The organism is Ruegeria sp. CF5, from assembly GCF_056537325.1.
The window spans coordinates 114,407-172,077 of record NZ_JBQFRI010000009.1; the positions used below are offsets into that span (position 1 = coordinate 114,407).

Consider the following 57,671-nt stretch of genomic DNA (forward strand, 5'->3'; position numbering starts at 1 on the left):
CTGTTGCCAAGGTGAACGACGTGACCCACCCCTCGGGCAGAGTGATCTGCCCAGACATGTCCGTCTTCGCCATAGCCCGCTCCGAATTCCAGTGCGTGGATCTGGAAACCGGCATCGGTGTCCCATTGCAGGGCGATCCGTTCGTATGCATCCAGATCACCCACATGCGTGCTGGCCACCGTTCCTTTCCCATTTTCGAATGAAACCAGGAAAACCGCATTCTCGGTAATGGCGGGCACCATCAGTTCCAGATCCCCGTCAGCATCGGTCATTTCAGTGAACACGAGCCCGCTGTGATGGATCGACACGCGTTCATTCGCGTTACATGGCGCTGTTACGCTTAACTTTGCGCTGGCCATCGGTCCTGCAACTGCCACGGCACTCAAATTGCAGGTCTTCTGAAACTTGGGTTCAGGTGTGTTTTCGATACTTGCCCGATGGTCCGATGCGCCAGGTGCCTGTTCCTGTGACGGAGACGAGGCAGTGAGGACGATATCCTCCAGCCCGGCGATAACGGCACCTTCGGGCAAATTGTCGGCATTTGAGGCCAGCTGTTGTCCGGGTGAATCCGCGGGGGACATCCATGACAGGCCATGCTGCATGAAAAATCCGACACCAAGCGCGCACCCGACCGTGCCGCCCACGGTCAAGAAATTTCGAATATAACTCAAGACACCCTCCCCAGTTGAAGGAGCGATGGTCAACTTCGTTAAGAAACGCGGCCAATCTGTGGCCGCGTTGGGGAGTCATTGTGTCGCGATTCTGTCCGGGTCAGGACAAACGCCCATGGCAATGCTTGAACTTCTTGCCGGACCCGCAGGGGCATTTGTCGTTCCGAGAGGGGTTACCCCAGGTAGAGGGGTCGTCTTCGACGAAACCCGGACGCGCGTCGCCCGAGGCATCTGCTTCGGCGATTGCTTCGGCTTGCTGGCCTGCCTTTTGCATCTGCGCCTGTTGCGCCGCCATCTGCGCCAGCATCTGACGCTGTTCCTCTTCGGTCAGGGGGCGGACACGGGCCAGTTGCTGCGTGACAGTTTCGCGAAGGGTATCCAGCAGCGTTTCGAACAGCTGAAAGCTTTCGTTCTTGTATTCGTTCAGCGGATCGCGCTGGGCGTAGCCGCGGAAACCCACGACCGAGCGCAGATGTTCCAGCGTCACAAGATGTTCGCGCCATTTGCTGTCGATGGTCTGCAACAGAACCTGCTTTTCGATATTGCGCATGTTCTCGGGGCCGAAATCGACGGCTTTCTTCGCCATCATGTCATCCGCAGCTCTGGTCAGACGTTCGCGGATTTCGTCATCGTCCACGCCTTCCTCGGCCGCCCAATCCTGCACGGGCACGTCGATATTCAGCCCTTCGACAACAGCTGCATGAAGGCCATCCGTATCCCATTGGTCGGCATAGGTTTTCGGCGGCATATACTGGTCGATCAGGTCGTCGATCACCTGTTCGCGCATGTCTGACACGATCTCGGACAGGTCATCGGCAGACATGATTTCGCGCCGCTGGTTAAAGATCACCTTGCGCTGATCGTTCATCACGTCGTCGAACTTCAGGATGTTCTTGCGCATGTCAAAGTTGCGGCCTTCGACCTTGGCCTGGGCGCGCTCAAGAGACTTGTTCACCCAAGGGTGCACGATCGCTTCGCCTTCTTGCATACCAAGCGTCTTCAGGACCTTGTCCAGACGTTCGGACCCGAAAATGCGCATCAAGTCGTCTTCGAGGCTCAGGTAAAACGCCGTGCGACCGGGATCGCCCTGACGACCTGAACGGCCGCGTAGCTGGTTGTCGATGCGGCGGCTTTCGTGCCGCTCGGAGGCGATTACATACAGGCCACCGGCGTCGAGTACCTTTTGCTTCTCCTCAGAATGGCGCGCCTCTTCGGCCGCGCGCAATTCTGCAGGGTCGGCGTCGGGGTTTTCTGCGATGGCTTCAAGCACCTTCAGTTCGACATTGCCGCCCAGCTGAATGTCGGTACCGCGTCCCGCCATGTTGGTGGCAATGGTCACCGCGCCCAAACGTCCTGCTTCGGCCACGATCTTGGCTTCCTGTTCGTGCTGGCGAGCGTTCAGAACGTTGTGCTGAATGCCATCCTTGGTCAGAAGCTGGCTGAGCATTTCGGACTTTTCGATCGAGGTCGTGCCGACCAGTACCGGCTGGCCCTTGGCGTTTGCCTCTTTCACCTCGTCTATCATGGCGCCGTATTTCTCGGCGGCCGAGCGATAGACCTGATCGTCTTCGTCCAGACGGGCGATTGGCCTGTTGGTTGGAACTTCGACAACACCAAGACCATAGATTTCGGCGAATTCTTCAGCCTCGGTCAGGGCGGTACCGGTCATGCCCGCAAGCTTGTCATAGAGCCGGAAGTAGTTTTGGAACGTTACGCTTGCCAGCGTCACGTTCTCGGGCTGGATGGCGACACCTTCCTTGGCCTCGATAGCCTGGTGCAAACCCTCGGACAGACGGCGGCCCGGCATCATGCGGCCGGTGAACTCATCGATCAGGACAACATTGCCGTCACGCACGATGTAATCCTTGTCGCGCTGGAACAGCTTGTGCGCGCGCAGGCCCTGATTGACATGGTGCACTACCGTGGTGCTTTCGGGATCATACAGCGAATGGCCTTCGGGGATCAGCTCAGCGGCCAGCAGTTGCTGTTCCAGAAACTCGTTACCCTCATCGGTAAAGGTCACATTCCGGGACTTTTCGTCCATGGTATAGTGATCGTCCTGCAGCGACGGGATCAGGGCGTCGATTGCGGTATACAGATCCGAGCGGTCCTGTGAAGGACCCGAGATGATCAGTGGCGTCCGCGCTTCATCAATCAGGATCGAGTCCACCTCGTCCACAATCGCAAAGTTGTGCTGTTTCTGGTAAACCTCTTCCAGATCCGCCTTCATGTTGTCGCGCAGGTAGTCAAAACCCAGCTCATTATTGGTGGCATAGGTGATGTCGCAGGCGTATGCGGCCTTTTTCTCGGGATCGGGCTGCCCCGACCAGATCACGCCGGTGGTCATGCCCAATGCGCCGAACACCTTGCCCATCCATTCCGAGTCACGCTTGGCGAGGTATTCGTTTACCGTGACGATATGCACGCCCTTTCCGGTCAGCGCGTTCAGATATGCGGGGAAGGTGGCGACAAGTGTCTTGCCTTCGCCCGTCTTCATTTCCGAGATATTGCCTTGATGCAGGAAGGTTCCGCCCATCAGCTGCACGTCAAAGGCGCGCAGACCCAGAGCGCGCCTTGCCCCTTCGCGTACGTTGGCAAAGGCTTCGGGAAGCAGGTCATCCAGGCTTTCGCCGTCCAGCGCGCGTTTGCGCAATTCAGCGGTTTTTTCGATCAGACCCTCATCCGACAGTTTTTCGAACTCTGGTTCCAGCGAATTGATCTTTTCGATCAGGGGGCGGGTCGCCTTGATCTTGCGGTCGTTCGGTGTTCCGAACACCTTTTTGGCGAGCGTTCCGAGTCCCAGCATGTTCACTCCAGCGGATCTGTTCTTGTCTTGGTTGCGACAGGCTTGCCCACCTTGCGCGCAACCCATAGATACGGGGGGTGAAAGGCGGCCCTGTCCAAGGCTTCAAGGCGATGTAAGCGGCAGGCCAGAGAGTGTCAACGTCGCGCCCTGTCGCGGCAAAGAAATAGGATGAATCCATGCCCAAAGGCCTCACTTTTCTGCCATCGCTGGCACTTGCAGCCGTGATGGCCATGCCACTGGCCGCCGAAACCAAACCCGATGCCTCGACCGTTGTGGCGCGCGTGAATGGTGATGAGATCACATTGGGTCACGTCATCGCCACCGCGTCTGCTCTGCCCGCGCAGTATCAGCAGTTGGAAGATGACGTTCTGTATGACTTCATCCTCGAGCAACTGGTCCAGCAACACCTGTTGGGTCAGGAGCAAGAGGCGTTGAACCCACTGAATGCGCTGCGTCTGGAAAACGAAACGAGGTCCCTGCGCGCGGTACAGACGGTTGAGGCGATCACCGCCGCCGAGGTCACAGATGAGGCGATTCAGGCCGCCTATGATGCACAGTTCGCCGAATTCGAGGGCGAGGACGAATTCAACGCCAGCCATATTCTGGTCGAAAGCGAAGACGAAGCCAAAGCCGTCAAGGCCCAGTTGGACGAAGGCGCAGATTTTGCGGAACTGGCGAAAGAGAAGTCCACTGGTCCCTCGGGTCCCAATGGCGGTGCGCTGGGTTGGTTCGGCAAGGGACAGATGGTGCCCGAATTCGAAAACGCGGTTGTAGCGTTGGAAAAAGGCAGTGTTTCTGACCCGGTTCAGACGCAATTCGGCTGGCATCTGGTCACGCTGAATGACAAGCGAAAAACGGAAGCGCCCGAGCTTGAGGCCGTGCGCGGAGAATTGGCTCAGACCATCCGGCAAGAGGCGATTCAAGCTAAGGTCGATGAACTGACCCAAAAGGCGACGATCGAGCGCCCTGCGCTCGAAGGCGCTGGACCCGAGATCATGCGCCAGATCGACTTGCTGCAGGAGTAACGCGCGTGGCCACGATTACCAAGGTTTCACCGCTGGCACCAGCGGCTTTCCCCGACCTGCCCGCCATCGACGGTGTCCGTTTCGCCACTATTGCGGCGGGTGTACGCTATCAGGGCCGGACAGATGTCATGTTGGCGGTGATGGACCCGGGCACTTCGGTGGCCGGGGTTTTCACCCGCTCAGCTACCCGTGCCGCGCCCGTCCTGGATTGTCAGGAAAAGATCGGTGGCCCTTGTGACGGTCCTGCTGCAATTCTCGTGAACTCAGGCAACGCCAATGCCTTTACCGGGCATTACGGTCAGACCTCGGTAACCGAAGTGACGCAAGCCGTGTCCCAGGCGACCGGAGTTGCAGTCGAACGGGTCTTTACCTCGTCAACCGGCGTGATCGGAGAGCCACTGCCGCATGACCGCATCGTGGCGCAGCTTGAGGCGCTGAAAGTGGGGCTCAGCCGTCACGCGGTCGAGGATGCGGCGCGCGCCATCATGACCACGGACACCTTCCCGAAAGGGGCCAGCGCCCAGGTCGAAGTTGATGGCAAAACAGTCTCTATTGCGGGGATAGCCAAAGGTTCAGGCATGATTGCGCCGGATATGGCGACGATGCTGGTCTATATCTTTACAGATGCGCAGGTTGAACAATCGGCGCTGCAGGCCATGCTGGGTGCGCAGACGGATCGTACCTTCAACTGCATCACCGTCGACAGCGACACGTCAACTTCGGACAGCCTGCTTTTGTGCGCGACGGGCGCATCGGGTGTTGACGCCACCGGAAATACAGCGTTTGCCGAGGCGCTGGAAAGCGTGATGTTGGATTTGGCTCAGCAGGTGGTGCGCGACGGTGAAGGGGCCACGAAATTCGTGGAAATTCGTGTGACCGGCGCCGCTTCGGATGCGGATGCCAAAGTACATGCTCTGGCGATTGCCAATTCACCGCTGATCAAAACAGCCATCGCGGGCGAAGACCCGAACTGGGGCCGTGTGGTCATGGCTATCGGGAAATCCGGCGCACAGGCGGATCGGGATCGATTGAGCATCTCGTTTGGCGACATTTTGGTTGCTGAAAATGGCTGGGTCAGCCCCAAATATCGCGAGGAAGAAGCCGCCGCCTATATGAAAGGCCAGAACCTTGTGATCGCTGTAGATCTGGGGCTGGGCGAAGGGGCATCCACCGTTTGGACCTGCGATCTGACCCACGGTTATATCGAGATCAACGCGGATTACCGGTCGTGAAAACCATTCTGGTATCTGCCGTCGCTCTGATCGACGTTGATGGCCGGGTGCTGCTGGCGCAGCGCCCGGAAGGCAAGTCCATGGCCGGGCTGTGGGAATTTCCCGGCGGCAAGGTTGAAAATGGTGAAACCCCCGAAGCCGCCCTGATCCGTGAGCTGGACGAAGAACTGGGGATCGGCACATGGGCTTCATGCCTTGCGCCGCTGACCTTCGCCAGTCACAGCTATGACGATTTTCACCTGCTGATGCCGCTGTTTGCGTGCCGCAAGTGGGAGGGTATCCCCCGGTCAAACGAGGGGCAGGCCCTGAAATGGGTGCGCGCGGCGGATTTGCGGAATTATCCAATGCCTGCCGCGGACATACCGTTAATCCCGATACTGCGCGACTGGCTTTGACCATCCAGGTTCAGCATTTATTGCTGGTCGGTGGTGCGGGCGGTGGGACTCGAACCCACACGGCGCTAAGGCCTTCGGATTTTAAGTCCGATATGTCTACCATTCCATCACGCCCGCACGCGACAGGTGTCCTGCCACTGCTTCCTAACTTGCTGCGGAGGCTATTGCAATCAGCCCGACAGCACATTCACTTGGTAAGAAAGTCAGGGCTGGATGCAACAGTTTCGTACAAGTCGCAGTCATCTTTGTAGTACGCGCCTAGGATGTCGACCGATGATTTCGACAGATGTTCAATCCCCAGATGTTTGTAGGTCGAGTTGCGCCTTTTTTGATCCTGAACGGCTCCGCCAAAATTTCTTCCGATTGTAAAGTCGGGTACCCCAAACTCTGAAAGGAGGCTTTGCAGCTGTACGTCAAGCCTGCCAAAATCCACTGCGAAATCGCAAAACTTGAAGAAATCCACCTGTGGAATGAAATGGCCGTCCGACAGGTTGGGGTTTGCGCGTAGCAATTCGAACTTCTTTTCAACCCAAGAGTTAAGTTTGTTTTCGTCATAGTCATTGGTTTCGTGTTCGTGCCGAAACTGGCTGATCACCCGGTCATACGGATTTCGAATGACACAAAAGCCCTGGAACAGGGTCTTTTGAGGATAATGCCAACGCGATACTCCGAGCTCGTTCCTTTCAAGTGTTCTATCGAACCTGCCCCAGAAGATTCCTCTTTTTAGTGCCGCATTCTCAATCGACGATCCGGCGGCCTTGGGTATGTGAAGAAAGCTCAGCCTCGCTTTTGGAGTTGAGTTCTTCAGCAGATAGATTGTCTTCTTTTCCAGATCTTTGTTGTTGGTATTTTTGCGCGTTTGCTTGGCAACTTTTGATGATCTGAATTCGTCCCACTCGGCATAAGGCTGGCAGTAGCTGTTGATCTTGTTGTCCAGTTCCCTTTTCGTGTCCTGGTTATTTTTCATAACCTCATTCCACAGGTAGAACATCCAGAAGTAAGGGATCACATTCCGATCTTCACAGTATGAGAGGAAGTCGAACCCTGTGCCTTCCCGTGACACCAGATCATCCCGCTTATTTGCGATGGCATTGTGCAGGACGGGCATATTTACGGTTGCAAGACCGTTTCTTTCCTTCCCAAGGAAGCGCAGGATTTGCTCCAGAAGCTCACGAATGACAGGATGCCCCTGCCGTGACGCCAAAAACCAAGACACCAACTGTCTGTCAGGATGATCCGGCGGTTGCCTGAAGCAGAAAAGATCCCGTTGTTCTTTAGGGAGCCAGGTCGAAATGGGCTCGACACACAGCGTCGTCGAGTCGACCCAAACGCCGCCAAACCGATACAGCAGATACACCCGAAGAAGGTCGGAAAACGAAGCTTTCGTCAGTTTGACGAAAGGAAAGCAATTTGCATCTGCCGCAAAGTCAAACCCGACGATGGATTTCAGCTTTTCGTCATCCAGGAAAACGACCTGGAAGTCCGGATTCTTTTCCACCCACAGCTTGTAGGAATGCAAGACAATATCCGGAGCCGAATTGAGACCGGAATCCCAGTAAATCCAGATCGTATTTTCCCTGTTTTCCGAGGGATCCAGTTCCGGAATTTCAATAATGTTTCCGGTGACTTCGGGAATCGCCTTCGCAATGTCCGCTATCTTTTCAAAGTGATTGCTGACTTCGTTTTTAAGACCTTTAACTTTCTGGGAAAGTGCTTCTTTTTCTTTTTCCACTCGTTCCAGTGTCGGGGCAAATGCTCTATTTTCATTTTCCGCACGTTCCGCGCGGCGGGTAAGACTGTCAGTGACGTTTTCCAACTGCTGTCTTGTATCCGCGATGGTTTTCTTGCGGGCGCGGCTTGATTTCCTGTGGTGAACTGCAAGCCAGATTAACAAAGTCCAAGGCAGAAACACTGCAACTACAACTGCGAATTCCATCAAAGAGTCTGTCGCTTTCTTCAAGTCTTCTGATTTGACCGAATGTGACCCGGTCAGACTGCAATGCCGCAGATAGTCATGTTCTCGGTACCACAGGTATGAGCTAACTCGACGTAATGGGCGTTCATGGGTCTTACCCGGCCAGTTTGACCTTTGTCCACTGCTGTTTCGCAACCTGCCCGAGCAGGAGACAGTAAATTGATTGTTTGGTCCGGGTCAGGGAGCGTTGCAGCCGGCTGGGGAACAATTACGCGCGATGGTTTGTGTTGATGTTACTTCGGCGCGCCCTGTTTCCATTGCAGCGTGGTACCTGTCGCCAAAGGAGTGGGCTCTCACACCGAAAATTTTGCGGTGGTCAAAACCGGTTCACCCCGTAAGGAGCAAGGTGAAGGCGTGGTTCAGCCCCTGAAACAATGTCAGCAACCAGTTCTGCGGTTCCGGCCGCCTGTGTCAGCCCAAGGTGGCCGTGCCCGAAGGCGTAAATCACGTTGCCTGACCGCGGAGATGGTCCGATCACCGGCAAACTGTCAGGCAATGAAGGCCGAAATCCCATCCATTGCGTGCCCCCAGCCGTGTTCAGACCGGGCAGGAATTGTTCGGCTTTTGCAAGCAACGTACTGGCCCGGTCAAAATTTGGCGGCAATGTCAGCCCGCCCAGCTCTACCGCACCGCCGACCCGTACTCCGTCGCCGATTTTTGTGACAACAAAGCCGTGGTTTCCAAACGTAAGTTGTGTACGCAACGAAAAGGCCTGACCGGGCAAGGTGGTGTTGTAGCCGCGTTCGGTTTCCAATGGGATATTGTCTTGCAGACTGCGGGCCAGATAATGAGACCACGCTCCGGCGGCGACGACAACTTTGCTGGCCTTGAAACTGTCCTTTGCTGTGCGCAGTGCGACCTCATTCCCCTGAATTTCCAAGGCGCTGATTGCGGCAATCTCGATTGCACCGCCCATCGCCCGAAAGCAATTGGCCAGATGTTCGGTCCACTTCAAGGGGTCCGTCACGTTCATCCAGTCAGGAGTATATACGGCATGGGTGAAGCGCGGATGGATGCCAGGTTGTATCTCGGCGATTGCATCGCGATCGTTCAGGATGTCGAACACGATGCCATGATCCTTGCGCAGCTGCCATCCGGGAAGGCTGTCGCGGTATTGCCTGCCCCCTTCGTAAAGTTGCAACTGACCTTCGCGCCGCATCATCTTTTCGCCGTTAACCGCCACGATCTGGCGTTCAAGCGCGGCCTTCGAGTGATCCATCAGGCGGGTTTGCGCGACAACGGAGGCTTTGTAGCGGTCACGCCAACTGGCGCGCCAGAACCGCAGCATCCAGGGTGCGATTTTGCATGCGTATGACGGTGGCACAGATAGAGGGCCCAAAGGATCGAACAGCCACTTTGGCGCCTTGCGCATGATGCCCGGCGCGGCCAGAGGTTCGATGTCGGTAAAAGCAAATGCACCCGCGTTACCCTGTGATGCCTCGGCTGCGACGCCCTTGCGATCCAGAACACGCACATTCAGCCCGCGCATCTGCAGGGCAAGCGCAGTACTGATCCCCACAATTCCCGCCCCTATGACGATGACGTCCTTTTGCTGCATCCTGCGTTTGCTTTCTGCGCTTTGCCGGTCCGACTTCTACGAGATACTCAAATCCTGATCCCGGACCGGAAGGGGTCTGCATCGCCAAAGATCAGCCGGGCTTCGGATGTGACAAAAGCCTGACCCGTGATGGTTGGGATAACGCCCCCTTGCGGACCTGGCCGATAGGACAGGCGATAGGGGCTGCCGATCACGCTGTGTTGGATTATCTCTTCGCCCGGTTCCAGTTGACCCTGCGCCGCCAGACAGGCCAGCCGCGCCGACGAGCCGGTTCCGCAGGGTGAGCGGTCATAGGCATCGTCCGGACAAAGTACGAAATTTCGGCTGTGTACTCCGTCAGCGGGTGAAGGGCCCTGAAAGATCACGTGATCTATGGGTTCGCCGTTTTCGCCACCAATGCCTGCTGCATTGGCCGCATCGCGGATTGCGATTCCCAGATCGGTCAAGGCGCGGATGTTGCCGGGTTCGACCGGGATCGGGCTGGGGTCGAGGATGTAGAACCAGTTGCCGCCATAGGCGACATCGCCAGTCACTGATCCGTGGCCGGGTACGTCCAGCGAAACGGCCTGTGCGACTTGGCGGCTTTCGATGTTGGTGAGGGTAACTGTGTTGGCATCAGAAAGCGCGACTTCGACAATGCCCACCGGGGTCTCGATCCGATGCGTGCCAGGACCGATCCGCCCGAGATGCGCCAGCGTTACCGCCACCCCTATCGTGCCGTGCCCGCACATGCCAAGCACCGCGCCCGCGTCGAAATAGATCACACCTGTGACGCATTCCGGGTCCGTAGGTTCCACCAGAAGGGCGCCGACCATTGCGGGTTGGCCGCGCGGTTCAAGCATGACCGAAAGGTAGAAATCCTTGTGTTCGTCGGACAAGCGTTGCGCTCTTTCCGCCAATGGTCCCGAGCCAAGATCGGGGCCGCCATCCAGGATCACCCGGGTGGGTTCTCCGCCGGTATGGCTGTCGATCACATGCATTCGGCAATTACCCCGCCCTGAGCGGACCAGTCGGCGAACCACTTGCGGAACAGGGTATATTGTTGTTCGCAATAATTGCGCTGGGCGTTGGACAACGCGTCGGTTTCGACAAAATGCAGGCGATATTCCTCTTCACCGTTCAGGACGAGCAGGTGTTTGTAATACAGCACCAGATCGGTGCCTTCGTCAAAGCTGGCCAGAACACCGAACGCTTCTTCCAGTTCGCGGGCCCGCAAACGGGCCTCGGCGTTTCCATCGGCCGCTTTCTGACATAAGGCGGCCAGCAACAGCGCCTCTTTCGGCAGGGCGGTTCCGATGCCGGTGATGGACCCGGTCGCCCCGCAATTGACAAAGCCGTGATACACTTCGGTATCGACCCCGACCATCAGCGTGACCTGATCATCCTTGCTGGTAATGTGCTCGGCGGCATAGCGCAGGTCGTCCTTGCCCCCGAATTCCTTGAACCCAACCAGATTGGAATGTTCAGCCCGCAAGGCAAAGAACAGCTCGGCTCGTGTGGCAAAACCGTAGACCGGGCTGTTGTAGATGATCGCGGGCACATCGGGGGCCGCCGACAGGATCGCCTTGAAGTGATTTTTCTGCGCGGCAATCGACTGACCGCGCGACAGAACTCTTGGAATAACCATCAAACCGGCGGCACCAACTTTCTGAGCGTGCGCTGCAAGGGCTACGGCTGATTTCGAGTTGATCGCACCAGTCCCGACCACCACGGGCAGGCCCGCATCGACCAGACGCTCGACACCGGTCATGCGCTCCTGATCCGTCAACAGTGGCCAGTCCCCCATCGAGCCGCAATACACAACGGCGGACATGCCGGCATCGATCATTTCACGACCCTTTCTGACAAGGGCGTCGTAATCCGGTGTTCTGTCAGCGGTGCAAGGGGTCATCAGCGCTGGCATGGTTCCGGTGAAAACGTTGTCCTGCATGTGTGCCTCTATTGGTTTGCTCGGTTGTCAGTTTGTGACGGCGTCTGTGCGTCCAGATAGAGTGCCGACTCGGGTTCTTCGTGCAATATGGGATTTTGTATCCAAAATCCACAAGAAAAGAAAAAGGGCGTGAATCGATGATCCACACCCCTGTCTGTGATGGCTTGTAAACCGTTACGGTTTGACGGGTTTTCCCGAATTGACAGATTCCAGCGCGGCCTCGGCCAGGCGCAACGCTTCCAGCCCGTCTGTACCGCTGGGCACAAGGGGCCGACCCGAACGCAGGCCGGAAATAAAGGCGTCCAGTTCGGCTGCGTAGGCATCAATATACCGGGTCATGAAAAAGTCGTGCAGCGGCGGGCGGGCGTATCCGTCTTTTGTGGCCACCTCGATCCCGACTGGACGCTGGTTTTCCGCGTGTACCATGCCCTTGGAGCCATGAACCTCGATCCGTTGATCATACCCGTAGGTGGCCCGGCGCGAATTCAGGATCGTCGCCTGCCGCCCGCTGGCCGTGGTCAGCAGAACCGTGGCAGTGTCATAATCCCCAAGTTCACGAACGGACGGGTCGACCAGCGCCGAGGCAGTGGCAAAGACCTGCGTAATTTCTTCGTCCAAAAGGTGCCGGGCCATGTCAAAATCATGGATGGTCATATCGCGAAAGATGCCGCCCGAGACGCTGATATAGTCAGACGGCGGCAGCCCCGGATCGCGCGAGGTGATTGTCACCTGTTCGACATTACCGATCCGGCCTGTGTCAATCGCCTGTTTCAAAGCGGCGAAATGAGGGTCAAACCGGCGATTGAAGCCGACCATGAGCGGTGTACCGGCCCCTGCAACGGTTTTCAGACAGGCTTCGACGCGGGGCAGGCTCAGGTCCACGGGCTTTTCGCAAAACACAGCCTTGTTTGCGTGGGCAAACCGCTCGATCAGATCGGCATGGGTGTCGGTGGGTGTGCAAATGATGACTGCATCGATGTCGGCGGCGCCTTCGATCTGGTCGATCGTGCGGGTTTCACCGCCATATCTGTTTGCCAGCGCTTCCGCAGCCTGTGCCGAAGCATCGGCAATGGCGATCAGTTCCGCGTCGGAATTGGCGGCGACGGCTTTGGCGTGAACCTGCCCGATGCGGCCTGCGCCCAGAATGGCGATGCGTAGTGTCATGACAAACCTTTCTCAGATCGAAACGCGGGCACCGGTTTGTGCAGACCGTGCCATGGCGTGGATGACTTTTTCGAATTCCAGCGCGGCGGTGAAATCGGGATAGGCTGTACGCCCGTCGGAAATGGCCCCGAGCAGCTCGGCGGCCTCAATGATTTTCAGGTCGTTGAACCCAAGCTGATGTCCGGGTGCCGGGCAGAAACTGTCGTATGGCTTATGCTCGGGTCCGGTGAGGATGGTCTTGAAACCCTGCTCCGCACTGTCACCTTTGTTCTGATAGATCTGCAACTCGTTCATTCGTTCCTGATCAAAGCAGATCATGCCGTGCGTGCCGTGCACTTCCCATGCCAGTCGGTTTTTGCGGCCCCAGGCGGACCGTGACGTGGACAATGAGCCGTGAACGCCGTTGGCAAAGCGCACAAGCGCGCTGGCGGTATCTTCGTTTTCCACTTCGCCGATGCCTGATCCATCCGGAAGCGGACGCGTGGCGTGTACCGTCTGAATGTCGGCCACAAGGTTGTCGATCGGGCCCACGAGGCCATAGGCCATTGAAACCAGGTGACAGCCAAGATCGCCCAGCGTTCCCAGCCCGGCATCCGCCAGACACGCCCGCCATGTCCACGGAAGGTCCGGGTCGGCCTGATAATCTTCGTCCACCCAGCCGCGAAAATGCACCAGTTGGCCGATGGCGCCGTCGTCGATCAACTGTTGCGCCAGCCTGAATGTTGGATTCCGAACGTAATTGTATCCAACAAGTGTGACGACCCCGGCCTTGCGCGCGGCCTTTTCCATTTCTGCGGCGTCTTCCAGTGTCAGTGCCATCGGTTTTTCACACCAGATATGTTTGCCAGCGGCGATTGCGGACAATGCCATGTCCTTATGCATCTGATTTGGCGTGGTGATCGAAACGATGTGAATTTCTGGATCTTCCAGCATTTGACGCCAGTCGTCGGCCGCTTGTTCGAACCCGAATTGATCTGCCATCGCGACGGCCTGTGGAAGCGGCGTGTCGCACAACGTTCGTAGCCGGATCTCGGGAAGGTTGCCCATGACAGCGCGCGCATTGCGATAAGCCAGCGCATGGGCTTTGCCCATAAATCCGGTCCCAATCAATCCGATGCCCAACGGCGTGCTCATCTTGATCTCCCGTCTTGTCGTTTGCGAAAGCTCTATGGAATATTTGTTCCATTATCGCTATCGTGATCTGCAAGCATTCTGTCAAGAACAAATGGACCCCTGATGCACGACCTGCCCGCACCAAAAAGTGTCGAAGCCTTTCATCACCGCCTGCGCGAAATTTCCGATACGCTTCCGAAGCGAATGAAACAGTGCGCGGAGTATCTTGCGGCGCATTCTGACCGGATCGCGCTGGGGACTGTGGCCGAAATGGCAGCGGGCGCACAGGTGCAGCCATCCGCGATGATGCGGTTTTGCCAGATCATGGGCTTTTCCGGCTATTCCGAAATGCAGAAACTATTCCGCGAGTCGGTGGCCCAGGGGTTTCCTGATTATGCCAGCCGCCTTGCAGCGTTGCGCGAACGTGGTGCCGGCAGCCCTTCGGCTTTGCTGGCCGAGTTTGTGGATGCGGGTCGTATGTCATTGGAAAATTTGGCAAATACCGTGGATTCCCGTGTTTTGGACCAAGCGGTGGCAAAACTGGTTCAGGCCGAGACGATACATGTCATTGGCTTGCGGCGCGCATTTCCCGTGGCGTCTTATCTGGCTTATGTCTTTGAAAAGATGGAAATCCCGGCGATGCTGCATGACAGCGTCGGTAACCTGAACCATGTACATGCCGTTCGGCCGGGTGATGCGCTGATCGCCATTTCCTTTGCGCCCTATTCCGAAGATACGGTGGCGCTGGCGCGTGAAAGCGTTACGCGCAAAGTTCCGGTTGTTGCGATTACGGATACCGGACTAAGCCCCCTTCAGATGCAGGGCGTATTGTCCTTGTCAGTGGCCGAAGTCGATTTTGGCGCGTTCCGCGCGCTATCTGCTACCTTGTCGCTGGCCGTTGCATTGGCTGTCTCCGTTGGTGCGGGAAGGTGTTCCTGATTTTGGAACTCAGCTATTGATTTTTATCGTTATGGAATGTTTATTCCATTCGTGGTGCTTTGCGGACTTTTACCATTCGAAGCCCGCGCAGAAAACGAGCCTCGGCTCGCATGAATTTGGGAGGATCTCATGAAGAAATTGCTGACAGCCGTAGCTGCCGCCGCGATTTGCGCGACCGGCTTTGTGGCGCCGGTAGCCGCCGAAGGTGAAAAGATTATTTTAATCAGCCACGCACCAGACAGCGACAGCTGGTGGAATACGATCAAGAACGCGATTGCGCTTGCGGGCGAGCAGATGGGTGCGGATGTCGAGTATCGCAATCCGCCAACGGGCGATCTGGCCGATATGGCGCGGATTGTCGAACAGGCTACGGCCACCGATCCGCATGGAATCATTGTGACTATCGCCGATTTTGATGTTCTGGAAGGACCGATCAAAGACGCAGTGGATCAGGGTATTCCGGTCATCACGATCAACTCGGGCACGCAGGAGCAATCCAAGGAACTTGGCGCGTTGTTGCATGTAGGTCAGCCAGAATATGATGCCGGTTTCGGTGCGGGCGAAAAGGCCAAGGCCGCCGGGGCGACCTCGTTTCTGTGTGTAAACCACTATATCACCAATCCGGCCTCGGTCGAACGGTGTCAGGGATTTGCGGATGCGATTGGGGCCGATCTGTCCGCCTCGATGATCGATAGCGGGCAGGACCCTTCCGAGATTCAGAACAAGGTATCCGCATATCTGTCAGCTAATCCCGATACGGGCGCCATCCTGACGCTTGGCCCGACCTCGGCCCACCCGACGCTGCGTGCGCTGGATGAAAACGGTCTGGCGGGTGAGATTTTCTTTGGCACCTTCGATCTGTCGGGTGAGATCGCCGAGGCAATCAAGGGCGGGACGATCAGTTTCGCAATTGATCAGCAGCCATATCTGCAGGGGTACTTGCCGGTTGTGATCCTGACCAACCTTGCGCGCTACGGCGTGGTTCCCGGAAACTCGATCAACTCAGGCCCGGGCTTCGTGACCAAGGACAACATCGCGCTGGTCGAGGAATTCGCAGGCGAATACCGCTGATCGACCGGGGGGCGGCTCGCCCCCCGTAACCATCCACCTTCCTGCAAGTATAAGTGAGGGGCCATGACGGACGAGCGTATCAAGCAGGTCTCAGCGCTGAGGCGTGCCATGATCCGGCCAGAGCTGGGGGCCATCGCTGGCGCAATTCTTGTGTTTGTCTTTTTCCTGATGATCGCAGGCGACAGCGGCATGTTCGCGCCCGAGGGCATCCAGAACTGGACCGTTGTTTCGGCCCAGTTCGCGATCATCGCGGTGGGTGCCTGTCTGCTGATGATCGCGGGCGAGTTTGACCTGTCCGTCGGCTCGATGATCGGTTTTGCCGGGATCGTCATCGCCATTCTTTCGGTGCAGTTGGGCTGGCCGGTCTGGCTGGCCATCATTGCGGCTTTTATCGTCTGTGTTGCACTGGGCTGGGTCAATGGAATGCTGGTGATCAAGACCGGGTTGCCCAGCTTTATCGTGACGCTGGCCTTTCTTTACATTCTGCGCGGCCTGACGATTTGGCTGGCGATCCTGTCCACACGCAAGACCATCATCGGCGGCGTCAAAGATGTGGCCGAAGGCGACCCTTTGGCGTGGCTGTTCGGCGGTGTCGTGTTCAAACCTGTGTTCCAGTGGCTTGCTGATATCGGGCTGCTGGAAACCTTTACCCGGGGCAAACGTGAAGGACAGCCGGTGGTCGACGGGGTGCCGATGCTGGTCATCTGGGCCATCGTGCTGATCATTGTTGGTCACGTCATCCTGACCAGGACAAAGTTCGGCAACTGGATTTACGCAGCCGGTGGCGATGCACAAGCCGCACGATATGTCGGCGTACCGGTGAACCGCGTCAAAGTGCTGATGTTCATGTTCACTGCCTTTTGCGCCTGCGTTTTTGCCACTTGTCAGGTAATGGAGTTCGGCTCGGCCGCCGCGGACCGTGGCGTGTTAAAGGAATTCGAAGCGATCATTTGTGTGGTGATCGGCGGCGCGTTGCTGACCGGCGGCTACGGTTCGGTGATCGGCGCAGCGCTGGGCGCGTTGATCTTTGGTGTGGTCCAGCAGGGCCTGTTCTTTTCGGGCGCGGAAAGTTCGTTGTTCAGGGTATTTCTGGGCACGATCCTGATTCTGGCTGTGATCCTGAACACCTATATTCGCCGTATGATCACGGGAGAACGCTGAGATGACGCAGGACACCACGTTCCACCATGGCGACCCTTCGGGTGCGGCGCCAATCGTTGAAATGAAGAATATCGAAAAACACTTTGGTGCGGTGATTGCATTGGCCGGGGTAAGTTTCGATATCCGCCCCGGTGAGTGTCATTGCTTGCTGGGTGACAACGGTGCGGGCAAATCGACCTTCATCAAGACTATGGCCGGGGTGCACAAACCCACCAGAGGTGAGATATTTTTCGAAGGCAAGCCAATGTCCTTCGAAAGCCCCAGGGATTCGATGGAAGCCGGCATCGCCACAGTCTATCAGGACCTCGCCATGATCCCGCTGATGAGCGTGACGCGCAATTTCTGGATGGGCAGAGAACCGGAAAAGAAGGTCGGGCCGTTGCGCTTTATCGACTTCGACAAGGCGAACTCGGTCACGATGGAAGAGATGAAGAGGATGGGGATCAATCTGCGTTCACCGGATCAGGCAGTTGGCACGTTGTCGGGTGGTGAGCGTCAGACCGTGGCCATCGCGCGCGCGGTGCATTTCGGGGCCAAGGTCCTGATTCTGGATGAGCCTACTTCGGCATTGGGTGTGCGGCAGACTGCGAATGTTCTGGCCACGATCGACAGGGTCCGCAAAAAAGGAATTGGCGTAGTCTTCATCACGCATAACGTTCGGCATGCGATGGCGGTGGGTGATCGCTTCACGGTGCTGAACCGGGGCCAGACGCTGGGCACGGCTGTACGCGGTGAGATCACACCGGACCAGTTGCAGGACATGATGGCTGGTGGTCAGGAACTGGCCCAACTCGAAGGCAGCCTTGGGGGCACCGTATGACAAAGACGCTTGATGTCATCACCATTGGACGCTCGTCGGTTGACCTTTATGGGGCGCAGGTGGGTGGCCGGTTGGAGGATATGACTTCCTTCAACAAATATATAGGCGGATCGCCAACCAATATGGCGGCAGGCACCGCGCGGCTGGGGTTGAAATCCGCGCTTATCACCCGTGTCGGGAATGAGCATATGGGCCGTTTCCTCCGCGAGGAACTGGCGCGCGAGGGCGTTGATGTGCGCGGGATCAAAACCGATCCTGACCGGCTGACTGCGCTGGTGTTGCTGGGTATTCGCGATCAGGAGCAGTTTCCCCTGATATTCTATCGCGAGAACTGCGCCGACATGGCTTTGAGCGAGGATGACATCGACCCGGCCTTCATCGCCGAAGCGCGTGCGGTTGTGGCGACCGGCACGCATCTGAGCCATCCGCAGGTCGAAGGCGCAACACTGAAGGCGCTGAAACTGGCACGCGAAAATGGGGCTCAGACAGCACTGGATATCGACTATCGCCCGAACCTGTGGGGCGTGGCCGGGCATGGGGATGGCGAAAGCCGGTATGTGGAAAGCGCCAAGGTCACAGCAAAGCTGCAATCGACCCTGCACCTGTTCGATCTGATCGTGGGGACCGAAGAAGAGTTCCATATCGCAGGCGGCACCACTGACACCATGGCGGCCCTGCGTGCGGTGCGGGCCGTTTCAGATGCCGTGTTGATCTGCAAACGGGGGCCAATGGGCGCCTCAGCCTTTGTGGGCGACATTCCCGCCACATTGGACGAAGGGCAGAGCGGCCCGGGCTTTCCCATTGATGTATTCAACGTTCTGGGTGCCGGTGACGGTTTCATGTCCGGTCTGCTCAAAGGCTGGCTGGATGGGGAGGATTGGCCAACTGCTCTGGGATACGCCAATGCCTGCGGCGCCTTTGCCGTCAGCCGCCATGGTTGCACCCCAGCCTATCCCAGCTGGGAAGAGCTTCAGTTTTTCCTGACCCGCGGCGTCAGGGAAAAGGCGCTGCGGAAAGATGCCGAACTGGAACAGTTGCATTGGTCCACGAACCGCAAAGGCAACTGGTCCACAATGCGTGTTTTTGCATTTGATCACCGCATCCAATTTGAAGAGATGGAGGGCGCAACGCCCAAAAAGATTGGTGCGTTCAAATCGCTCTGTCTTGAGGCTGCGACGCGGGTAGCTGGTGGTCGGCCGGGTTACGGCCTGCTATGCGACTCGCGTCTGGGACGAGACGCCCTGTACAAGGCCGCCGGGCAGGGGCTGTGGATCGGCCATCCCGTGGAACTGCCCGCCTCGCGCCCATTGCAGGCCGAGCCCGGGATCGGGCCGGATTTCGGAGGGCTGGGCGAATGGCCGTCCGAACATGTGGTGAAATGCCTGTGCTTTTATCACCCCGATGACAGCGACGAGATGAAGGCCCGGCAGGAAGATGTCGTGAAGCGCTTGTTCACGGCAGCCCGGCGTAACCGTCTGGAATTTCTGCTCGAAGTCATTCCGTCCAAGGTGGGGGCCGTGCGACCTGAAACCACACCCGCGATCATCCAGCGGTTCTATGATATTGGTGTCTATCCGGATTGGTGGAAGCTGGAGCCGCTCAGGACCGATGGGGAGTGGGCAGCTGTGGTTGAGGCCGTTCAGCGCAATGATACCCATACGAGAGGGATCGTTGTTCTGGGGCTGGACGCCCCGGCGGATGAACTGGCGGCCTCGTTCGCGCAGGCGGCCAAATTCGATCTGGTCCGGGGGTTTGCCGTGGGGCGCACCATTTTTGGTGATGCCGCACGCGCCTGGATGAAGGGTGAGCTTGGCGACTCTGATGCCGTTGCACAGATGGCGGCGAGATATGAAAACCTTTGCGCGATCTGGGATCAGGTGCGCGCGCAAGCAAAGGAACAGGCAGCATGAGCACGATCCGGCTGACTGCGGCACAGGCAATGGTGCGCTATCTTTCAGCGCAGAAAAACGAAGACGGTGCGCCATTTATTGCTGGTGTCTGGGCGATTTTCGGACATGGCAATGTCGCCGGTCTGGGCGAGGCGCTGTATGCGGAACGTGACACTCTTCAGACCTATCGCGGACACAACGAACAGACCATGGCCCACGCTGCGATTGCCTATGCCAAGCAATCCGGTCGGCGGCGGGCAATGGCAGTGACGTCCTCGATTGGTCCGGGGGCCACCAACATGGTAACCGCTGCGGCGCTGGCGCATGTCAACCGATTGCCGGTGTTACTGATCCCCGGCGATGTATTTGCCGGTCGCGGCCCCGACCCTGTATTGCAGCAGATTGAGGATTTTGGTGACGGAACCGTCAGCGCCAACGATTGCTTCCGCCCGGTCAGCCGATATTTCGACCGCATCACCCGGCCCGAACAGTTGCTCACCGCGCTGCCGCGTGCCTTTGCTACCATGAACGATCCGGCAGATTGCGGACCGGTGACACTGGCCTTTTGTCAGGATGTACAGGCCGAAGCCTATGACTGGCCCGATAGCTTTTTTGCCGAAAAAACATGGCATCAGCGACGTGTGCGCCCTGATGAGGGCGAACTGGCGCGTGTGGCGGATGCGGTGAAAGCGGCGAAGACCCCCGTGATCGTTGCAGGAGGGGGAGTGCATTATTCAGGTGCCTGCGCCGCGCTGCAAAGCTTTGCCGAAACGCATCAGATACCGGTTGTTGAAAGTCAGGCCGGCAAATCGGCACTGGCGTGGGATCATCCACTAAACCTTGGCCCTGTTGGGGTGACCGGAGCCTCCAGCGCCAATACGCTGTGCGAAAAGGCCGATCTGGTTCTGGGGGTCGGCACCCGGTTTCAGGATTTTACCACGGGGTCATGGGCGCTGTTCAGGAACCCGGACTGTAAACTGGTCAGTCTGAATGTCGCTTCCTATGACGCTGTGAAACATGGGGCAATGCCTTTACAGGCCGATGCGAGGGCAGGGCTTGAGGAACTGACGCGCGCATTGGGCAGTCACGCAGCCAGCGCGCCCGATGCGGCTCTGAAAACCGATTGGTTTGCAGCCGTTGATCCCCTGACTGAAACGCCCGGGGATGGCAATGCGCTGCCGACAGACCAACAGGTCATCGGCGCTGTGCAACGCGCCAGCGGGCCGGATACGGTGGTCATGTGTGCAGCAGGCACGATGCCGGGTGAATTGCACAAGCTCTGGAAAGCGCCGCGTCCCGGGGCGTATCACATGGAGTATGGCTATTCCTGCATGGGGTACGAGATTGCAGGAGCCATGGGCATCAAGATGGCGCAGCCGGATCGCGATGTGGTCTGCATGATCGGTGACGGTTCCTACATGATGGCGAATTCCGAGCTGGCTACTGCCTGCATGATGGATATCAAAATCACGATCGTGATTACCGACAACCGTGGTTTCGGGTGCATCAACCGGTTGCAGATGGGCACCGGCGGGGCCGAGTTCAACAATCTGCTGGACCACGCGCATCACACCAACCCATCGAATATCGACTTTGCCGCACACGCGGCCTCGATGGGTGCGGCCGCGGTGCATGTCGGGACGATTGCCGAGTTGGAGGATGCTTTGACCCGAGCCAAAACCGCGGAAGGTCCCTTTGTGATCGTCATCGATACCGATCCTTATCCCAGCACCCCCGATGGCGGTTTTTGGTGGGACGTGGCGGTGCCCGAAGTCAGTGACCGTGATGAGGTGAAGGAAGCGCGTCTTGGGTACGAAGCAGCCTTGCGCGCGCGCCTGAATTAGGCGCGTCACCTCTGCCGGTCGCGCGTTTTCGAAATAATCAGAAGATGGACACAGCCATGATCCTTTACGGCACCAATCCCATCGCTTGGGCGAATGATGACGATCAGTCTCTGGGCGCGCATATCCCCACCGAACAAATCCTGACCGAGGCCAGCCAGATCGGGTTCGATGGGATCGAGAATGGGCATCGCTGGCCGCAGGATGATCCCGAGGCGCTGAAACAACTGTTGGGCGGGCATGGCCTGAAGTTCATCTCGGGCTGGCACTCACTGAACCTGCTGGATCACTCGGTCGAAGAGGAAAAAGCGGCGATACAGCCCCATCTGGACAAGCTGAAACACAATGGCTGCAAGGTTTGTATCGTGTGTGAGACATCGAATTCGGTGCAGGGGCTGGATGTTCCGGTAAACGATGCACCCGTTCTGACGCCCCAGCAAATGACCTCATTCGGGGCCAAAATCGAAGAGATCGCTCAATACAGTGCCGATCAGGGGATTGATCTGGTCTATCACCATCACATGGGAACAGTGGTGGAAACGCCGGAGGAGATCGACGCGTTCATGGCGGCCACCGGCCCGGCGACAAAACTGTTGTTCGATGCGGGTCACTGCTATTTTGGCGCGAATGGGCAGGACCCCGCGCCAATCCTTCGGAAGTACAGGGATCGCGTACGCCATTTCCATGCCAAGAATGTACGCCCCGACGTTATGACCGAGGTACGTGAGAAGGGTCTGTCCTTTATGGATGGCGTTCGTGCAGGCGTCTTTACCGTTCCCGGCGATAGCGAAGGCGGCGTGGATTTCACACCGCTGCTGCGCATCCTCAAGGATCAGAACTATAACGGCTGGATCGTGATCGAAGCCGAACAGGACCCCGAGCAACGCAATCCACATCACTATCAGTCGATGGGGCTGAAATCGCTGAAACAAACGGCACGAGGAGTTGGCCTTGATGGGTGATCTGTTACGCAAACCAACGGCTGCATCGGGAAAGGTGCACGACATAACGCCCGACAGCGCCCGCGGTCCGCTGAGCCCGGACTGGAGCTATGTGGGCTTTGGTCTTTACCATCTGGAACCGGGTGAGACTGTGGCCGAACCCACAGGCAACCGCGAGGTCATTCTGGTGCTGGTCGAGGGCAAGGCAAACGTCAGCTGCGACAGTATGGATTTCGGCGATATGGGCGACCGGATGAGTGTGTTCGAAAAGACGCCACCGCATTGCGCCTATGTTCCCAACGACAACGCGTGGTCGGCCACGGCAATCACGAAATGCGTGCTGGCGGTATGCAGTGCGCCCGGCAAGGGAAACTATCCCGCATGCCGTCTCGGCCCGGAAGGCATCGAACTGACGCCGCGCGGCAAGGGGCAGAACACCCGTTATATCAACAACATTGCAATGGAAGGCCGCGATGTGGCCGACAGTTTGCTGGTGACCGAGGTGTTTACGCCTGACGGCAACTGGTCGTCCTATCCAAGCCATCGCCATGATGAGGATGATTATCCGAACATGACATACCTTGAAGAGACCTATTATCACCGCCTCAACCCGGCGCAGGGTTTCGGTATTCAAAGGGTCTATGCCGAGGACGGATCGCTGGATGAAACCATGGCGGTCAGGGATGGCGACGTCGTGCTGGTCCCACGCGGCCACCACCCTTGCGGTGCGCCTTACGGATACGAGATGTACTATCTGAACGTCATGGCCGGGCCGCTGCGAAAGTGGCGTTTTCAGAACGATCCGGATCACGACTGGATCGCGCAGCGCGACGCTGTTTGACGTATCGCGATCGTCACAATTCGAACCGCGCTATGTCTTGAAGTGCAAAGGCAGATAGTTTGAGCCTCTTGTCGCCATTTGTTGTGGAAGCGACGGCCTAGAGCTGTTGTTGGCCCTTAGGCTCGAATAGCCTGACTGTGCGGTCTCAACCGGAAATCGCGCGGCTTTTCGTCAGACGCTCGCGTAGCCGTTCGATAACGACGTACAATACCGGTACAAGCACGAGGCTAAGCACTGTAGCGACAATCATCCCGCCAAAGACAGCAGTTCCAAGGGATCTTCGTGCGGCAGATCCGGCACCGCTGGCAATGACCAGCGGCACGACGCCCAGGATGAAAGCAAACGCAGTCATCAACAATGGCCGTATCCGGATGCGTGCGGCTTCCATTGCCGACTCTTCAATCGAAAGACCCTCCTGACGTCGACGTCGGGCGAACTCGACAATCAGGATGGCGCCTTTGCTTGCCAGACCGATCAACATGACCAGTCCGATCTGGCAATAGATGTTGTTGTCGTAACCTCGAAACCATTGCGCCACCAACGCTCCGAATATCGCGAGTGGAACCGCCAACAGAACCATTAGCGGCATCACAAAGCTTTCATACTGGGCGGCAAGAAACAGAAAGGCGAATACGACAGCCAGCGTGAAAAGGATCGGCGCTACGTTCCCCGCTTTGATTTCCTGATACGCATTACCGGTCCACTCGAAAGTATACCCCCTTGGAAGCGTTTGTTTCGCCAATGCGTTCATGGCCGTGATCGCCTGACTGGAACTATGTCCCTCGCCTGCGGCGCCGCTGATACTTGTCGAACGGAATAGGTTGTAATGATTGATGGTGCGCGCGCCGATCTGGGGCTGCAACTTTACCAAAGCACTCAATGGTACCATGCTGCCCTTGTCGTTGCGCACGTACAGCCGACCAATGTCCTCTTCGGCTTGCCGGGCATCTACATCGGCTTGCAGATAGACTTTGTACACCCTGCCGTAGACGTTGAAATCGTTGACGTAGACGCCGCCCAAAAACGTTTGCAGCGCATCAAAGACATCACCAATCGAAATGCCCTCGGTCAGAGCCTTGGTGCGGTCAAGCTCGATATGCAGCTGCGGAGTGCTGGCGGAAAACGGGCTGTACAGGCCGGACAACTCAGGCCGGGCATTTCCAGACGCAACCATTTCCCGAGTCAGTTGCTCCAAGTCCTGCAGCGAGCCGCCCGTTGTGTCCTGCAATTCGAACTGGAACCCCCCGGTTGGCGACAGGCCAAAAATGGGGGGTGGATTGAAGGTGGTCAGTATTCCGCCAGGGATCTCATCGAATTGCGCCTGCGCCTTGGCAATGAGCGCAGCTACGCTTTCACCCGACCCCTTTCTCTTGTCCCAGGATTCGAGAACTGCGAACAGGTTGCCCTGATTGGGCGCTGAAGTGTTTGTTAAAATGCTGAAACCGGTGAAAGTAATGACACCTTTGACCCCTGGCAGATCATGCAGAATTTCGTAGGCCTGATCGACGACCTTTTGGGTCTGACCCAGCGCGGTACCTTCCGGCGTTTCCAGACTGATGATGAAATAGCCCTGATCTTCGTTTGGGATAAAACCCACGGGCACGACGGTAAACATGTAGACGGTTCCCGCCAGTAACGCCGCAAAGCCCAGTGCCACAGGTTGCCAGACCCGGATGAACCAGCCGACAACCGCCTCATAGCGCCGCGTAAACCATGCAAACCCGGCATCGAATTTCTGGATTATCTTGGCTTTTGGTCGTGCCCCGCCCAAAAGCAAACCACACAAGGCTGGACTGAGCGTCAGGGCGTTGATTGCTGAAATAGCAACGGCCGAGGCAATGGTCAGGGCGAATTGCTGATATAACTTGCCTGTCAGCCCGGGCATCAGGGCAACAGGTATGAAAACCGCCATCAAAACCAGCGAAGTGGCCACAATCGGGCTGGTGACTTCGTCCATCGCGCGACGTGCGGCTACTTTGGCATCCGTCTCACCGTTTTCGATATGCCTCGATACGTTCTCGACCACGACGATTGCGTCATCGACAACCAGACCAACCGCCAGCACAAGACCGAACAGCGTCAGCAGATTGATTGAAAAGCCCAAAGCGTACATCAAAGCGAAGGTGCCGATCAGACAGACCGGAATTGTTATCACCGGGATTAGCGCCGCCCGCAGGTTGGGCAGGAAGATGACAATGACAAAAACGACAAGCAGGATGGCCTGACCAAGTGTGAAGAGAACATCTCGAATGGCTTCTCGATCGAAGTTCGTTGTGTCGTAGATAACCGTATACTCAAGACCCTCAGGGAAATCCTGTGACAGTTCCGCCATGGTTTCGCGAACCTGCGATGCCAGTTGCAGGGCGTTGGCCCCCGGAAGCTGCATGACACCAAGGCCCACCGTCGGGCCGCTATCCAAGGTCGAGTTGAACGAATAGTCCTCGGCGCCCAGTTCCACCCGCGCCACGTCCTTAAGCCTGATGACAGCACTGTCACCGCCGATGCCCAGAACGATATCTTCAAACTCTTCCTTGTTTTGCAGCCTTCCTTTTGCAGTCAGCGTCAGTTGGAATTTCTGGCTGTTATGGTTCGGCGGCGCGCCCAACGAACCGGCGGCGACCTGCTGGTTTTGTTCGGTTATCGCGTCATAAACATCAGATGCGGTCAGGCCGAGGCTTGCCATCTTTTCGGGATCAAGCCAGATCCGCATTGCATAGACCCGCTCACCCCAAACCATAACCGTTCCAACACCCGGAATACGCTTGAGACGATCCGTGATGTGGATGTCCGCGTAGTTTGAGATGAAGAGTTCGTCGAATTGGCCGTTCGGCGAAATAAGGTTAACCCCCATGATCAGGTCAACCGACTCCTTTGTGACGGTCACTCCCGAGGCGACGACCTCATCCGGAAGTTGCGCCATCGCTGTGGAAACCCTGTTTTGCGTATCCACGGCTGCAATACTAAGATCGTAACCTTCCTCGAAAGTGACAGTTATGTTCGAAGTGCCGTCATTGGAGCTGGTGGACGACATGTAAACCATCCCCTGAACGCCGTTGATCTGCTCCTCAAGGGGTATGGTCACTGCCTCTTCGACAACTTCGGCGCTGCCACCGGTATACGTGGCGCTAACGACAACCGTCGGAGGCACGACTTCCGGAAACTCGCCGACGGGAAGCAGTGGTATCGAAATCAACCCGGCGATCACGATGACCAGCGCGATAACCGAGGCAAAGACGGGCCTGAAGATGAAGAACCGGCTCAGCATTCAGCCATCAGCCTTGTCCGTATCCGAACCGGCAGAAGGTTTTGTAACCTCCACAGCCATGCCTGACCGGACGCGCTGTTGCCCCTTGATGATCACCACTTCAGCGTCCTTGAGCCCTGTCATAACGATGCGGCGACCTTCGAAGTTGCGACCAACGGTTACCCGGCGCATTTCGGCCTTGTCGGTTTTGTCGACGACAAAAACAAAGAAACCGGCCTGATCCTGCGCGATCGCTTCTGAGGGTACAGTTATCTGGCCTGACTGCTCGGCAAGCTGGATGTTCACTCTGGCATATTGACCGGGGCGCAGCGTTTTGTCGGGATTGGGAAACACGGCACGCACAGCAATAGTACCGGTCGTGGGATCAATGCCCGGTTCCGAAAAATCAAGCGCACCTGCGTGCGGGTGTACGCTGCCGTCGACCAGCGTGATCGCGACCTTCAGATCTGGATTTGCCGATCTGTATTTTTCCAGTTCCAGAAATTGCGCCTCACTTGGGCTTACATAGACAAACAAGGGATCCATCTGGACCAGTTCAGTCAGGACAGTGTCATTTCCCGAAACGACGTTGCCGACATCCTGATAAACCCGTCCGATACGTCCATCGATTGGGGCGGAAACCGTCGCGTAATCAAGGTTGACCTGAGCCGAGTCCACCGCGCCTTGGCTACTGTCGAGATCGCCCTTTGCTTCGGCCGCGCTGGTGGTTTTCTCGTCCAATTTCTCCTGCGCGACTGTTCCATCACTCGCCAGAGCGGAAACCCTCTCCTTCTCTCTGTTGGCGAAGTCTAAGCTGGCCTGGCTTTTGTCTCGCTCGCCCTTGAGGCGCTTGAGTTCAGTTTCGTAAGGACGTTGGTCAATTACGAACAGGGTATCGCCTTTGACGATATCTGTACCTTCTTTAAAGGGGCGCGATTCAACGTGACCATCGACGCGAGACCGAATGGACACCGTGTTGGGCGACTCGGTTCGTCCGGTCAGCTCAAGAAAAAGAGGTACTTCTTGTGTCTTTGCCTGGGCTACGACAACCTTCGGTGCTTTGGCTTTTGTTTCATCCGACTCTTTCTCGAAGCAGCCGGAAACGAGGATCAACAGGCACACCGAAAATACATGGCGTGCGCCCCGGTTCTCACCCGTTATTCGCTGCCCAAAGCGCACTCGCTCCTCCTGAAACTCAACACCCTGAATTATTGATAGCTTATTTTGCCCGCATTATCACCAACAACAGTTTTCTGCGTATCCACCGCTTCTTGCGGAAGTTGATGACGGCGGAAACGAAATAGATGGGTTGTCCTCCTATGTCGGCCATTTCTTCGTAAATTTGCCAGGACAATGATGGGATCAGGTTCGCAAATAGCGGCAATCTCATCAGAATCTGCACAACTTGGGCAGAGTAAATGCGCGTTCGCCGTTCACAACTGGCGGCATGAAAAGTTATTCCACAGATACAGTGGCTTGGTGCGCATTCGCGATTGCCTCGGCAATATTGGCCGTGCAGCCTTTGCAATGGCTTGTCCGAAGTTGGCTCAGTCCTGCTTATGAGTCTTACGGGTACGCCTATGTCCTGCTGATTTTGTGTCTGGCCGGGATGAGTTTGCTGAGCGGGCGGCCGAAAGAAGCTGTCTCTGGGATGCCGGCGATTGCCTTGTTGTTGATGGCCGCATTGATCCGGTTTTTCGGGCAGATACTGGCGGTCAACATTCTCAGTGCACTTGCGCTTGCTGTAGATGTCTTTGCACTGGTTGTGCTGCTGCAGCTAAATCGTCGACCATTTGCGATTTCGCCATTCTGGATGGCTGCGTTGTTTCTGTTCTCCCTGCCAACAGAAATGATCCTGCAGCGCACGCTTGGGTTCCCGTTGCAGATGGTTTCGGCGGAATTGGCCTGCCATATGCTCGGCACACTGTTCTCGAATGTGGCCTGCGATGGGGTGCGCATCACCCTGGAGCGGAAGGACATCCTTGTAGACCTGCCCTGTTCCGGAGCCTCGGGTCTTTTGCTGTCGCTGGCCTTCGTGGTGACCCAAAACGCGGTTATGAGGCCACCGTGGCATGTCGGCGGTTTCATCCTGTTGGCCGCAACTGGATGCGCCACACTTGGAAACAGTCTGCGCATTTCGCTGCTGGCAACTGGCCTCGCTTATGATCTGGATGTGATGGCCGAGCCCTGGCACAGCCTTATAGGGTTGACGACACTTGGCCTGACCGTCGCACCCTTTGCCCTGTTCTATCGGCCCTGCAGCAGAAAGGCGCGCGAAAGCCGCCCACGGCCCAAGCCATTTATTCTGCCGAAACCCATCAAAATGCTGGCGGGGATTGCTTGCCTGATCGGCAGCATTGCCATCGTGTCCCTAAAGGCAAACCCGGTGGACGTTTCGGGTAGCGTGACGGTGCCGATCCTGCCCGCGCAAATCCAAGGATTTCAGGGCCAGAAAGTGCCCCTGACACAGATGGAAGCTCATTATTTTGAAGCATATGGCGGGCAGGCACAGAAGGCCCAGTTCGGTCCGCTTGGGCTGAATGTGGTCAGCACACGCGCACCGCTGCGGCATTTGCATGCTCCTGAAATCTGCCTGCGGGGCCTTGGCTACAAGGTTCGGTTTCTGGGCACACGCTATGACGGCGTTCCCAGCGCCTACTATCGGGCCACGGGCCCCGTCGGAGACCGGTGGTTGGTTGCGGTCAGCTATGTCTCGCAGAGCGGGCAGGTCACCCCCAGCGTGGGCGAAGCGATCTGGCGTTGGTTGAACGGGACCGGCGGCACCTGGAGCAGCGTGCAAAGGATCACCCCATGGGCGCTGGACACCGCACTGCGCGCCGAACTCGACGCTGCCACGATCGCAGCTCTGGACATTCAAACCATCAAAGGAACGGACATATGATACGCTATTTTGCTTTTGTTTTTCTGCTGCTGCCCGGGGCCGTGTACGCACAGCCCGACGACGAGATCGCAGGTCGTTTGATCGGCAGCGGGGCAGCCGGGCAACTGGACTTGCCTCTGCTGAAATCGGACCTTTCCGTTGATATTCAGGGGGATATGGCAACTGTTCAGGTGCGGCAGGTGTTCGTCAATCCGTCGGATGATCCGATGTCGGCGGAATATCTGTTCCCTCTCAACCAAAAGGCTGCCGTCTATGCGATGCAAATGCATGTGGGGGACGAAGTGGTTGAGGCGCAGATTCAACCAAAACAGCAGGCCGAACAGACCTTTGAGACCGCAAAGCAAGAGGGCAAGGCAGCGGCCCTTTTGACCCAGCATCGTCCCAACATGTTCACACAGAATGTCGCCAACCTGATGCCGGGGCAGCCGATCACGGTAACGCTTAGCTATGTGCAGGCCGTTCCCAAAATCGACGATGCTTATGAACTGGTTCTGCCGCTGGTCGTCGGGCCGCGCTATCAGGGGGCAGTGAATTCCAACCCAATGTCCGAGCACGTTGTGTTGGCGGATTTCCACGAAGAAGACCCGGCTGCCTCAACCAAGGTCGACGGTTGGACGGTTTCCGAGCTGCCGGAGTACCCACCGGTTCCACGCCTTTCAAACCCGGATGTCATCGAACCCGCGCGGGTCTCGCTGGATCTGAACCTTCGTGGGGCTGTTCCTGTTTCAAACCTGACAAGCGCAACGCATGACTTGCAAATCCAGCAATCAGAAGGAGTGATCAGCGCCACTTTTCGGGACGGGCGGGTGATCGACAACCGTGACCTTGTTTTGCGCTACGAACTTGGTGGTGATGAGACAACTGCCGGAGTGCTGGCCCATCACGATGAGAGAGGCGGCTTTGTATCGTTGCTGGTTGAACCGCCCAAGATCCCGCAAGCGGATCAAATCACCGCACGAGAGCTGGTCTTTGTTCTGGATACCTCGGGTTCGATGGGCGGCGCGCCTCTGGATGCCAGCAAACGGTTTATGGAATCCGCCCTGCAGGGGCTGCGCCCCGAGGATTATTTCCGCGTGATCCGGTTTTCTTCGGGTGCGTCCGAGTTCGCATCCCAAGCCGTTCCTGCCACGCGTGGCAACATCCGGTCTGGCTTGCGCTATGTGCGCGGTCTTCGTGCCGGGGGTGGAACTGAAATCGACAATGCAATTCGTCACGCTTTTGCAACGCGACAGCCCGCCAACACGCTGCGCATCGTCGTTTTCCTCAGCGATGGCTATATCGGTCACGAGTCGCGTGTTCTGCGCACAATCCGGCGGCAAATCGGCGATGCCCGTATCTATGCCTTTGGGGTGGGTACTTCGGTAAATCGTTACCTTTTGGACGCGATGGCCGAAGAAGGCCGCGGCTATGCACGCTATGTTGATCCGACTCAGCGCGCCTCGGATGTCGCGGATACGCTGGCCCGAGACCTGAAATCGCCGGTGTTGACTGATATCTCCATTGATTGGGGCGAGTTGAATGTCAGCGAAGTGGTACCACAGCACATTCCAGACCTGTTCGATGGCGGCTCAATCCGGGTTATGGCCCGGTACGAAGGTGGCGGGCCTGCCGACATCACGATCAATGGCCTGGTGCAGGGCAGAAAAGCGCAAATGCCACTGTCGCCGGTTCTGCCAACAGTTTCCGACCCAAAGGAGGATACGCTTCAGGGCGCTGCGATCCCATTGACCTGGGCCCGTACCAAAATTGCGGATTTCGACCGTGCCATCGCTGTACAGGCTGGCGATCCCAAAGAGCTTGAGGCGCAGATCACCGATCTTGGATTGCAGTTCAATCTTCAGACGCAGTTCACCTCATTTGTTGCCGTGTCAAAAATGATCGTCAACACTGGCGACGCGCCAACAGCCGCTACTCCGGTGGCCTTGCCTCAGGTGGCGGGTGTGGGTGCCGGGGCCTATCCCAAAACCGCGTTCAGTGGATCATCCACACCCGAGCCGCAAACGATATTTGGACTGATTATTCTGGCGGCTCTGGGCGCGCTGCGTCTGACGCGTAGTCGGAGGGTTGCTGCATGAGAAACGTCCCCTACAAACTGCGCACAGATGCCTGGTGGTTGGGGGATGATTTCACCTGGCGCAGACCGCAGGTGCAGGCTCCACTTGACCCAGCCAATGGCAGTATGATCTCTGATCGTGACTTCGGTGAAACTTCGATGACGGACGCGCATAGTGAACAACATCCTGATCGTAGACGATGATGCCCGCATTCGTGATGTCGTTCGCTTTGCGCTGGAAGATTCCGGCTTTCGAACAACCGAGGCGGCCACCGGTCAGGATGCACTGGAACTGTTCGGCAAATCTCCGGCTGATCTGGTGGTTCTGGATATCGGGATGCCGGAAATGGACGGGCTGGAAGCCTGCAGGGAGCTTCGCAAAAGTTCGACTGTGCCGATCCTGTTTCTGACTGCGCGCGATGATGAGATTGATCGTATTCTGGGCTTTCAGCTTGGTGGGGATGACTATGTCACCAAACCCTTTAGCCCACGAGAGCTGGTGCTGCGGATCAAGGCCATCCTTGCCCGCGCCAGCGTTTCAGATGCGCCGGACGAAGTGACGGTATTTCAGGATCTTCGACTGGATCATAGCGCACATTGCTGCACCCTGGCCGAGGCCGAGATTCAGCTGACCGGGATCGAGTTTTCGGTGTTGTCGATCCTGGCAAAGACACCAAGCAGAGTCTATTCGCGCGCGCGGCTGATCGAACTGGTCTATGGTCACAATACCTATCTGTCCGGTCGCACGGTCGATAGTCATATCCGCAATATCCGTCAAAAGGCGCGTGCGCTGGGCTATCCTGACTTGATCCAAACTGTGCACGGGGTTGGGGTGAAACTGGGCATTTGCCAGTGTTGACCATCAAGAAAAAGTGGAGGCCATCGCTTGCGCTGGTAATTGCACTGGTCTGCATGGCCTTGGTGACACTCCCGATCATCGGCGTACTGGGCGCCCGGCTGTCCAGCAACCAGTTCGCGCGTGAGACTGAGCGCGGTTTGCTGTCTCAGGCGGTTATCCTTGCCGAAATGTACGCTGCGGCGTTCTCGGAACTGCAGGCTTCGCCCGATCTCGGTCATCGCTTGTCCAACCAACAGATAGAACGACTTGCACGGGATTTTCACCCCATCCCGCCCAGTTTGGATCTGTTCCGCAGTCAGGTCTTGCCGCCTCGTCCCGATCCGGTTGAAGCTGTAGACCCTTTGGGTGTGACCTATGCGGCGATCTCTCCAACTCTGTCACAGCTGGCGAGTTCGGCGAAAAAAACGACTCTGACGGGATATGTATTTTTAGATCACGCCGGGCAGGTCATTGCCGGCAGCGGACCGGTCAGCGGGTCCTTTCTGCATGTACCAGAAGTGTCGCAGGCCCTGCAGGGAGAAACCGTCTCATTGCTGAGGTATCGGGACGATCCATCCAAGCGGCACCTGCTGAACTCGATCAGCCGAGACACCACTTACCGCGTGTTTGTCGCCCACCCGGTGGTGTTGGGGAACAGGGTTATCGGTGCTGTTTACCTGTCTCGTACGCCGATGGACCTGAGAAAATTTCTGTTTCAGGAACGGTTCACGCTGGGTTCTGTCGCTGTATTCATGCTGGTGTCCGCGGCCGGGATTGGTTGGATGATGTGGCGGCTGATCTCAAAGCCAATTCGCGATCTCAGCAGTCAGAGCCGGGATGTTGCAAGCGGATCGAAACCAATACCTGATCCCGTGCAGCACTATGGTGTGCAGGAGCTGGCGGATTTGGGCAGCAACGTCGTTTCGATGGCCGCAACCTTGTCGGATCGATCCACAGCGATCGAGACCTACACAAGCCATGTCACGCATGAATTAAAATCACCGGTCACTGCAATTCTCGGCGCGGCTGAGCTGCTGTCTGACGGGCCGTCTGCAGTGTCCGGTGATCGCAATCAGAAACTGGTTCATAACATTCAGCAAGAAGGCCTGCGCATGAACGCTCTGCTGGGGCGTCTTCGCGAATTGGCCCGGGCCAGCGTGCAGACAGACCCGGCCCCAACGTCACTGGCGGATATCGTCGGGGCCGCGTCAGCTTCGTTCCCGGATCATGTCATCGAGTGTCACGCGCCGTCCGACACGTATCTGCCTTTGTCCAAGGATCAGGGGCAAATTGTTCTGCATCATCTTTTGCAAAATGCGTTCCAGCACGAGGCTACGCGTGTCGACATAACCTATGAAGCGGCTTCAACCAGCCTGATTGTTGCCGACAACGGCACGGGAATTTCCGCGCGAAACAGTGCTCGTATCACAGACCCATTCTTCACGACCAGACGGGATCAAGGTGGAACCGGTCTGGGCCTTTCCATCGTTGCTGCCGTGTTGAAGCAAGCCAATGCGGTGATTGAGGCAATGACTCCTAAGCACGGTGCCAGTTTTCGGATCAGGTTTTGAGCCTTTATCGATTGCACAAAGCACGAGCAACTTTGTGTCTGTGCCGGCTTTCCAGACTTGTTGCGCAGTACGTATGTTCGACCAGCTCGAAAATTTGCGCCTGCAGCGGACAGCCCGGACTTCGCCACAGCGACGTTTGCCTTGGTTGAACGGTCGAATTACCTGCCGCTGTAAATTCTTCAACAGAGGGCTTCCGTGGCAGCTCGCGTGTTTTAAGCGCGGCGTGAACGCAAGTCGTCCGGTATTTCCAGGCCCCCAATTTGCGCCAATAAAGTGGTGATCTCATCGACCCCTTTTCTGTGCCGAAGGGACGAAAACACAAAAGGACGACCGTTGCGCATTCTGGTTGCATCCCGGTTCATCACCTCAAGTGAAGCGCCGACATGGGGGGCCAGATCGGTTTTGTTGATAATCAGCACATCGGATTTGGTGATCGCAGGCCCGCCTTTGCGCGGGATTTCCTCACCCGCGGCCACGTCGATTACATAAAGCGTTACATCTGCCAGTTCCGGGCTGAACGTGGCCGAAAGATTGTCGCCGCCGCTTTCGATCAGGACGACTTCGATATCCGGGTGACGGGCCTGCATCTCGGCCACGGCGGCCAGATTGATCGAGGCGTCCTCGCGGATCGCCGTATGCGGGCAGCCGCCGGTTTCGACGCCGATGATCCGGTCCTGCGGCAGAACCTGCATCCGCATCAGCGCCTCGGCATCTTCGCGGGTGTAGATGTCATTGGTGATTACACCGATCGAAACCTTGTCACGCAGCGCCTCGGACAGGGCGGCGGTCAGGGTGGTTTTGCCCGCGCCCACCGGGCCGCCGATACCAACGCGCAGTGGGCCGTTCATGTTGCTCATGTTCGGAACATCCTTGAATATTGAGTTTCGTGTTTCATTGACGCGATGTCGGGCAGGAACGTGGTTGACCCCAGATCGTCCAACCCGGCCTCAGTCGCCGCGGACGCAGTGTGCTGACACAGGGGTGTCAGATCCCGGATCAACCGCTGTCCATCAGTCTGGCCCAGAGGCACCAGTCGTGTTGCGCAGGCCACCAGATTGGCCATGAAGCTGTGCAGGAACATCTGCGCCGTCAGTTGCACCGGCAGGTTCCGGGCCTTTGCGGCATGCCCAATGGCAACGGGGTAAGTCAGAGTTCCCATATCCAGCGTCCAAACATCCGAGGTCACGCCGCAGAACGCCTCGCCCAACAGATGTGTTTCGCGCAGGCGTTCGGACGAGGCGCAAAAGGCCCGGGACGTGCGGTCGATGTCGTGCAGTTCCTCGCAGGTTTCCGCCCGATAGGCTGCCGCAAGGAACATACAGTCATTGCGACCCGATCCGTGTCCAATCACATCGGCGATCCAGTCGCCAGTGTCCGGGGCATTGGCCACGGCGCCACAGTCAATCGCCCATTCCAGCCCATGTGAATAGGCGAACCCGCCCACCGGGTAGGCAGGCGACAGCCATTGCGTTAGGGTCAGGATATCGGTGTCAGTGGGAATGGCCATGGGTCCTGCCGTGGCCATAGGCGCCGCCTTCGGGGGTAAAGGGTTCAACGGTTTCCCGGATGTCAGCGCCCAGCTTCTCCAGCATATCGCGGATGACGTGATCGTGCTGGATCAGCAGGCGGCTGTCCTCGATCTGGCAGGGAGTATGGCGGTTGCCGATATGCCAGGCCAGCCTCAGCAGGTGATCACCCGTCACCTCCAACAGGTTTTCGGCGGCGGCGACAATTTCAATCTGGCGACCGTCTTCCAGCACCAGCACTCCGCCATGATCCAGCGATTTGGTTTGCGCCAGATCGACCAGAAAGGACTCACCGTCATCCGTCGTCAGCATCTTGCGGCGCAGAAAGCGACCGTCATAGTCCAGCGAGACCTGTGCATGGGCCTGAGAGTGTTGGTGGTCGTGATAGATGCGGGCGGTTTTGATCGCGGTGGTCATCGGGGCCTCCTTTATTCTCAAAACATGAAATAGCGTTGCGCCATCGGTAGAACTTCGGCGGGCTGGCAGGTCAGCAATTCGCCATCGGCGCGGACTTCGTAGGTTTCGGGGTCGACGTCGATCCGGGGAGTTGCGTTGTTGAGCATCAGGTCTCGTTTTCCGATATCCCGCGTGTTGCGTACGGCAACGGTCTGTTTTGCAAGCCCGAGTGTTTCACCAATCCCTTCGGCCTGCGCGGCCTCGGAAACAAACGTGATCGCCGAATGTTCGACCGAGCGGCCATAGGCCCCGAACATCGGACGGCTATAGACCGGCTGCGGCGTGGGGATCGAGGCATTGGGATCACCCATCTGAGCGCAGGCTATCGTGCCACCCAGCAGCACCATCTCGGGCTTCACGCCGAAAAAGGCGGGGTTCCATAGCACCAGATCGGCGCGCTTGCCTTCTTCGATGCTGCCAATCTCATGGCTGAGCCCGTGCGCAATTGCCGGGTTGATGGTGTATTTCGCGATATAGCGGCGCACCCGCAGGTTGTCGTTGTCGCCGGTTTCATCGGAAAGGCGACCGCGCTGTTTCTTCATCTTGTCGGCGGTTTGCCAGGTGCGGATCAGCACCTCACCCACACGGCCCATTGCCTGACTGTCGGACGCGATGATCGAGAACGCGCCCATGTCGTGCAGGATATCCTCGGCCGCGATAGTCTCACGCCGGATGCGGCTTTCGGCAAAGGCCACGTCTTCGGGGATCGACTTGTCGAGGTGATGGCAGACCATGAGCATGTCCAGATGCTCTTCGACCGTGTTGACGGTGAAGGGTCGTGTCGGGTTGGTCGAGGACGGCAATACGTGGTCTTCGCCGCAGATGCGGATGATGTCGGGGGCATGGCCACCGCCTGCGCCTTCGGTGTGAAAGGCGTGGATGGTGCGGCCCTTCATGGCGGCCACGGTGTTTTCGACAAAGCCTGATTCATTCAGCGTGTCAGTGTGGATCATCACCTGCACGTCCATCGCATCGGCTACCGAAAGGCAGCAGTCGATGGCGGCGGGGGTGGTGCCCCAATCCTCGTGCAGTTTCAGGGCGCAGGCACCGGCGTTGACCTGTTCCTCCAGTGCGGCAGGCAGCGAGGCGTTGCCTTTACCCGCGAAGGCCAGATTCATCGGGAAGGCATCCGCCGCCTGCAGCATCCGACCGATATGCCAGGGTCCCGGGGTGCAGGTGGTGGCCAAAGTGCCATGCGCTGGGCCTGTGCCGCCGCCGATCATGGTGGTCAGACCCGAATGCAGCGCATCCTCGATCTGTTGCGGGCAGATGAAATGGATATGGCTGTCGATCCCGCCGGCGGTCAGGATGCGCCCTTCGCCAGCGATGATCTCGGTGCCCGGGCCGATGATGATGTCCACACCGGGCTGGGTATCCGGATTTCCGGCCTTGCCCAGTCCGGCGATGCGCCCGTCTTTCAGGCCGACATCCGCCTTGAAGATACCCGAATGATCCACGATCAGGGCATTGGTGATGACGGTGTCCACGGCCCCCTCGGCACGGGTTGCCTGAGATTGCCCCATTCCGTCGCGGATCACCTTGCCGCCGCCGAACTTGACCTCTTCGCCATAGACGTCTTCGCGATGGCCCGATTCACTGAACCGGGCAGCGGTCGCGCGATCAACGATCAGGTCCTTTTCGACCTCGATGATCAAGTCCGTGTCGGCCAGACGCACCCTGTCGCCCACCGTCGGGCCGAACATGGCGGCATAGTCACTCCGACTGATCTTGCCCGGCATCTTTCAAAGCCCCCATGATATGTTTGTTGAAACCGTAAATGTGGCGCCGACCCCCATAAGGCACGAGCATTACCTCGCGCATTTGCCCCGGTTCGAACCGAACGGCGGTGCCGGCTGGAATATCCAGACGCATTCCCAAAGCCGCATAACGATCGAATTCCAGCGCCGGGTTGGCCTCGGCAAAATGATAGTGACTGCCGACCTGCACAGGACGGTCGCCGGTGTTGGCCACCATCACAAGGCGCCCGCTGCGCCCGGCGTTGAGCGTCAGCGTTCCGTCCGCCGGAATGATTTCGCCTGGGATCATTTCGGCAGCTTGGCGATCAGGGCAATCACGGCGAGCGCCAGCAGCGCCAGACCGACGCCAAGGCTGGCATAGTCGGTGCCATGTGCGTGGATATGGGTGTCGGTATGCGCCACTGCGGGGCCAGCAAGGATCAGGGCGGGGAACAGAATTCGGGTCATGGGGAAATCCTTTTCGGGTTATCGGATGGGGTTGTGCACGGTCACCAGCTTGGTGCCGTCAGGAAAGGTGGCCTCAACCTGAACTTCGTGGATCATCTCAGGCACGCCCTCCATGCATTGATCGCGGGTTATCACCTCGGCCCCGGCCTGCATCATGTCGGCGACCGAACGTCCGTCACGGGCACCTTCGACCACGGCATCGGTAATCAGTGCGATTGCTTCAGGGTGGTTCAGCCTGACGCCGCGCGCCAGTCGTTTGCGGGCGACCTCGGCGGCCATGGCGACCAGCAGCTTGTCTTTTTCTCGGGGGGTCAGGTTCATGTCAGATCATCCAGCATCTGGGAAGGCGGTCGTCGTTCAACCGTCGCAGCACCGGCATCAGTGCCCGGCGGAGGGTAAAGCTGTTTTCGGCCAGCATTCGGATCACCAGCAGGTCGCCCTGAAGCAGGCTGGCCCCGGCGCTGTCGGGCAGCATCTGGCGGACCGGACTCAGCTGGCCCTCGGCGGTGGGTGAGATGAAGAGGACTAGCGCCATCGCGCCCGCGCCATCGGCAATATGTGGTTTTGCCAGGTGCGCGTGCAGATCGCCCGAGTATCGCGTGGCATCCAGAAACGCAGGCGCGCCGCTGCGCCAAATTTCGACCCGGTCACGCAGGCGGATATCGGTCAGCGTCTCGCCCATGGCAGCACGCCCGAACACCAGCGGCTCGACCATCAGCGCGGTTGCGTCGGGGGCCAGATCGATCCACAACCGGCGATCCAGCGCACTGCCGTTGAACAGGATGGTTTCCTGCGGAAGCCAGTTCAGCCGGGCGCCTGCATCAACGCTCAGCCGGTTCGTGATCTGGCCATACGGTCCGGGCTGCGCCTTGTAGGCGCGTTCGCAAGCTTGCGTCGTCAGGGTAAGGGTGGTTCCAGAAGCGGCGTGTCCGGTGAACCGGAATGCATCCCCGCCCGTTACCCCGCCTGCCGTGTTCAGCAGAACCGCATCCAGCCCGCTATCGCTACTGCGAGGGAAAAGACATTTGAACGAACCCGACTGGCGAAATCCGTCCAGTACCGATCTGCCACCCGATTGCTTGGCGCTCAGACGAATCGCACCCTTGGCACGTGGAGGCGTTGCGTACTGCTTGGGCAATGTGGGGGCGAGATGAGTGATGGCATACCTGTGGGATTAAGATTTGTGCCTCTTGTTTCATCGGTAGCGCGCCGGAACTCTATTCTGCGGTGCCGTAATCAGGTGATTTTCCGATGTGCGTGACTAATTTTTGGACACAAGCTGAAACCTGTGGTCAAAAATTGGGCAGGTAAGGCCAATTTAAAAGATTGAATTGGTGTCGATTTGCCAAGTTTGCCGCAATGCAGAAACAGTATGGATACCCGCCGCGGAGATGACCCCGGGGGTGTGTGACGGCTGCGCGAATTGGACCTCGAACACAACCGCCACACGGAACGCAACAACAGTTGCGGGGAACAGGTAGAAGAAGAGCGCGCCCATGCGCAAGCCCTCTCCTGTGGTCCCGCCAGGAGGCTTACATGTCATTTCTCAAATCCACACTCGCCGGGTCGGCGATTTTTGCAGCCATGGCAACGGCGGCTTTGTCTGCCGAAGACACGATCAAGGTCGGTGTGCTGCATTCGCTTTCGGGTACGATGGCGATCTCGGAAACCACGCTGAAAGACACTATGCTTATGCTGATCGACCAGCAAAACGCCAAAGGCGGCCTGCTGGGCAAACAGCTTGAGGCCGTTGTCGTCGACCCGGCATCCGACTGGCCGCTGTTCGCAGAAAAAGCGCGCGAGCTGCTGACCGTGCATGAGGTTGACGTGATCTTTGGCAACTGGACTTCGGTCAGCCGGAAATCTGTTCTGCCGGTGATCGAGGAACTGAACGGGCTGCTGTTCTATCCGGTGCAGTATGAGGGCGAGGAAAGCTCAAAAAACGTGTTCTACACCGGCGCGGCCCCGAACCAACAAGCGATCCCGGCGACGGACTATTTCCTTGAGGAACTGGGCGTTGAGAAATTTGCGCTGCTGGGCACTGACTATGTCTATCCCCGCACCACCAACAACATTCTGGAAAGCTATCTGAAGGGCAACGGTATCGCGGATGACGATATCTTTGTGAACTACACACCGTTTGGCCATTCCGACTGGTCCAAGATCGTGGCTGACGTGGTTGCGCTGGGCGCAGATGGCAAGAAGGTCGGCGTGATCTCGACCATCAACGGTGACGCCAATATTGGCTTTTACAAGGAACTCGCCGCTGCCGGTGTTTCCGCCGATGACATTCCGGTCGTGGCCTTCTCGGTCGGTGAAGAGGAACTGTCGGGTCTGGATACGGCCAACCTTGTGGGCCATCTGGCAGCGTGGAACTATTTCCAGTCGGCTGACACCGAGGCCAACGCCGAATTCGTCGAGACCTGGAAAGCCACCATGGGCGATGAGCGCGTGACCAACGACCCGATGGAGGCGCATTACATCGGCTTCAACATGTGGGTGAACGCCGCAACCGAGGCGGGTTCGACCGAAGTCGACGCCGTGCGTTCCGCCATGTACGGGCAGGAATTTCCGAACCTGACCGGCGGCACCGCCGTGATGCTTCCGAACCACCACCTGGCCAAGCCAGTGTTGATCGGTGAGATTCAGGAAGACGGTCAGTTCGACATCATCAGCGAAACCGAAGTGGTGCCGGGTGATGCCTGGACCGATTACCTGCCGGAATCGGCAGTACTGAAATCGGATTGGAAAGATCTGGGCTGCGGTATGTACAACACCGAGACCAAGACCTGCGTTCAGACCCTGTCGAACTACTAAATTGTGCAGCAAGGCGGGTGTCATCGCCCGCCTTACCACCAAAGATACTCGGGTTTCTCCAAATGTTACGACTATTCCTAGCGGGCCTCGCAGTGCTGTGCGCCTGCCTGACGGCCAGCGCGCAGGAGGCCAGTCTGCAACCGATCCTGCAGGAGCATCAGGCAATTATCGCCAAAAGCTCGCGCAAGACGATCAAGCCGGCGATTGATGCGATCGCGACCAGCGGCCTGCCGCAAGCGCAAACCATGCTTGAAACATGGGCCGCAAAGGACATGTGGATGCGCAAGTCGGACGGTCTGTTCTTCGCCGGGAAAAAGGTCGAGGGGAGGTCCTATGAGCTGACCGATTTCGACACCGGCGCGGTGGTGGGCACGTTTGAGAAATCCGATCTGAAACAGCTAAAGCCCAATAGCGGCATCCGCGCCATGATTGGCACCGCGCTGGTTCAGTTCCAGCTGACCGACCCGAGCCGTCCGAAACGTCTGGCAGCATTGCAATCCATCCAGCGCGATCCCGAAGGTGCTTTGCTGGAACCTCTGCGCGCCTCGATCGAGCGTGAACCGGATGCGGACGTGAAGGTGCAGAAACAACGGCTTGAACGCTTGCTGACTATCGGGTTCGATAAAGACGCAGCGGCCCGCGTAGCCGCCATCGAAGAAATGTCCGGCGATCTGGGCGTCGATGTCCGCGCAGCGCTTAACCCTCTGGTCGTGACCTCACGAAAGGCGGTTAAGGAGTTACCGTCGGACGCGAACGTTGCCGTTGTTCTGGTGCCTGGTTCGGAGTACCTGTCCCGGGACGAGGCATACGATCTGTTGGTCGCGGGCGATCTCGCTGCGCCGCGTGTGTCGGTGGGCGACATCCGCGCGGCTCTGGCCGCGAATATCGACGGTGGCCGTGTGGGCGGAGTTCCGGTCGCGCAACTGAACACCGATTCTTCACGGACAAAGGCGTATGCCACTCTGGCAGAAGCCGGACTCGTGCCTGCCTTGGTAACGGAGGCTGACATCGACGCTGCACTGGGCGAGCATGTTTTCATTGAATCCTACGCTGAGTCGTCATCCGAAGTCACAGCCGCCGCCGAAAGAGCGCTGGAACAGATCGAATTGAAAGTTGGCCTGAACCAGACGCTTGATCTGACGCTGGATGCGATTTCTCTGGCGTCGATCTATTTCCTGGCCGCCGTTGGGCTGGCGATCACCTTTGGCGTCATGGGCGTGATCAACATGGCGCATGGCGAGTTCATCATGATGGGCGCCTATACAGGTTACGTGGTGCAGCAATTCATTCCGGATCACACGCTTTCGATCCTTGTTGCGATCCCCTTGGCATTTGCCGTCACTTTTGCGATGGGCGTGGCGATGGAGCGTCTGGTGATCCGCTGGCTGTATGCGCGGCCACTGGAAACGCTGTTGGCAACCTTCGGCATCTCGATTGCGCTGCAACAACTGGCCAAGAACATCTTTGGCACGCAGGCCCGCCCGCTGACCGCGCCCGGCTGGCTGGACGGGGCGTGGGTGCTGAACGATGTGGTTTCGATCAGCTATATCCGGATTGCGATCTTTGTACTGGCGCTGATTTTTCTGGCTCTGTTTCTTTTCATCATGAAGCGCACGCGGCTGGGGCTGGAAATGCGCGCGGTGACGCAGAACCGGCGCATGGCAGGTTCGATGGGGATCAACCCAGGGCGGGTGAATATGCTGACCTTTGGCCTTGGCTCAGGCATTGCCGGGATCGCAGGCGTGGCCATTGGCCTTTTTGCCAAGGTCACGTCGGATCTGGGCAGCAACTATATCGTGCAGAGCTTTATGACCGTGGTTGTCGGCGGTGTCGGCAACATCTGGGGTGCGCTTGCCGGGGCTGGATTGATCGGCTTTCTGCAAAAGGGGATCGAATGGATGAACCCCTCGAACACGCTGGCCGCGCAGACCTACATGATCATCTTCATCATCATTTTCATCCAGTTCCGGCCGCGGGGCATCATCGCCCTCAAGGGCCGCGCGGCGGGGGATTGAGCCATGGAACGCAGCTTTGTCGCCAAGAACCCGTCTGTTCTAATCTTTCTGGCCGTCCTGTCGGTGTTCACCTTGGGCGTGACCGTCCTGTCCGAAGGGTTCGGGGTCGGCGTGATTTCAACCAGTTTCATAAAGACTCTGGGCAAGACCCTGTGCCTTTGCCTGATCGCAGTTGCGATGGATCTGGTCTGGGGCTTTACTGGGATCCTGTCGCTGGGTCATTTCGCGTTTTTCGGGCTGGGGGGTTACATGATCGGCATGTGGCTGATGTATGAGCGCACCCGCCTGATCGTGGTTGAGTCACTGTCGAAATCGGAAATCCCGCCGACCCATTCCGAGGTCACTGACGCCATTGCCAACCAGATTTTCGGCGTTGTGGGCGCGTCCGACTTTCCGTTGATCTGGGCGTTTTCGCATTCGCTGACATTGCAATTGATCATGGTGGTGCTGGTGCCGGGCCTGCTGGCGCTGGTGTTTGGCTGGTTGGCCTTCCGCAGCCGGGTTACGGGTGTTTACCTGTCGATCCTGACACAGGCGATGACCCTGGCACTGGCGCTGTATCTCTTTCAGAATGACAGCGGACTGCGCGGCAATAACGGCTTGTCAGGCTTACAGAATTTACCCGGAGTCTCTGCCGCTCAGGACGTGGTGTCGGTCTGGTTTCTCTGGGCTTCGGCGCTTGCATTGGGGCTGGGCTATATGCTGGCGGCGTGGATTGTTTCGGGCAAATTTGGTTCGGTCATTCGCGGTATCCGCGATAACGAAGCGCGGGTGCGGTTTCTGGGCTACTCGGTCGAAGTCTACAAGTTGACGGTCTTTACGCTGACGGCCTGTATCGCCGCCGTCGCGGGCGCGCTGTATTACCCGCAGGCGGGCATCATCAACCCCGAGGAAATGGCGCCAATCGCCTCAATCTATCTGGTTGTCTGGGTTGCAATAGGCGGGCGTGGGCGGCTGTACGGGGCAGTTATCGGCGCGGCCTTTGTTAGCCTGCTCAGCACATGGTTCACCGGCGGGCAGGCACCGGATATCCCGCTGGGATTTTATACAATCAAATGGGTGGACTGGTGGCAGGTCCTGTTGGGCGTTTCCTTTGTGCTGGTCACACTATTCGCCCCGCAAGGCATCGGCGGTTTGTTCGATCTGGTCGGCAACCGCCGCCATCCCGACCGACATGGCGCCAACCTCGGCCCCGATGACGGCGCCTTGCGCGAGAAGGAGGCCATCGAATGAACACTCTGCTAGAGGTGAGCGGCGTCTCTGTCAGCTTTGACGGGTTCCGCGCGATCAACAACCTGTCGTTTCAGATCGGTAACGCCGAATTGCGGGCGGTGATCGGGCCAAACGGGGCGGGTAAGACCACCTTCATGGACATAATCACCGGCAAAACCCGCCCGGACGAAGGGCGTGTGATCTGGGGCGAGAAATCTGTGTCGCTGCTACGGATGAGCGAGGCCAGGATCGCACAGGCGGGCATCGGGCGAAAGTTTCAGAAACCTACGGTATTTGAAGATCAGACCGTGCAGGAAAATCTGTTAATGGCGTTAAAGAACAAGCGCGGCTGGTTGCGTGTTTTGTTCTACCGGCCTGCAGAGGCCGATCTGCAAAAAGTGCAATCGCTGGCCACCGAAATCGGGTTGAGGGCGGAACTGAACCGAAAATCCGGAGAGCTCAGTCACGGACAGAAACAATGGCTGGAAATCGGTATGCTGCTGGCGCAGGAGCCGCGCCTGCTGCTGGTGGATGAACCCGCCGCCGGCATGACCCCGCAAGAGCGCGAACATACCACTGATTTGCTGGTGAAAGCCGCAAGAACCCGCGCGGTGGTGGTGGTCGAACACGATATGGAATTCGTTCGCCGCCTGAACTGCAAGGTCACTGTCCTGCACGAGGGGTCAGTTCTGGCCGAAGGCAGTCTCGACCATGTCACATCAAATCAGGACGTTATCGACGTCTATCTGGGGCGCTGAGCAATGCTGAAACTGACAGATCTGACGTTGTACTATGGGCATTCGCAAATCCTTCACGGGATATCGATGGAGGCCAAACAGGGGGAAGTCACCTGTGTGATGGGAACCAATGGTGTCGGCAAGACCAGCCTGATCAAGGCTGTATCGGGTACGCATTCACGGTCCGGCGGTGAAGTCGAGCTGAACGGCGAAGAACTAGGTATTCTGCCTGCACATAAAATGGCGTGGAAAGGTGTGGCTTATGTTCCGCAGGGGCGCGAAATATTCCCGCTGCTGAGCGTGCGGGAAAATCTGGAAACCGGGTTCGCCTGTCTGCCTGTCAGTGATCATTTTGTCCCCGACGAGATTTTCGACCTGTTCCCGGTGCTCAAGAAAATGCAGAACCGGCGTGGCGGAGATTTGTCGGGCGGTCAGCAACAACAGCTAGCCATCGCACGGGCGCTGATCACGAAGCCAAAGCTGTTGCTTTTGGATGAACCCACCGAGGGTATTCAGCCCAACATCATCCAGCAGATCGGAGAGGTCATCCGCCACCTCAGAACCAAAGGTGAGATGGCGATTGTTCTGGTCGAACAGTATTTCGATTTCGCCTATGATCTTGCAGATCGGTTCGTTGTTCTCAGGCGAGGCGAAATCCTGATGGCAGGGACTAAATCGGAGCTTTCCCGCGATCAGGTTTTACAGGGGGTAACGGTTTAGGTTCCGTTCGCGAAGGTAAATTCTGGACGATTTAGGCATATATTATTAATCCAAAAAAATTTGGATTTCGATCTGCGCGTGTCAGCATCAACAACTGAGAATTGGTGCGCCTACTGGGTTACCGCACCACAAAATCAGCCCGTAAGAACTTCTTTGGTGAACGTGAAGCGTGAGGTTGCTGGCGCTTGTCGGACCGGCCATGGAACGCTGCTCTAGATCAGCGGCATACAGTAGTTTCGGGCCACGAAGGATTGGCAGATTCCGCGTTTGAGAAACTCATTGCTCGTCCCAGCGGCGACCGCAACCTGGCGAGCCTTTAAAAAAGGTTCGTCAAAGTTGAAACCAGCCCTCAGCAAGGAAAGCGTATTCTATTAAAAGTGGTGAGCCGTGCAGGATTCGAACCTGCGACCCACTGATTAAAAGAACGGCCAGAGCCATTTCTCCGTATTTCTCCAAACTTCGCCACACTGACAAAAATGAAGCGAAAACAAATATTTACGTTGACCATCGTTGCGCCTTGAATTCATGACTTACTCCAGAATTCGCCGCCATTTGCTTCCGTATAGCTTCCGGAAGCAGGCCGGAAGCAAGGAGTGTTCTGGATATGTTCAAACTGACCAAACGCGCGGTAGAGGGGCTTGCTGTTGAGGCCAAGGATTACCTTGTTTGGGACCGGGACATGCGCGGCTTTGGGCTGCGGGTCTATCCTTCCGGCAAAAAGACCTATCTGGTTCAGTATCGGGCCGGACGCCGGACGCGACGGGTCACCATCGGCCAGCACGGCGTTCTGACCGCCGAGGAAGCGCGGACACGGGCCAAGCAGCTTCTGGGCGACGTGGCGCGTGGGGCGGACCCCTCCGCCGAGAAACAGGCCAAGCGGCGCGCACCAACCGTGGCGGGTCTCTGTGACCGGTTCCTAGAGGAATATGTCGACCAGCATTGCAAGTCGACAACTGCCCGCGACTATCACAGCTTCATTCGCCGGTTCATTCACCCCAAGCTTGGCCCTATCCCGATTGCCGAGGTGACCCGCGCCGATGTGGTGGCGTTTCATCACGGGTTGCGCGAAACGCCCTATCAAGCCAACCGGGCGGCAGCGATGCTGTCGAAGCTGTTTAATCTGGCCGAGGATTGGGGATTGCGGCAACCGGGATCGAACCCCGCGCGCCGGATCAAGAAGTTCCGCGAAGAAGAAAAGAAACGCTACCTGTCCGACGAGGAACAGATACGCCTTGGTGAAGTGTTGGCAGAGGCGCTGGAAGAGGGCACAGAGACCGTTTACGCGGTGTCGGCCCTCCTGCTGCTGATTTACACCGGATGCCGCCTCAGCGAGATTCTGACGCTGCGCTGGGACTATGTTGCGTCGCACCATCTGGAATTGCCGGACAGCAAGACCGGACGCCGTCGCATTCCCCTGCCGAGGGAAGCCTATGACATCCTGATGGAATTGCCCCGACAACCGGGAACCCCCTATGTAATATTAGGCGAGTCAGAGACCGGGCCGCTCCACAACCTGCAAAAGCCGTGGCGGCGTATACGTAAAGCGGCAGGACTGGAAGATGTCCGTATTCACGATTTGCGGCACACCTATGCCTCTGTTGCTATGAAAGACGGGATCGACCCGTTTACGCTGAAAGAGATCATGGGGCACAAGAACCTGACCACGACCCTGCGCTATGCACATCTGGCAGATGATGCCGTGCAACGGGCAGCAGGATCGGTTGCATCGCGGCTGGCGCGCGCGGTCCGAAAGGACGTCAGAACCGCACCGCTGCGGGTTGTACGGTAACGTTACCTTACATAGGGGCATCGGTAAGGAATTGGACGCTCTACGTATAGGTTATGTTACATAGGGCCCCACACAGCGACCTTAAGATAGATAACAATACAGGCTCACGACATATGCTGGATAGTCAGGACAAGAAAAGCGAACTGGACTTCGAAAACATTTGGAGCCAGATGCAACTTCCGTTGCCCGTCGCAAAAGGGTTTGTTGCGGACGTTGGTTGGATAGCTCAGTACTACCACCCCAAAGACAGACGGATAACACCACTGCCTGCGAAAGAACGCAAAGCGATCTATGGCAAGCTGGACAAGACCGTCAGTTCCTTGCTGGATCAGCTTTCAAATCTGCCTCCTTCAATCCAATGGGAAATCGAAGAAGTTGGGATGGCAAATGAGCCAGAAGACTACTTTGAAAACGCGATAGGTTCCGATCACGAAGGGCTGGACTATGGAGAGTACCTGATTGATGTCCTGAACACGAAACTTCCCGAGATTGCCTTCTTGATTGGAGACGCGCTGGAGCATCACAAACGCCCACGCGCAAGGCCTAAACAAAACGAAAGCTTGGAAGACACGATCCAGCGGCTCGCCAAAGTGTTCCAGCACTACACCGGACGCGATCCGATGGAGACTCATCGCTACGACGATCTGGACGAAGAACAGCCATACAAGAGCGACTTCTTTAGTTTCATGTATGCGTTTTTCTGGGTTGATCCGAACCACAGGTTCCCGACATCGCAGGCAATCGGCAACGCGACATTACGCGTGTTTGGCCTTAAAAAATAGGGGATGTCAAAAATGGACAGATTTTGAGCCATATATGACATTAGAATAATCGGTTCCTACGCTGCATTCTGGTTGCAACGAAACGACATGCAGCGAGGCGACCATGCAAGCACAGATTGACCCTGACTACTTCGACCGGCTTATGGACGAAAAAGAAGCCGCAAACTACCTCTGTTACTCCGTTCGCGCCTTGCAAAACTGGCGCGTGCGGGGCGGTGGACCGATGTTTGTAAAAGTATCCGGTCGGTCGGTTCGATACACCCGCCGCGATCTGCAAAAGTGGATTGCGGAAAAGCGGGTCGCCAATACCAGCGCCGCACCTTCCTGACATTAAAGTTTTGCCCGCTCAGAGTTGGCAGCGCTGAGCGGGATTTTGGGGCCGGATGGCTCTCAGGGGCGCGGGGTGTCGCCACCTCGCGCCCTCTATGTGTCTGCCAAACGGTTCAAGCAAGGAGTTCACCATGACACAACAACCCGCTTTCAAATTCAAAATCGGGCTAATTACCGCAACTATCTGGGACAACGATGGGTTCTTTTCCGTCGACATCTCGAGGTCCTACAAGAACGGGGAAGGCGACTGGCGTACCACCAGTGCGTTTTCTCACAATGACCTTCTGAACGTCGCCAAATGCGCTGAACGTGCAGAGAACTGGATTTCACGCAAGCAGGCCGCAGCAAGCCAATGATATCCGCCGGGCGTCCAGCCCGGCCCCAAAACAATAGCTGCCCCGCCGGAGGCACTATTGAAGGGCGCGCCAGCGCCAGCCCCTTTTCCCAACCTCAACCAAATCACGCGGCGTTCGCCGAAAGAGGGGGGTGATTGTAGCACCCCCCTCTGGAAATACCGGAACCCAAGGAGGCCCCAATAATGCAAGTTGTTCATCGCGGATTCGACACTATCGCACTTTCGATTCAGGCGAATATCTCTCAGGAGCTATTCGACCTGCTGAGTACCGAACGTGACAGAGCCGAAGAAGAGCGGCATCCCGTTCCATTCAGCTACGGTGGCGCGGATTTCGACCTCCTGCCGCATGGTGGCAACGGATATCGCTTTATCCTCAAAGGCGGTCCTTTGGATGTTACTTGGTTCTTCAAAAAACCAAATGCGCGTGATCCGTGGGGCATTCGGGTTTCGGTAGGTTCAACACTCCTTGCCACGCAAGGGCTCGGATACGCGCGATCCTATATAGACAAGACCCTAACAAGGCTTGGAGTTCGCTTCGAGGCGCATCAAGTCAGTATCAGCCGCGTCGACTTCTGCGTTGATATCCTTGCACCAGAGTTTGAACTAGTTCCCGAAAACTTTGTCATCCACAGCCACACGAACCGCGCAGACTACATCACCGGTCAGGAAGACGTCCGCAGCAACGGCAAGTCTGGTCAGTTCACGTCTGTAACAGTCGGTAAAATGCCGGGGCGGCAGGTCATCATCTATGACAAACGTCGTGAAGTGATCGATAAGAAAAAGCCGATTTGGTGGGACATCTGGAACTCCAACCTTGAGCAAGATGGGTTGCCCCCATTGGACCATTCTGATGCGTCTCAGAGCCGCGTATGGCGTGTTGAGGTACGTGCCGGGAAGGACTTGCTCAAGGATCGTTGGCAGATCAGGACGCGGCCCCAATTCGACGCCATGTTCGGGGATGTCATTGCCGAGGCACTAAAGAAGATACGTTACTGTGAGCCCGATCCTGATGACGGAAACCGTGCGCGGTGGTCAAATCATGGAATTTGGGACCTAGTTTCTGGATCGTCGGATGACGACCTGCTGGAAATGCGTAGCTACGTGGATGCCACCAAAATCAAGCATGTTCATCGCGATGAGCATAGGCGAATGATCATGGCTCAAATCGTGGGCCATGTAACAACACTAGCGGCACTGGATGGCACTGAGGAAAGCAAACTGGGAGAATACATGGTTCAGATGGGCGGCAGGCTGTCGGAGATCTCCAAGGCTGATCCTGAACGCGCGGCGAACAAGCTATATGAGGCGAAGAACAGATATCGTTTCATTGCGTAAACCGCGTACAAGTAATTGCCCCTGTAGGATTTTTACGATACCGCTGATGTGAAAAACTCACCCATGCTTGTCACGCAACAGCGATCTAATATGATAGATCGAAGCAGGGTTCAGACTGGCGTGTCCAGTGCTTATGAAGTTGTATCAAAAGATGAAAATAGTTTTCCAACTTGTGCTTGTTGCTATTGTGGCAGCAGTAGCTTTTCTCTCCGGTCCTATACCAGTCCTTGCACAGGAAGCCACTAGATCACTGGCCGACCTGCTCGGCAGAGAAGTCAGGATGTCATTTTTTCAGCCTGTCCCGATGATAAGGGAGGAAATTGAGGGTTTGGATGAAATGTCAATTCTTGACAGGACTGCTACATGGTACCCTTTTCAAGACTCTGATGTTTGGGTCTATTTTATTAGCAACAATACAGAAATTGACATTCTGCCCTCGCAATTGGCCAAGGTCGTTTGGGAGAGTGGGAAGATACCTCAAGACGCAGTCACGAGTTATGATGTGAACTTCAGTGATGGGCGCAAAAAGGTCTTAATTGTTGTATTAATGCAGGATTATCTAAATCTGCCAGAGGAAACCTATAGATGCAGAATTGCCCATTCCATAATTAACATGGTTTCAAACTCTGCCACTCGTGGATCGGGAACTATTGACGCTGAATGTTTTTGATCGAGGGCAAATCTTGGACGCATGGCGAAAGGGCTTCAGCTGTGGGCTTGACGCAAACGGCCAACGTATAAGTTTGTAGTTTGAGCCCTTACCGGACCTTCGACAACACCCAACTTCTCGCTCGTGAAGCAAGCCGCGAACGGCCCACGCTGCCGTTCATCGGTGGGTCGAGATGCTGTGTTTGTGGCCCACTTAGCAAATACTGACTGAATTGACGTTTTGGATGCCAGCCACAGTAAGTGTGTGCATTGCTGCTCAAGACGACCTCTTACGCGGACTGTACGATCCATGTGGTCAACGCGAGGCTGAACACCGCAGTTTGATCGCCTGTCTGTACCGCAAAACGAGTCGCGGTAAAACGTGGCTGGCACCCTCCGTCTAGGTATCCTAGGCGTAGACGCTGCTCAATTCTTTCTTTTCGATCATGTTCAATAGGTCGATTCCGTCCCAGCGAACAAACCAATGCTGCTGTTGGATTTCGTCAATTAGCGCCTCGGCCTCGGCAACACTGATGTTTCCGAGGTTCTCGCCAATCCTGTTCCATGAAGCTCGAAGCAACTTGGCTCTCTTGGGCCTATCAATGTAGGGACAAGCAAGGGAATCCAGCAACAGATGCACTGTTTCGGAATCCCTATTCAGATACTTCTCTGAAGAAACTCGCTTACGGATGAACTCCCAAATTTCATTCCTCTGGTCAGCGAACTCTGGTCGGTCACCATAGATGAATAGCTTTACGACCAACTCGAAGTAGCCTTGGCTCTTTCTGTCCAGTTTGGCGAGCGAGATCAGCTCGTGCTCCAGTTGCCCATCGCCTCCAAATTGTTGAAGGCTAACCAGAATGTTGAGGATCTCGATTGGGATCACCGAGTTTTTCGAGAATAAGCCTTCGAAGCTGGGTGCTCTCGCCAATTGTGACGCCCAGCGAAGGGAGGCTTCTTTGAGGATATCAAAACCTTCGGGGTCGTGTTCTTGCAGATGCTGCGCAGCGCGCACGATGGCGTGAGACAGGCGAAGCGATGACGCGACGGTAGGGTGAAGCGTAAAAAAGTAGAACCCGGCATCAAGCAGGAAGAAGAACATTTGCCGATAGTCCCGGTCAACAACTGGACTGTCTTCTAACGCAACAAGATCAATGTACCCGTCAGCTATATCAATGGCTTTCCGGCGTACTGCCCCAATCACATAGTTTGCAACCGCGTCGTAACCAAGCTCCGAGGAATAGCACGCTGCCTTAACCTCTCGGGTGAACTTTCCAAACAACGACCGATATTTGTAAATGTACTTAGGAAGCAACGCCCTCTTTCCGCTCGCGGGCAGGGCGACAGTTTCAAAGAGCTTTTCCCAATGAGCGCCAAGGGATTTATTAATCTCGTCGATTACCAGAGACTTCTTCGAGTAGAATGGCCGCTTGTCGAACTCTCTTTTCGCAGTGTTCAGGTGCAGATTGTATTCTCGCAACGCGATTGATAGCTCGTGCTCCACCTGCTCGGCCATTACAGGGTCATTGGAAAAGACATAGTAGTTGTCCACGTACCGCCTGCATTCGTAGTCGACGCCATCACGTATGGGAGAGCTTTTCTCTTCAAGGTTGCGGCGTGCGTTTTTGTCCACCTTTGCAAGTATTATTTCCGCAAAGATGCGACTGGCCTCCGGGCCAATGCAGATACCACTTGTTTCGTTGTGGTTGAGTCTCTGCATTACCTTGTCGAACTGATTTCCAAAACTGAGCGCGGGCGTGTTTTCTTTCGCCTCCTCTTTGCTCTTGGTCGCCCAAGCCATGGAGTGAGTATAGATGCTGTCGAAGCACTTACTGATGTCCAAAGACAACTGATATCGGAACTTTTTTTCTAAGCGAATGTGATCGTTCGAGGCGAAGAACTTGTAGAGGCGCTCAAATCCTGAATATGCAAAATAGCTTGCCGGGTTTCGCACCAATTTGTCCAACTCCGCCGTATCGACGGTAGCGTTCTTGTATTGGTTTTTATCCTGCACCGAGGATGGCACAAAAAAGGAACTTCCAACCTTCTTCGGCGCGCGAATGGAGAATGGTCCGCGCCCGGAGTATTCGCAGATCAACTCCTCGTACTTCTGATAGAATTCGGCCAATATGACCTGACCTCTCGGATGTAGAAGGCTCAAGGTTCTTACACTTCGAGAATCTTTGACGATATTGTACCTTAGCGGAACGGTGTAGCCCTTGCCGTCGTCGAAGAGCAAAAGGGCGTTTACCAACTTTTGAAAATGAGCCGATTTCTTAGTCACGTCATGAAGGTTCTTGTAGAACCCATCGTTGCTAACGATTATTGGTACCTCGAAAGGTGACGTGTCCGTGAGTACCACACGCCATTTGTCCGCTCGGTTTAGGTTTACCCGTGATTTTCGCTTACTAGGCATATTTCCAGCACTCCATCAGATCGGCCAATCTATCGGCGCTGAAGCGGAAGTGAACACGATTGGCGAACCCATTGACGAATGAGTACTTGAGAAGTTCTTTTCTTTGACGGTTAGTCAGAGCGAGCGCCAGTCTCCCTCCGACTGCCCCTGAACGGCACAGAACCATCCCCGAGTAAAACTTATCAAGCTCGGCGAGTGCTGGTGCGTTAGTGTTGATGAGGCTGTAAGTGTGCTGCAGACCCGCGCTGCGGTTCTTTTGCTGCCTTACGTCAAAGAACTGATAGCCACAGGTCAAAATGCGGACGCGATCTCTAAGATCGTCGAAGTTCCCATCACCCAAATATTGCAGGAAGGACTTCACAATTCGCGTCTTGTTCCTTCGCACCTTTGATGGCGCGATATCTAGTTCAATTCGACGAGAAATCGGTCTCGCTTTATCAGTGTGAAAGACAACGAACTTGAACCCCAGGTAGTCGAAGCTGTGTTCAACAGTTGGCGTCTTCATCTTTGTATTCTTGAACTGATAAATCTTCGATTTTGAAAAATTCAATTTCAATCCCGCCGGTAAAGCTTCTTCGACCTGCGCCTTGAGCGAGTTCGGATTGTCCAATTCCGGCAGGATCAGTACTATATCGTCAACATACCGGGCAAAGTAGTGTGCGTTTAGTTGCTCCCGCATTCTTTGGTCAAAATCTTGCATGTAGAATTCACTAAGTTCCGCGCTTATTGCCAAACCTGGGGGCAAGCCTTTCACCGAGTTGGCTTTGCATTGCTCAATCAGTGACCTGACAACAGACCTCGTGCTTGGAGCCGTCACAAGCCGTTTGCTGAGTTGGCTTGACAGAAAATCTTGATCAACGGACGGAAAAAATTTCTCGATATCCATCTTTGCAACGGTAAATGGCAACCCTTCTTCGCAGAGTAACTTTAGACGGCGAACGATCTCGATCCGGCTTCCCTGTTTTGATGCTGTGATTCTGCGAATGTTCTGAGCGGCCTTTCGCAGCACCAGATCGCACGCCAGATCATTTACTTGATAGATGGTCCGGCCAGCCAAGTTATTCGGCGTCAATGGCAGAGAGGAAAAACCATTTTGTGCTGTGGTAACAGCCTGAGTAACTAAAGCTTGCTTGTGCGCCTCATTCTTCAATGCAGGCCGTTTTAGAAAATCACTTTTACTCAAGTGCCTTGCAAGTGCTGCGCTGCCAAATGTGGGATCGTACATCGAAAATCACTTTTGCTTATTCCGCTCAACCCTACGCTGAAAACCAACTAGATGGAAAGCGTTGGACCGAGGGCAATGTTCGCTCGGTGAAAGTCAAACATAGTGTTTCGCAATCGCAGCGAAAGTCCGCTCTGTGGCCAACTCTGGCAAGAGCTCTGGAAACTTGTCCTGACAATTGTATCCCTGTGTCCAGAAAGCCGCGTCTGGCTATACATGTCTGATGCTGTACCTGTGACTCAATCGCAACGAAACTTTTTCTTAGTCACAGTGCTTCCTTATTGCTTCCGGGGCGCACGCGCATTCAACCACACCCGAGAAGCTTGCGCACAACATTCTGATATTACTGAAAAAAGTGGTGAGCCGTGCAGGATTCGAACCTGCGACCCACTGATTAAAAGTCAGTTGCTCATTATTGACGTATGCGGTCGCTATCGAGCAAGACTTAACATAAATGATTATATTTATTGAATAATAAGACCGCACTGCCGATCATCACTTGTCAACGCCGAGCACTATAGGGCACAATTGTATCCGCAAATCTTCCGGAAAGTTCTGTATGCCAGCCAAAAACATCAAGACCAAACTCACCCAAGCTGTGGTGAACAACGCATTGCGCCGCCGCGACGAGGCGATGATTTATCGCGACACAGACGTGCCGGGCCTTTACCTGCGGGTCTCAGTCCGCAGTGCAACCTATTATCTCGACTACAAACCCACGGGTGTTCGGCCTGACGGTCGCCAGTTCGCCAGCAAGTCGGTCAAGATTGGAACCGTCCAATCACACAGTGTTTCGGAAGCCAGAGCGGAAGCGGCCAGACTGAAAGCTCAGGTGACCAGTGGCGGCGATCCGGCGGCCGACCGCAAAGCTGCAAAGATTGCCAAGGCGATTGATCTTGCACGGGCGACCACGATGCGGGAAGCAGCAGAGACCTACATCACAAACAACGTCAGAGGTAGCGACCGACACGTCACAACAGAAAGCGGCGCTTTGAAATTGAGTATTAAGGAGATGGACGTTGAGGCCATGACTCCGTCTGATGTCACCGTCCAGGATGTGATGCGGATGCTGGAACTTAATCATGGCCGCGCCTGCGCCGTTCACCGCTTCGGTGCGCTTAACCGCTTCTTCGACGATATGTTGGAACGTGACATGGTGTCTGCGAACCCTTGTGGGCGTGTCAGCAAGCGACATCGGCCAAAACCGCCCCAACCCCGCACCAGATACTACACCGCCTCTGAGGTTCGCGCTCTGTGGTTCTGTGATGGGCTCTCCGAAGTACAGCTGCGATTGCTGCGGGCGATGCTTTTGCTGCCGTTACGTTTCACAGAAGCATGTGAGCTTAAGGCAAGTGAGGTGGAGACCGACAAGGCAAGGTTGGTTCTGTCGGGCAAACGCACCAAGAACGGTGACCAATTCGCCTTGCCACTGTCAGATTGCGCGCTGGCTTTAGTAAAAATTGACGGCGACGATAGCGACCCCCGAGTCTTCCCTCTCGGCGTCCCCGGCAAAAAGTTCACGGGTTGGACGAGCCTTAAGAACAAGATACGTGCGGGGTCAGGAGTGAATGACTTCAACTTCCACGACCTTCGTCGCACGTTCACCACTGTACTGGCCGAAAATGGAATTGGTGATCCCACGGTTGCAGACGCATTGCTGAACCACCGGCAATCTGGCACACGCTCTGGTGTTATTGCCGCCTATAATCATTCCAACCTTTGGCCTCAGAAAACCAGAGTGATGACCTCATGGGCTGCACTGGTTCGCAATGCGGTGGAAACGGGAACGTGGACGCCCTGCAACGCCGTCATTCCACTCAGAAGCAGCAATAAAAAGTGACGTGAAGATCGGATCGTTCGGTTTGGCTCTGGGTAGGTATCTAGACGCTCTGAGAGGTGGGCAGTAGCTGTCATTGCTAGAACACTCAATCTTGCAGAACTGAAACCAATTGCGCGGTGATGGCAACGGGTAGCAGCGCTCAAGAAAAGCATGAGAAATCAATCACGGTTTTTTGCCGGTATGCCTTCACAGGCCGCTTGCGAAGATGTCTCCGGTGAAGCGGGTTTCGATGGTGGGGGTTTGTGTGCCGCCCGTCATCGCATGCAGGCGGCGGCCAACGTAGTCGGTGAGCTCACCGATGCTCAGCATGCCGTTGGCGTCGCTGTCACCGTCACGTAAGGCCTCCAGAACGGCCTCGGTGAAAGCGCCGTTTTCCCATTCCGAAGACTCACGGGAGACTTGTGTGGCGTCCGACGAGGCCAGAACGGTGACGTTGCGCCGCGCCAGTTGCCGCAAAACGTCGCGCGGTGTGCCGAGTGACAGATCGGTGCCGGTTGCCGCGCCCGAGCTGCAGGTATCGAGGAGGAGCAGCACCCGTCCAACCTTGGACAAGGCCGAGATCTTGGCCTGCAATTGCGTTCCCGAGATGCCAGTGTCGATAATATGATTCGGCGTCTCAATCTCGGCACCGTGGGGCAACAGGAAATACTCGCCTTCGACCACGACGCCGTGCCCGGAGAAGGCGATGACAGCGATATCATTGCCGTCCGGTGCCGATGCCATACGCCGTGCAATCGCATCAAGCTGGTTGAGAATTGTACGCCGTGTCGCCTCTTCATCGCGCAGTGTAACATGATGACCCTGGCGATAGGGCCAGTCGCTCTGGCTCTTGAGCGCGGCGGCAATATCCGCCGCGTCGTCATCAGCCCAGCTGAGGTTGATCTGCGTGGCTTTCGCACCATAATCTGCGATTCCGACCGAGAGCACGTGCAGCTGCGCACCCGGGGCCAGCCCGCCGGTGAGCTTGCGGAAATCCGCGATCCGCTTGGCCTGATTTGCCGCGTGCACCGCATCGGGCGTGCCGCCCAGCGGCAGGACACGCCGGATCACATCGGGCTCGAAACTATCGCGAATCTCACCGGCCTGCAGCACTTGCGGCACCTGGTCCCAGCCGCGATTGACCACCCAGCGCAGGGCATGGCGGGCCCACAGGGTCGAGGCATAGCGGCCTTCAGGCTCCCAGACGACCCAGTTCTCGCCATCGGGATAGGGGAAGAGCGCAAGCAGTTCGACCCCATCCTCCATCCGGTGCCATCGGATCGTTCCATCGCCATAAGCGGCAACCAC

48 protein-coding genes and 1 tRNA gene (2 of these 49 running past the window's edge) are annotated in these 57,671 nt (G+C 56.7%); 27 read left to right on the forward strand and 22 right to left on the reverse strand.

The genetic code is table 11. The annotated features are described in order from the left end of the window. Together ACR0NW_RS19130 and secA are read right to left on the reverse strand one after the other, a co-directional pair. Positions 1–671 carry the 5' portion of a hypothetical protein gene (locus tag ACR0NW_RS19130; RefSeq protein ID WP_480452562.1) on the reverse strand. It extends 265 nt beyond the left edge of the window, so the window shows 671 of its 936 coding nt (coding positions 1–671); the start codon lies at positions 669–671; its stop codon lies off the left edge, out of view. Between the two features lie 100 nt (positions 672–771). Continuing rightward, positions 772–3,477: a preprotein translocase subunit SecA gene (secA, locus tag ACR0NW_RS19135; RefSeq protein WP_480452561.1), complete on the reverse strand. Its 2,706-nt coding sequence runs from the start codon at positions 3,475–3,477 to the stop codon at positions 772–774. Positions 3,478–3,653: 176 nt separating this feature from the next. Here secA and ACR0NW_RS19140 point away from each other — a divergent pair, with 176 nt between their 5' ends. Genes ACR0NW_RS19140 through ACR0NW_RS19150 form a run of 3 tightly spaced genes read left to right on the forward strand, consistent with a single transcriptional unit; the run spans position 3,654 to position 6,129 of the window. After that, positions 3,654–4,502 (forward strand): peptidylprolyl isomerase, encoded by an 849-nt coding sequence (locus ACR0NW_RS19140; RefSeq protein WP_480452560.1) that lies wholly within the window; start codon positions 3,654–3,656, stop codon positions 4,500–4,502. 5 nt (positions 4,503–4,507) lie between these two features. Next, positions 4,508–5,734, forward strand: a complete 1,227-nt coding sequence (gene argJ / locus ACR0NW_RS19145) for a bifunctional glutamate N-acetyltransferase/amino-acid acetyltransferase ArgJ (RefSeq protein WP_480452558.1) — start codon at positions 4,508–4,510, stop codon at positions 5,732–5,734. Next, positions 5,731–6,129 (forward strand): (deoxy)nucleoside triphosphate pyrophosphohydrolase, encoded by a 399-nt coding sequence (locus ACR0NW_RS19150; protein WP_480452557.1) that lies wholly within the window; start codon positions 5,731–5,733, stop codon positions 6,127–6,129. The genes argJ and ACR0NW_RS19150 overlap by 4 nt, the downstream gene beginning before the upstream one ends. A gap of 31 nt (positions 6,130–6,160) precedes the next feature. Here the strand turns inward: ACR0NW_RS19150 and ACR0NW_RS19155 are convergent. From ACR0NW_RS19155 to ACR0NW_RS19185, 7 genes are all read right to left on the reverse strand, one after another. Beyond that, a tRNA-Leu gene (locus ACR0NW_RS19155) sits at positions 6,161–6,246 on the reverse strand. Positions 6,247–6,316: 70 nt separating this feature from the next. Beyond that, positions 6,317–8,065: a capsular polysaccharide synthesis protein gene (locus tag ACR0NW_RS19160; RefSeq protein ID WP_480452555.1), complete on the reverse strand. Its 1,749-nt coding sequence runs from the start codon at positions 8,063–8,065 to the stop codon at positions 6,317–6,319. 355 nt (positions 8,066–8,420) lie between these two features. Continuing rightward, positions 8,421–9,662, reverse strand: coding sequence for an NAD(P)/FAD-dependent oxidoreductase (locus ACR0NW_RS19165; RefSeq protein ID WP_480452553.1), 1,242 nt, complete (start codon positions 9,660–9,662; stop codon positions 8,421–8,423). Between the two features lie 47 nt (positions 9,663–9,709). Beyond that, positions 9,710–10,642, reverse strand: coding sequence for a 4-hydroxyproline epimerase (locus ACR0NW_RS19170; RefSeq protein WP_480452552.1), 933 nt, complete (start codon positions 10,640–10,642; stop codon positions 9,710–9,712). Next, positions 10,633–11,592 carry a dihydrodipicolinate synthase family protein gene (locus ACR0NW_RS19175; RefSeq protein WP_480452550.1) on the reverse strand — a complete coding sequence of 320 codons (960 nt, stop codon included), beginning with the start codon at positions 11,590–11,592 and terminating at the stop codon, positions 10,633–10,635. Before ACR0NW_RS19175 ends, ACR0NW_RS19170 begins: the two co-directional genes overlap by 10 nt. Before the next feature lie 174 nt (positions 11,593–11,766). Further along, positions 11,767–12,756, reverse strand: coding sequence for an inositol 2-dehydrogenase (iolG, locus tag ACR0NW_RS19180; protein WP_480452549.1), 990 nt, complete (start codon positions 12,754–12,756; stop codon positions 11,767–11,769). A gap of 12 nt (positions 12,757–12,768) precedes the next feature. Further along, positions 12,769–13,890, reverse strand: a complete 1,122-nt coding sequence (locus ACR0NW_RS19185; protein WP_480452547.1) for a Gfo/Idh/MocA family protein — start codon at positions 13,888–13,890, stop codon at positions 12,769–12,771. Positions 13,891–13,992: 102 nt separating this feature from the next. Between ACR0NW_RS19185 and ACR0NW_RS19190 the strand changes: the two genes are divergently transcribed. From ACR0NW_RS19190 to iolB, 8 genes are all read left to right on the forward strand, one after another. After that, on the forward strand, positions 13,993–14,808 hold the full coding sequence (locus ACR0NW_RS19190; protein ID WP_480452545.1) for a MurR/RpiR family transcriptional regulator: 816 nt from the start codon (positions 13,993–13,995) through the stop codon (positions 14,806–14,808). A 129-nt stretch (positions 14,809–14,937) separates the two neighbouring features. Continuing rightward, the gene (locus ACR0NW_RS19195) at positions 14,938–15,879 is read left to right on the forward strand and encodes a sugar ABC transporter substrate-binding protein (RefSeq protein ID WP_480452544.1); all 942 of its coding nucleotides are present in this window, start codon (positions 14,938–14,940) and stop codon (positions 15,877–15,879) included. Between the two features lie 63 nt (positions 15,880–15,942). Further along, positions 15,943–17,040, forward strand: a complete 1,098-nt coding sequence (locus ACR0NW_RS19200) for an ABC transporter permease (protein ID WP_480452542.1) — start codon at positions 15,943–15,945, stop codon at positions 17,038–17,040. Between the two features lies 1 nt (position 17,041). Further along, positions 17,042–17,860, forward strand: a complete 819-nt coding sequence (locus ACR0NW_RS19205; RefSeq protein ID WP_480452541.1) for an ATP-binding cassette domain-containing protein — start codon at positions 17,042–17,044, stop codon at positions 17,858–17,860. Beyond that, positions 17,857–19,770 (forward strand): bifunctional 5-dehydro-2-deoxygluconokinase/5-dehydro-2-deoxyphosphogluconate aldolase, encoded by a 1,914-nt coding sequence (locus ACR0NW_RS19210; protein ID WP_480452539.1) that lies wholly within the window; start codon positions 17,857–17,859, stop codon positions 19,768–19,770. Before ACR0NW_RS19205 ends, ACR0NW_RS19210 begins: the two co-directional genes overlap by 4 nt. Further along, positions 19,767–21,593 carry a 3D-(3,5/4)-trihydroxycyclohexane-1,2-dione acylhydrolase (decyclizing) gene (gene iolD, locus ACR0NW_RS19215; RefSeq protein ID WP_480452537.1) on the forward strand — a complete coding sequence of 609 codons (1,827 nt, stop codon included), beginning with the start codon at positions 19,767–19,769 and terminating at the stop codon, positions 21,591–21,593. Before ACR0NW_RS19210 ends, iolD begins: the two co-directional genes overlap by 4 nt. Positions 21,594–21,649: 56 nt before the next feature. Beyond that, positions 21,650–22,552, forward strand: coding sequence for a myo-inosose-2 dehydratase (iolE, locus tag ACR0NW_RS19220; protein WP_480452536.1), 903 nt, complete (start codon positions 21,650–21,652; stop codon positions 22,550–22,552). Further along, entirely contained in the window at positions 22,545–23,372 is an 828-nt protein-coding gene (gene iolB / locus ACR0NW_RS19225) for a 5-deoxy-glucuronate isomerase (protein ID WP_480452534.1), read from the forward strand. The genes iolE and iolB overlap by 8 nt, the downstream gene beginning before the upstream one ends. Before the next feature lie 145 nt (positions 23,373–23,517). On the opposite strand, the gene ACR0NW_RS19230 is transcribed toward iolB, so the two are convergent. Together ACR0NW_RS19230 and ACR0NW_RS19235 are read right to left on the reverse strand one after the other, a co-directional pair. Beyond that, complete coding sequence (locus ACR0NW_RS19230) at positions 23,518–26,637, reverse strand: efflux RND transporter permease subunit (RefSeq protein ID WP_480452533.1); 3,120 nt, start codon at positions 26,635–26,637, stop codon at positions 23,518–23,520. Further along, positions 26,638–27,738: an efflux RND transporter periplasmic adaptor subunit gene (locus tag ACR0NW_RS19235; protein WP_480791893.1), complete on the reverse strand. Its 1,101-nt coding sequence runs from the start codon at positions 27,736–27,738 to the stop codon at positions 26,638–26,640. Between the two features lie 325 nt (positions 27,739–28,063). Here ACR0NW_RS19235 and xrtT point away from each other — a divergent pair, with 325 nt between their 5' ends. The 4 genes from xrtT to ACR0NW_RS19255 all read left to right on the forward strand — a co-directional run bounded on the left by xrtT (position 28,064) and on the right by ACR0NW_RS19255 (position 33,980). Beyond that, on the forward strand, positions 28,064–29,518 hold the full coding sequence (xrtT, locus tag ACR0NW_RS19240; protein ID WP_480452530.1) for an exosortase T: 1,455 nt from the start codon (positions 28,064–28,066) through the stop codon (positions 29,516–29,518). Next, on the forward strand, positions 29,515–31,593 hold the full coding sequence (locus ACR0NW_RS19245; protein WP_480452529.1) for a VIT and vWA domain-containing protein: 2,079 nt from the start codon (positions 29,515–29,517) through the stop codon (positions 31,591–31,593). The genes xrtT and ACR0NW_RS19245 overlap by 4 nt, the downstream gene beginning before the upstream one ends. 153 nt (positions 31,594–31,746) lie before the next feature. After that, positions 31,747–32,430, forward strand: coding sequence for a response regulator transcription factor (locus tag ACR0NW_RS19250; protein WP_480452528.1), 684 nt, complete (start codon positions 31,747–31,749; stop codon positions 32,428–32,430). Further along, a complete protein-coding gene (locus ACR0NW_RS19255) occupies positions 32,424–33,980 on the forward strand; it encodes an ATP-binding protein (RefSeq protein ID WP_480452527.1) in 1,557 nt (518 codons plus the stop codon). The genes ACR0NW_RS19250 and ACR0NW_RS19255 overlap by 7 nt, the downstream gene beginning before the upstream one ends. A gap of 212 nt (positions 33,981–34,192) precedes the next feature. Here ACR0NW_RS19255 and ureG read toward each other — a convergent pair whose 3' ends face one another. The 8 genes from ureG to ACR0NW_RS19295 are packed head-to-tail and all read right to left on the reverse strand — an operon-like array spanning position 34,193 to position 39,304. Next, positions 34,193–34,837 (reverse strand): urease accessory protein UreG, encoded by a 645-nt coding sequence (gene ureG / locus ACR0NW_RS19260; RefSeq protein ID WP_480452525.1) that lies wholly within the window; start codon positions 34,835–34,837, stop codon positions 34,193–34,195. Continuing rightward, positions 34,834–35,505 (reverse strand): urease accessory protein UreF, encoded by a 672-nt coding sequence (locus tag ACR0NW_RS19265; RefSeq protein ID WP_480791894.1) that lies wholly within the window; start codon positions 35,503–35,505, stop codon positions 34,834–34,836. Before ACR0NW_RS19265 ends, ureG begins: the two co-directional genes overlap by 4 nt. Then, entirely contained in the window at positions 35,471–35,923 is a 453-nt protein-coding gene (gene ureE / locus ACR0NW_RS19270; RefSeq protein WP_480452522.1) for an urease accessory protein UreE, read from the reverse strand. The genes ACR0NW_RS19265 and ureE overlap by 35 nt, the downstream gene beginning before the upstream one ends. A 17-nt stretch (positions 35,924–35,940) precedes the next feature. Beyond that, positions 35,941–37,701 carry an urease subunit alpha gene (gene ureC / locus ACR0NW_RS19275; RefSeq protein ID WP_480452520.1) on the reverse strand — a complete coding sequence of 587 codons (1,761 nt, stop codon included), beginning with the start codon at positions 37,699–37,701 and terminating at the stop codon, positions 35,941–35,943. Beyond that, positions 37,676–38,008, reverse strand: a complete 333-nt coding sequence (locus ACR0NW_RS19280; RefSeq protein ID WP_170655075.1) for an urease subunit beta — start codon at positions 38,006–38,008, stop codon at positions 37,676–37,678. The genes ureC and ACR0NW_RS19280 overlap by 26 nt, the downstream gene beginning before the upstream one ends. Further along, complete coding sequence (locus ACR0NW_RS19285) at positions 38,005–38,166, reverse strand: hypothetical protein (RefSeq protein WP_170655071.1); 162 nt, start codon at positions 38,164–38,166, stop codon at positions 38,005–38,007. The genes ACR0NW_RS19280 and ACR0NW_RS19285 overlap by 4 nt, the downstream gene beginning before the upstream one ends. Before the next feature lie 18 nt (positions 38,167–38,184). Next, positions 38,185–38,487 carry an urease subunit gamma gene (locus ACR0NW_RS19290; protein WP_170655068.1) on the reverse strand — a complete coding sequence of 101 codons (303 nt, stop codon included), beginning with the start codon at positions 38,485–38,487 and terminating at the stop codon, positions 38,185–38,187. Between the two features lies 1 nt (position 38,488). Continuing rightward, complete coding sequence (locus ACR0NW_RS19295) at positions 38,489–39,304, reverse strand: urease accessory protein UreD (protein ID WP_480452518.1); 816 nt, start codon at positions 39,302–39,304, stop codon at positions 38,489–38,491. Between the two features lie 398 nt (positions 39,305–39,702). Between ACR0NW_RS19295 and urtA the strand changes: the two genes are divergently transcribed. From urtA to ACR0NW_RS19350, 11 genes are all read left to right on the forward strand, one after another. Further along, entirely contained in the window at positions 39,703–40,983 is a 1,281-nt protein-coding gene (urtA, locus tag ACR0NW_RS19300; protein WP_480452515.1) for an urea ABC transporter substrate-binding protein, read from the forward strand. 62 nt (positions 40,984–41,045) lie between these two features. Beyond that, entirely contained in the window at positions 41,046–42,998 is a 1,953-nt protein-coding gene (urtB, locus tag ACR0NW_RS19305) for an urea ABC transporter permease subunit UrtB (RefSeq protein WP_480452514.1), read from the forward strand. 3 nt (positions 42,999–43,001) lie between these two features. Next, on the forward strand, positions 43,002–44,231 hold the full coding sequence (urtC, locus tag ACR0NW_RS19310; RefSeq protein ID WP_480452512.1) for an urea ABC transporter permease subunit UrtC: 1,230 nt from the start codon (positions 43,002–43,004) through the stop codon (positions 44,229–44,231). Beyond that, complete coding sequence (urtD, locus tag ACR0NW_RS19315; RefSeq protein ID WP_480452510.1) at positions 44,228–44,968, forward strand: urea ABC transporter ATP-binding protein UrtD; 741 nt, start codon at positions 44,228–44,230, stop codon at positions 44,966–44,968. The genes urtC and urtD overlap by 4 nt, the downstream gene beginning before the upstream one ends. A 3-nt stretch (positions 44,969–44,971) precedes the next feature. Then, on the forward strand, positions 44,972–45,667 hold the full coding sequence (urtE, locus tag ACR0NW_RS19320) for an urea ABC transporter ATP-binding subunit UrtE (RefSeq protein WP_480452508.1): 696 nt from the start codon (positions 44,972–44,974) through the stop codon (positions 45,665–45,667). Between the two features lie 604 nt (positions 45,668–46,271). Continuing rightward, entirely contained in the window at positions 46,272–47,456 is a 1,185-nt protein-coding gene (locus ACR0NW_RS19325) for a tyrosine-type recombinase/integrase (protein WP_480452507.1), read from the forward strand. A gap of 113 nt (positions 47,457–47,569) precedes the next feature. Then, on the forward strand, positions 47,570–48,238 hold the full coding sequence (locus ACR0NW_RS19330) for a hypothetical protein (RefSeq protein WP_480452506.1): 669 nt from the start codon (positions 47,570–47,572) through the stop codon (positions 48,236–48,238). A 103-nt stretch (positions 48,239–48,341) separates the two neighbouring features. Further along, positions 48,342–48,566 carry a helix-turn-helix transcriptional regulator gene (locus ACR0NW_RS19335; protein WP_480452504.1) on the forward strand — a complete coding sequence of 75 codons (225 nt, stop codon included), beginning with the start codon at positions 48,342–48,344 and terminating at the stop codon, positions 48,564–48,566. A gap of 133 nt (positions 48,567–48,699) precedes the next feature. Further along, complete coding sequence (locus tag ACR0NW_RS19340) at positions 48,700–48,924, forward strand: hypothetical protein (protein WP_170326242.1); 225 nt, start codon at positions 48,700–48,702, stop codon at positions 48,922–48,924. A 182-nt stretch (positions 48,925–49,106) separates the two neighbouring features. Further along, positions 49,107–50,258: a hypothetical protein gene (locus ACR0NW_RS19345; protein ID WP_480452503.1), complete on the forward strand. Its 1,152-nt coding sequence runs from the start codon at positions 49,107–49,109 to the stop codon at positions 50,256–50,258. 151 nt (positions 50,259–50,409) lie between these two features. Continuing rightward, positions 50,410–50,928 (forward strand): hypothetical protein, encoded by a 519-nt coding sequence (locus ACR0NW_RS19350; protein WP_480452502.1) that lies wholly within the window; start codon positions 50,410–50,412, stop codon positions 50,926–50,928. A 387-nt stretch (positions 50,929–51,315) separates the two neighbouring features. Here the strand turns inward: ACR0NW_RS19350 and drt3b are convergent, their stop codons facing one another. After that, positions 51,316–53,322, reverse strand: coding sequence for an antiviral reverse transcriptase Drt3b (gene drt3b / locus ACR0NW_RS19355; protein WP_480452500.1), 2,007 nt, complete (start codon positions 53,320–53,322; stop codon positions 51,316–51,318). Continuing rightward, positions 53,315–54,547, reverse strand: coding sequence for an antiviral reverse transcriptase Drt3a (gene drt3a, locus ACR0NW_RS19360; RefSeq protein ID WP_480452499.1), 1,233 nt, complete (start codon positions 54,545–54,547; stop codon positions 53,315–53,317). The genes drt3b and drt3a overlap by 8 nt, the downstream gene beginning before the upstream one ends. 556 nt (positions 54,548–55,103) lie before the next feature. Here drt3a and ACR0NW_RS19365 point away from each other — a divergent pair. Continuing rightward, positions 55,104–56,384, forward strand: coding sequence for a tyrosine-type recombinase/integrase (locus tag ACR0NW_RS19365; RefSeq protein ID WP_480452498.1), 1,281 nt, complete (start codon positions 55,104–55,106; stop codon positions 56,382–56,384). Between the two features lie 186 nt (positions 56,385–56,570). Here ACR0NW_RS19365 and ACR0NW_RS19370 read toward each other — a convergent pair whose 3' ends face one another. After that, on the reverse strand, positions 56,571–57,671 hold the 3' portion of the coding sequence (locus tag ACR0NW_RS19370; protein ID WP_480452496.1) for a caspase family protein. The gene runs 1,479 nt beyond the window's last position; 1,101 of the gene's 2,580 nt are visible here — the last part of the coding sequence; its start codon lies off the right edge, out of view; its stop codon occupies positions 56,571–56,573.

What these genes read in the sequence shown, in the direction of transcription:
- ACR0NW_RS19175 (WP_480452550.1), bottom strand. Translation starts at nt 11,592, where the DNA reads ATGCAGGACAACGTTTTCACCGGAACCATGCCAGCGCTGATGACCCCT.
- ACR0NW_RS19185 (WP_480452547.1), bottom strand. Translation starts at nt 13,890, where the DNA reads ATGAGCACGCCGTTGGGCATCGGATTGATTGGGACCGGATTTATGGGC.
- urtC (WP_480452512.1), top strand. Translation starts at nt 43,002, where the DNA reads ATGGAACGCAGCTTTGTCGCCAAGAACCCGTCTGTTCTAATCTTTCTG.
- ACR0NW_RS19345 (WP_480452503.1), top strand. Translation starts at nt 49,107, where the DNA reads ATGCAAGTTGTTCATCGCGGATTCGACACTATCGCACTTTCGATTCAG.
- iolE (WP_480452536.1), top strand. Translation starts at nt 21,650, where the DNA reads ATGATCCTTTACGGCACCAATCCCATCGCTTGGGCGAATGATGACGAT.
- urtB (WP_480452514.1), top strand. Translation starts at nt 41,046, where the DNA reads ATGTTACGACTATTCCTAGCGGGCCTCGCAGTGCTGTGCGCCTGCCTG.
- ureC (WP_480452520.1), bottom strand. Translation starts at nt 37,701, where the DNA reads ATGCCGGGCAAGATCAGTCGGAGTGACTATGCCGCCATGTTCGGCCCG.
- ACR0NW_RS19280 (WP_170655075.1), bottom strand. Translation starts at nt 38,008, where the DNA reads ATGATCCCAGGCGAAATCATTCCGGCGGACGGAACGCTGACGCTCAAC.
- iolG (WP_480452549.1), bottom strand. Translation starts at nt 12,756, where the DNA reads ATGACACTACGCATCGCCATTCTGGGCGCAGGCCGCATCGGGCAGGTT.
- ACR0NW_RS19205 (WP_480452541.1), top strand. Translation starts at nt 17,042, where the DNA reads ATGACGCAGGACACCACGTTCCACCATGGCGACCCTTCGGGTGCGGCG.
- ACR0NW_RS19170 (WP_480452552.1), bottom strand. Translation starts at nt 10,642, where the DNA reads ATGCATGTGATCGACAGCCATACCGGCGGAGAACCCACCCGGGTGATC.
- ACR0NW_RS19340 (WP_170326242.1), top strand. Translation starts at nt 48,700, where the DNA reads ATGACACAACAACCCGCTTTCAAATTCAAAATCGGGCTAATTACCGCA.
- drt3b (WP_480452500.1), bottom strand. Translation starts at nt 53,322, where the DNA reads ATGCCTAGTAAGCGAAAATCACGGGTAAACCTAAACCGAGCGGACAAA.
- ureE (WP_480452522.1), bottom strand. Translation starts at nt 35,923, where the DNA reads ATGACCACCGCGATCAAAACCGCCCGCATCTATCACGACCACCAACAC.
- ACR0NW_RS19330 (WP_480452506.1), top strand. Translation starts at nt 47,570, where the DNA reads ATGCTGGATAGTCAGGACAAGAAAAGCGAACTGGACTTCGAAAACATT.
- ACR0NW_RS19140 (WP_480452560.1), top strand. Translation starts at nt 3,654, where the DNA reads ATGCCCAAAGGCCTCACTTTTCTGCCATCGCTGGCACTTGCAGCCGTG.
- xrtT (WP_480452530.1), top strand. Translation starts at nt 28,064, where the DNA reads ATGAAAAGTTATTCCACAGATACAGTGGCTTGGTGCGCATTCGCGATT.
- drt3a (WP_480452499.1), bottom strand. Translation starts at nt 54,547, where the DNA reads ATGTACGATCCCACATTTGGCAGCGCAGCACTTGCAAGGCACTTGAGT.
- ureG (WP_480452525.1), bottom strand. Translation starts at nt 34,837, where the DNA reads ATGAGCAACATGAACGGCCCACTGCGCGTTGGTATCGGCGGCCCGGTG.
- ACR0NW_RS19335 (WP_480452504.1), top strand. Translation starts at nt 48,342, where the DNA reads ATGCAAGCACAGATTGACCCTGACTACTTCGACCGGCTTATGGACGAA.
- urtE (WP_480452508.1), top strand. Translation starts at nt 44,972, where the DNA reads ATGCTGAAACTGACAGATCTGACGTTGTACTATGGGCATTCGCAAATC.
- ACR0NW_RS19165 (WP_480452553.1), bottom strand. Translation starts at nt 9,662, where the DNA reads ATGCAGCAAAAGGACGTCATCGTCATAGGGGCGGGAATTGTGGGGATC.
- ACR0NW_RS19190 (WP_480452545.1), top strand. Translation starts at nt 13,993, where the DNA reads ATGCACGACCTGCCCGCACCAAAAAGTGTCGAAGCCTTTCATCACCGC.
- ACR0NW_RS19365 (WP_480452498.1), top strand. Translation starts at nt 55,104, where the DNA reads ATGCCAGCCAAAAACATCAAGACCAAACTCACCCAAGCTGTGGTGAAC.
- ACR0NW_RS19210 (WP_480452539.1), top strand. Translation starts at nt 17,857, where the DNA reads ATGACAAAGACGCTTGATGTCATCACCATTGGACGCTCGTCGGTTGAC.
- ACR0NW_RS19245 (WP_480452529.1), top strand. Translation starts at nt 29,515, where the DNA reads ATGATACGCTATTTTGCTTTTGTTTTTCTGCTGCTGCCCGGGGCCGTG.
- iolB (WP_480452534.1), top strand. Translation starts at nt 22,545, where the DNA reads ATGGGTGATCTGTTACGCAAACCAACGGCTGCATCGGGAAAGGTGCAC.
- urtA (WP_480452515.1), top strand. Translation starts at nt 39,703, where the DNA reads ATGTCATTTCTCAAATCCACACTCGCCGGGTCGGCGATTTTTGCAGCC.
- ACR0NW_RS19350 (WP_480452502.1), top strand. Translation starts at nt 50,410, where the DNA reads ATGAAAATAGTTTTCCAACTTGTGCTTGTTGCTATTGTGGCAGCAGTA.
- ACR0NW_RS19195 (WP_480452544.1), top strand. Translation starts at nt 14,938, where the DNA reads ATGAAGAAATTGCTGACAGCCGTAGCTGCCGCCGCGATTTGCGCGACC.
- ACR0NW_RS19325 (WP_480452507.1), top strand. Translation starts at nt 46,272, where the DNA reads ATGTTCAAACTGACCAAACGCGCGGTAGAGGGGCTTGCTGTTGAGGCC.
- urtD (WP_480452510.1), top strand. Translation starts at nt 44,228, where the DNA reads ATGAACACTCTGCTAGAGGTGAGCGGCGTCTCTGTCAGCTTTGACGGG.
- ACR0NW_RS19290 (WP_170655068.1), bottom strand. Translation starts at nt 38,487, where the DNA reads ATGAACCTGACCCCCCGAGAAAAAGACAAGCTGCTGGTCGCCATGGCC.
- ACR0NW_RS19285 (WP_170655071.1), bottom strand. Translation starts at nt 38,166, where the DNA reads ATGACCCGAATTCTGTTCCCCGCCCTGATCCTTGCTGGCCCCGCAGTG.
- ACR0NW_RS19160 (WP_480452555.1), bottom strand. Translation starts at nt 8,065, where the DNA reads ATGGAATTCGCAGTTGTAGTTGCAGTGTTTCTGCCTTGGACTTTGTTA.
- secA (WP_480452561.1), bottom strand. Translation starts at nt 3,477, where the DNA reads ATGCTGGGACTCGGAACGCTCGCCAAAAAGGTGTTCGGAACACCGAAC.
- ACR0NW_RS19265 (WP_480791894.1), bottom strand. Translation starts at nt 35,505, where the DNA reads ATGGCCACGGCAGGACCCATGGCCATTCCCACTGACACCGATATCCTG.
- ACR0NW_RS19230 (WP_480452533.1), bottom strand. Translation starts at nt 26,637, where the DNA reads ATGCTGAGCCGGTTCTTCATCTTCAGGCCCGTCTTTGCCTCGGTTATC.
- ACR0NW_RS19200 (WP_480452542.1), top strand. Translation starts at nt 15,943, where the DNA reads ATGACGGACGAGCGTATCAAGCAGGTCTCAGCGCTGAGGCGTGCCATG.
- iolD (WP_480452537.1), top strand. Translation starts at nt 19,767, where the DNA reads ATGAGCACGATCCGGCTGACTGCGGCACAGGCAATGGTGCGCTATCTT.